General features: G+C 40.8%; 54 protein-coding genes (1 of these 54 running past the window's edge). 36 read left to right on the top strand and 18 right to left on the bottom strand.

What is annotated here, in order from left to right:
• From J4N24_RS18275 to J4N24_RS18240, 8 genes are all read left to right on the top strand, one after another.
• Positions 1 to 335 carry the 3' end of a TonB-dependent receptor gene (locus J4N24_RS18275; RefSeq protein ID WP_207535162.1) on the top strand. 2620 nt of this gene lie to the left of the window's left edge, so the window shows 335 of its 2955 coding nt (coding positions 2621-2955); the start codon falls outside the window, past its left edge; it ends in the stop codon at positions 333 to 335.
• 171 nt (positions 336 to 506) lie between these two features.
• A complete protein-coding gene (locus tag J4N24_RS18270; RefSeq protein ID WP_207535161.1) occupies positions 507 to 1097 on the top strand; it encodes an LOG family protein in 591 nt (196 codons plus the stop codon).
• A 337-nt stretch (positions 1098 to 1434) separates the two neighbouring features.
• Positions 1435 to 4269, top strand: coding sequence for a TIM-barrel domain-containing protein (locus tag J4N24_RS18265; RefSeq protein ID WP_207535160.1), 2835 nt, complete (start codon positions 1435 to 1437; stop codon positions 4267 to 4269).
• A 33-nt stretch (positions 4270 to 4302) separates the two neighbouring features.
• Complete coding sequence (locus J4N24_RS18260; protein ID WP_207535159.1) at positions 4303 to 7431, top strand: SusC/RagA family TonB-linked outer membrane protein; 3129 nt, start codon at positions 4303 to 4305, stop codon at positions 7429 to 7431.
• A gap of 17 nt (positions 7432 to 7448) precedes the next feature.
• Positions 7449 to 9047, top strand: coding sequence for a RagB/SusD family nutrient uptake outer membrane protein (locus J4N24_RS18255; RefSeq protein WP_207535158.1), 1599 nt, complete (start codon positions 7449 to 7451; stop codon positions 9045 to 9047).
• Between the two features lie 65 nt (positions 9048 to 9112).
• Positions 9113 to 10492 (top strand): hypothetical protein, encoded by a 1380-nt coding sequence (locus J4N24_RS18250; RefSeq protein ID WP_207535157.1) that lies wholly within the window; start codon positions 9113 to 9115, stop codon positions 10490 to 10492.
• A gap of 150 nt (positions 10493 to 10642) precedes the next feature.
• Positions 10643 to 13036, top strand: coding sequence for a beta-galactosidase GalB (gene galB / locus J4N24_RS18245; RefSeq protein ID WP_242691715.1), 2394 nt, complete (start codon positions 10643 to 10645; stop codon positions 13034 to 13036).
• A 263-nt stretch (positions 13037 to 13299) separates the two neighbouring features.
• On the top strand, positions 13300 to 15468 hold the full coding sequence (locus J4N24_RS18240; RefSeq protein ID WP_242691714.1) for a glycoside hydrolase family 3 C-terminal domain-containing protein: 2169 nt from the start codon (positions 13300 to 13302) through the stop codon (positions 15466 to 15468).
• Between the two features lie 469 nt (positions 15469 to 15937).
• Here the strand turns inward: J4N24_RS18240 and J4N24_RS18235 are convergent, their stop codons facing one another.
• Complete coding sequence (locus tag J4N24_RS18235; protein WP_207535155.1) at positions 15938 to 16231, bottom strand: YtxH domain-containing protein; 294 nt, start codon at positions 16229 to 16231, stop codon at positions 15938 to 15940.
• A 199-nt stretch (positions 16232 to 16430) separates the two neighbouring features.
• On the opposite strand from J4N24_RS18235, the gene J4N24_RS18230 reads away from it, so the two are divergent.
• The 5 genes from J4N24_RS18230 to J4N24_RS18210 all read left to right on the top strand — a co-directional run bounded on the left by J4N24_RS18230 (position 16431) and on the right by J4N24_RS18210 (position 23505).
• The gene (locus J4N24_RS18230) at positions 16431 to 17747 is read left to right on the top strand and encodes a nicotinamide mononucleotide adenylyltransferase (RefSeq protein ID WP_207535154.1); all 1317 of its coding nucleotides are present in this window, start codon (positions 16431 to 16433) and stop codon (positions 17745 to 17747) included.
• Between the two features lie 30 nt (positions 17748 to 17777).
• Positions 17778 to 18425, top strand: coding sequence for a DsbA family protein (locus tag J4N24_RS18225; RefSeq protein WP_207535153.1), 648 nt, complete (start codon positions 17778 to 17780; stop codon positions 18423 to 18425).
• A 123-nt stretch (positions 18426 to 18548) separates the two neighbouring features.
• Entirely contained in the window at positions 18549 to 20318 is a 1770-nt protein-coding gene (locus tag J4N24_RS18220) for an alpha-L-rhamnosidase-related protein (RefSeq protein ID WP_242691713.1), read from the top strand.
• A gap of 563 nt (positions 20319 to 20881) precedes the next feature.
• Positions 20882 to 21601, top strand: coding sequence for a 3'-5' exonuclease (locus J4N24_RS18215; RefSeq protein WP_242691712.1), 720 nt, complete (start codon positions 20882 to 20884; stop codon positions 21599 to 21601).
• The gene (locus tag J4N24_RS18210; protein ID WP_207535152.1) at positions 21598 to 23505 is read left to right on the top strand and encodes a DUF294 nucleotidyltransferase-like domain-containing protein; all 1908 of its coding nucleotides are present in this window, start codon (positions 21598 to 21600) and stop codon (positions 23503 to 23505) included. Before J4N24_RS18215 ends, J4N24_RS18210 begins: the two co-directional genes overlap by 4 nt.
• Before the next feature lie 98 nt (positions 23506 to 23603).
• Here the strand turns inward: J4N24_RS18210 and J4N24_RS18205 are convergent, their stop codons facing one another.
• The 8 genes from J4N24_RS18205 to J4N24_RS18175 all read right to left on the bottom strand — a co-directional run bounded on the left by J4N24_RS18205 (position 23604) and on the right by J4N24_RS18175 (position 27123).
• Complete coding sequence (locus J4N24_RS18205) at positions 23604 to 24374, bottom strand: oxygenase MpaB family protein (protein ID WP_207535151.1); 771 nt, start codon at positions 24372 to 24374, stop codon at positions 23604 to 23606.
• 15 nt (positions 24375 to 24389) lie between these two features.
• Positions 24390 to 24791, bottom strand: coding sequence for a ribosomal maturation YjgA family protein (locus J4N24_RS18200; RefSeq protein ID WP_207535150.1), 402 nt, complete (start codon positions 24789 to 24791; stop codon positions 24390 to 24392).
• A gap of 158 nt (positions 24792 to 24949) precedes the next feature.
• Positions 24950 to 25054, bottom strand: a complete 105-nt coding sequence (locus tag J4N24_RS25610) for a hypothetical protein (RefSeq protein WP_501981604.1) — start codon at positions 25052 to 25054, stop codon at positions 24950 to 24952.
• Complete coding sequence (locus J4N24_RS25605) at positions 25024 to 25164, bottom strand: hypothetical protein (protein WP_242691711.1); 141 nt, start codon at positions 25162 to 25164, stop codon at positions 25024 to 25026. Before J4N24_RS25605 ends, J4N24_RS25610 begins: the two co-directional genes overlap by 31 nt.
• Positions 25165 to 25217: 53 nt before the next feature.
• Positions 25218 to 25520 carry a winged helix-turn-helix domain-containing protein gene (locus J4N24_RS18190; protein ID WP_207535149.1) on the bottom strand — a complete coding sequence of 101 codons (303 nt, stop codon included), beginning with the start codon at positions 25518 to 25520 and terminating at the stop codon, positions 25218 to 25220.
• Positions 25517 to 26137 (bottom strand): hypothetical protein, encoded by a 621-nt coding sequence (locus J4N24_RS18185; protein WP_207535148.1) that lies wholly within the window; start codon positions 26135 to 26137, stop codon positions 25517 to 25519. Before J4N24_RS18185 ends, J4N24_RS18190 begins: the two co-directional genes overlap by 4 nt.
• An 81-nt stretch (positions 26138 to 26218) precedes the next feature.
• Positions 26219 to 26908, bottom strand: coding sequence for a DUF2243 domain-containing protein (locus tag J4N24_RS18180; protein ID WP_207535147.1), 690 nt, complete (start codon positions 26906 to 26908; stop codon positions 26219 to 26221).
• 8 nt (positions 26909 to 26916) lie between these two features.
• The gene (locus J4N24_RS18175) at positions 26917 to 27123 is read right to left on the bottom strand and encodes a hypothetical protein (protein ID WP_207535146.1); all 207 of its coding nucleotides are present in this window, start codon (positions 27121 to 27123) and stop codon (positions 26917 to 26919) included.
• 260 nt (positions 27124 to 27383) lie between these two features.
• Here J4N24_RS18175 and J4N24_RS18170 point away from each other — a divergent pair, with 260 nt between their 5' ends.
• The 6 genes from J4N24_RS18170 (at position 27384) to J4N24_RS18145 (ending at position 32246) form a co-directional block, all read left to right on the top strand.
• Positions 27384 to 27794, top strand: coding sequence for a cytochrome c maturation protein CcmE domain-containing protein (locus J4N24_RS18170; RefSeq protein ID WP_207535145.1), 411 nt, complete (start codon positions 27384 to 27386; stop codon positions 27792 to 27794).
• Positions 27795 to 27803: 9 nt separating this feature from the next.
• On the top strand, positions 27804 to 30254 hold the full coding sequence (locus J4N24_RS18165) for a heme lyase CcmF/NrfE family subunit (RefSeq protein WP_207535144.1): 2451 nt from the start codon (positions 27804 to 27806) through the stop codon (positions 30252 to 30254).
• 1 nt (position 30255) lies between these two features.
• Positions 30256 to 31026: a Rossmann-like and DUF2520 domain-containing protein gene (locus J4N24_RS18160; protein ID WP_207535143.1), complete on the top strand. Its 771-nt coding sequence runs from the start codon at positions 30256 to 30258 to the stop codon at positions 31024 to 31026.
• Between the two features lie 32 nt (positions 31027 to 31058).
• On the top strand, positions 31059 to 31391 hold the full coding sequence (locus J4N24_RS18155) for a 2Fe-2S iron-sulfur cluster-binding protein (protein WP_207535142.1): 333 nt from the start codon (positions 31059 to 31061) through the stop codon (positions 31389 to 31391).
• A 6-nt stretch (positions 31392 to 31397) separates the two neighbouring features.
• A complete protein-coding gene (gene iscX, locus J4N24_RS18150) occupies positions 31398 to 31640 on the top strand; it encodes a Fe-S cluster assembly protein IscX (RefSeq protein WP_207535141.1) in 243 nt (80 codons plus the stop codon).
• A 66-nt stretch (positions 31641 to 31706) separates the two neighbouring features.
• Positions 31707 to 32246, top strand: coding sequence for a KdsC family phosphatase (locus J4N24_RS18145; protein WP_207535140.1), 540 nt, complete (start codon positions 31707 to 31709; stop codon positions 32244 to 32246).
• A 49-nt stretch (positions 32247 to 32295) separates the two neighbouring features.
• Here the strand turns inward: J4N24_RS18145 and J4N24_RS18140 are convergent, their stop codons facing one another.
• Both J4N24_RS18140 and J4N24_RS18135 read right to left on the bottom strand, forming a co-directional pair.
• On the bottom strand, positions 32296 to 33378 hold the full coding sequence (locus J4N24_RS18140; RefSeq protein ID WP_207535139.1) for a mannose-1-phosphate guanylyltransferase: 1083 nt from the start codon (positions 33376 to 33378) through the stop codon (positions 32296 to 32298).
• A 9-nt stretch (positions 33379 to 33387) separates the two neighbouring features.
• Entirely contained in the window at positions 33388 to 34353 is a 966-nt protein-coding gene (locus J4N24_RS18135; protein WP_242691710.1) for a KpsF/GutQ family sugar-phosphate isomerase, read from the bottom strand.
• Between the two features lie 95 nt (positions 34354 to 34448).
• Between J4N24_RS18135 and recQ the strand changes: the two genes are divergently transcribed.
• Both recQ and kdsA read left to right on the top strand, forming a co-directional pair.
• Positions 34449 to 36638: a DNA helicase RecQ gene (gene recQ / locus J4N24_RS18130; protein ID WP_207535262.1), complete on the top strand. Its 2190-nt coding sequence runs from the start codon at positions 34449 to 34451 to the stop codon at positions 36636 to 36638.
• Positions 36639 to 36713: 75 nt separating this feature from the next.
• Complete coding sequence (gene kdsA, locus J4N24_RS18125) at positions 36714 to 37526, top strand: 3-deoxy-8-phosphooctulonate synthase (protein ID WP_207535138.1); 813 nt, start codon at positions 36714 to 36716, stop codon at positions 37524 to 37526.
• Positions 37527 to 37606: 80 nt separating this feature from the next.
• Here the strand turns inward: kdsA and J4N24_RS18120 are convergent, their stop codons facing one another.
• Complete coding sequence (locus tag J4N24_RS18120) at positions 37607 to 38068, bottom strand: hypothetical protein (RefSeq protein ID WP_207535137.1); 462 nt, start codon at positions 38066 to 38068, stop codon at positions 37607 to 37609.
• A gap of 93 nt (positions 38069 to 38161) precedes the next feature.
• Here J4N24_RS18120 and gatB point away from each other — a divergent pair, with 93 nt between their 5' ends.
• The 3 genes from gatB to J4N24_RS18105 all read left to right on the top strand — a co-directional run bounded on the left by gatB (position 38162) and on the right by J4N24_RS18105 (position 41533).
• Positions 38162 to 39646 (top strand): Asp-tRNA(Asn)/Glu-tRNA(Gln) amidotransferase subunit GatB, encoded by a 1485-nt coding sequence (gatB, locus tag J4N24_RS18115; RefSeq protein ID WP_207535136.1) that lies wholly within the window; start codon positions 38162 to 38164, stop codon positions 39644 to 39646.
• On the top strand, positions 39643 to 40743 hold the full coding sequence (locus tag J4N24_RS18110) for a redoxin domain-containing protein (protein ID WP_369806241.1): 1101 nt from the start codon (positions 39643 to 39645) through the stop codon (positions 40741 to 40743). The genes gatB and J4N24_RS18110 overlap by 4 nt, the downstream gene beginning before the upstream one ends.
• A 103-nt stretch (positions 40744 to 40846) precedes the next feature.
• Positions 40847 to 41533 carry a response regulator transcription factor gene (locus tag J4N24_RS18105; RefSeq protein ID WP_207535135.1) on the top strand — a complete coding sequence of 229 codons (687 nt, stop codon included), beginning with the start codon at positions 40847 to 40849 and terminating at the stop codon, positions 41531 to 41533.
• Between the two features lie 138 nt (positions 41534 to 41671).
• Here the strand turns inward: J4N24_RS18105 and J4N24_RS18100 are convergent, their stop codons facing one another.
• The gene (locus tag J4N24_RS18100; protein ID WP_207422605.1) at positions 41672 to 41863 is read right to left on the bottom strand and encodes a cold-shock protein; all 192 of its coding nucleotides are present in this window, start codon (positions 41861 to 41863) and stop codon (positions 41672 to 41674) included.
• 170 nt (positions 41864 to 42033) lie between these two features.
• On the opposite strand from J4N24_RS18100, the gene J4N24_RS18095 reads away from it, so the two are divergent.
• The 3 genes from J4N24_RS18095 (at position 42034) to J4N24_RS18085 (ending at position 44003) form a co-directional block, all read left to right on the top strand.
• Positions 42034 to 43107: a COX15/CtaA family protein gene (locus J4N24_RS18095; RefSeq protein WP_242691709.1), complete on the top strand. Its 1074-nt coding sequence runs from the start codon at positions 42034 to 42036 to the stop codon at positions 43105 to 43107.
• Positions 43108 to 43192: 85 nt separating this feature from the next.
• The gene (locus tag J4N24_RS18090; RefSeq protein ID WP_207535133.1) at positions 43193 to 43411 is read left to right on the top strand and encodes a hypothetical protein; all 219 of its coding nucleotides are present in this window, start codon (positions 43193 to 43195) and stop codon (positions 43409 to 43411) included.
• Between the two features lie 151 nt (positions 43412 to 43562).
• Positions 43563 to 44003, top strand: coding sequence for an Hsp20/alpha crystallin family protein (locus J4N24_RS18085; RefSeq protein ID WP_207535132.1), 441 nt, complete (start codon positions 43563 to 43565; stop codon positions 44001 to 44003).
• Between the two features lie 61 nt (positions 44004 to 44064).
• Here J4N24_RS18085 and kdsB read toward each other — a convergent pair whose 3' ends face one another.
• From kdsB to trpS, 3 genes are all read right to left on the bottom strand, one after another.
• Complete coding sequence (gene kdsB / locus J4N24_RS18080; protein WP_207535131.1) at positions 44065 to 44844, bottom strand: 3-deoxy-manno-octulosonate cytidylyltransferase; 780 nt, start codon at positions 44842 to 44844, stop codon at positions 44065 to 44067.
• Positions 44845 to 44859: 15 nt separating this feature from the next.
• Positions 44860 to 45474, bottom strand: a complete 615-nt coding sequence (locus tag J4N24_RS18075) for a deoxynucleoside kinase (RefSeq protein ID WP_207535130.1) — start codon at positions 45472 to 45474, stop codon at positions 44860 to 44862.
• Positions 45475 to 45584: 110 nt separating this feature from the next.
• Positions 45585 to 46580 (bottom strand): tryptophan--tRNA ligase, encoded by a 996-nt coding sequence (gene trpS / locus J4N24_RS18070; RefSeq protein ID WP_207535129.1) that lies wholly within the window; start codon positions 46578 to 46580, stop codon positions 45585 to 45587.
• A gap of 41 nt (positions 46581 to 46621) precedes the next feature.
• On the opposite strand from trpS, the gene J4N24_RS18065 reads away from it, so the two are divergent.
• The 4 genes from J4N24_RS18065 (at position 46622) to J4N24_RS18050 (ending at position 50806) form a co-directional block, all read left to right on the top strand.
• Positions 46622 to 47347 carry a lysophospholipid acyltransferase family protein gene (locus tag J4N24_RS18065; RefSeq protein WP_207535128.1) on the top strand — a complete coding sequence of 242 codons (726 nt, stop codon included), beginning with the start codon at positions 46622 to 46624 and terminating at the stop codon, positions 47345 to 47347.
• A gap of 1 nt (position 47348) precedes the next feature.
• Entirely contained in the window at positions 47349 to 47642 is a 294-nt protein-coding gene (gene gatC, locus J4N24_RS18060) for an Asp-tRNA(Asn)/Glu-tRNA(Gln) amidotransferase subunit GatC (RefSeq protein ID WP_207535127.1), read from the top strand.
• 76 nt (positions 47643 to 47718) lie between these two features.
• Entirely contained in the window at positions 47719 to 50196 is a 2478-nt protein-coding gene (gene hrpB, locus J4N24_RS18055) for an ATP-dependent helicase HrpB (protein WP_207535126.1), read from the top strand.
• 67 nt (positions 50197 to 50263) lie between these two features.
• The gene (locus J4N24_RS18050) at positions 50264 to 50806 is read left to right on the top strand and encodes an OmpA family protein (RefSeq protein ID WP_207535125.1); all 543 of its coding nucleotides are present in this window, start codon (positions 50264 to 50266) and stop codon (positions 50804 to 50806) included.
• A 51-nt stretch (positions 50807 to 50857) separates the two neighbouring features.
• Here J4N24_RS18050 and J4N24_RS18045 read toward each other — a convergent pair whose 3' ends face one another.
• Positions 50858 to 52381 carry a trypsin-like peptidase domain-containing protein gene (locus tag J4N24_RS18045; protein WP_242691708.1) on the bottom strand — a complete coding sequence of 508 codons (1524 nt, stop codon included), beginning with the start codon at positions 52379 to 52381 and terminating at the stop codon, positions 50858 to 50860.
• 201 nt (positions 52382 to 52582) lie between these two features.
• Here J4N24_RS18045 and J4N24_RS18040 point away from each other — a divergent pair, with 201 nt between their 5' ends.
• The 5 genes from J4N24_RS18040 (at position 52583) to J4N24_RS18020 (ending at position 57241) form a co-directional block, all read left to right on the top strand.
• Positions 52583 to 53728: a zinc-dependent alcohol dehydrogenase gene (locus J4N24_RS18040; RefSeq protein WP_242691707.1), complete on the top strand. Its 1146-nt coding sequence runs from the start codon at positions 52583 to 52585 to the stop codon at positions 53726 to 53728.
• A gap of 11 nt (positions 53729 to 53739) precedes the next feature.
• Entirely contained in the window at positions 53740 to 54222 is a 483-nt protein-coding gene (locus J4N24_RS18035; RefSeq protein ID WP_207535123.1) for a hypothetical protein, read from the top strand.
• 122 nt (positions 54223 to 54344) lie between these two features.
• The gene (locus J4N24_RS18030; RefSeq protein ID WP_207535122.1) at positions 54345 to 55493 is read left to right on the top strand and encodes a PQQ-dependent sugar dehydrogenase; all 1149 of its coding nucleotides are present in this window, start codon (positions 54345 to 54347) and stop codon (positions 55491 to 55493) included.
• 69 nt (positions 55494 to 55562) lie between these two features.
• Positions 55563 to 56753, top strand: coding sequence for a BaiN/RdsA family NAD(P)/FAD-dependent oxidoreductase (locus tag J4N24_RS18025; protein ID WP_207535121.1), 1191 nt, complete (start codon positions 55563 to 55565; stop codon positions 56751 to 56753).
• A gap of 80 nt (positions 56754 to 56833) precedes the next feature.
• Entirely contained in the window at positions 56834 to 57241 is a 408-nt protein-coding gene (locus J4N24_RS18020; protein WP_207535120.1) for an META domain-containing protein, read from the top strand.
• 136 nt (positions 57242 to 57377) lie between these two features.
• Here J4N24_RS18020 and J4N24_RS18015 read toward each other — a convergent pair whose 3' ends face one another.
• Positions 57378 to 57614 carry a hypothetical protein gene (locus J4N24_RS18015; RefSeq protein ID WP_207535119.1) on the bottom strand — a complete coding sequence of 79 codons (237 nt, stop codon included), beginning with the start codon at positions 57612 to 57614 and terminating at the stop codon, positions 57378 to 57380.
• Positions 57615 to 57671 lie beyond the last annotated feature (57 nt).

Here is a 57671-nt window from a genome sequence, read left to right as displayed (position 1 = left end):
ACAGCACGGCTGATATTTTTGTTACCGGATTCAATACACCTGAATGGTCAACCAACCTGTCTTTCGGCAACAGAGAGATCGTTAAGAATTTAGGCTTTAGCCTGGTGTACAAATGGCAAGATAAGTTCTTGTGGGAAAGTCCGCTTGTAACAGGAAAGGTTGATGAGATCAACACATTTGACGCTCAGGTAAACTACAGGATACCAAAACAAAAAGCCACAATTAAACTCGGTGGTACAAATATTTTTAACAAACGTTACATTCAATACGCTGGCGGACCAACCTTAGGTGGATTGTATTATGCCGCAATTACGATAGACGGATTACTACACTAGTTTTTTTAATAATTAAGCCGGGAAGGGAGGAGACCTAAGGTTTCCTCCCTTTTCTTATTTATAGATTATTTTCAAGGCTATTTTCGCTTCACCTGTAATGAAGGTCTTTATTTAAGTAAGTATTCTTCATGGCGCGGTTTTTTTTATTTCTTTGAGGAAAGTATAATAGTTATGGCAATAAAGAGCATTTGTGTGTACTGCGGAGCGAATTTTAATGGCGATCCAAAGCTTAAAGCAATAGTGGAGGAACTGGCTGCAGTACTTGTAGATCGGGGTATAGAGCTTATATACGGCGGTGGAAGTGTAGGTGTGATGGGGTTGATTGCTGATGCTGTACTTCTTAGAGGAGGTCGGGTAACAGGAGTGATCCCCAAATTTTTGCTGGATAAGGAAGTTGAACATAAAAGCGTGACTAATCTTTTTGTCACCGATAACATGCATCAGCGCAAGCAAAAGATGGCTGATCTTGCAGACGGCTTCATTATTCTTCCTGGTGGCTTTGGTACGCTCGAAGAATTCTTCGAAGTGCTAACCTGGCTTCAGTTGGGGCTGCACGGTAAATCAATAGGAGTATTGAATGTAGATGGCTTTTACGATCACCTCTTTGCTCAAATGGATGTGATGGTAGAAAGGCGATTTCTGAAGCAGTCCAATCGTGAAATGGTACTTAGTGATGATAAACCTGTAGCCTTGGTAGAAAAGATGCTTGCATTTAAGGCCGTGCCCGAAGAAGTATGGTTTAGAGATCGTGACCTTACATAAATTGTTTTTCCTGAACCTTATCTTTTCCGAACCTTTTTCCTCGCCTTTGCTTCTCTGCCATGGCTAGCTTCGAGCATTCCCTCCTGTTTAAGCCTTTATATATTCAACAGCATTTAATGAATAGGCCTTCATTCAAAAAAGGGGATAAAAAGATAAAAAAAGTCTTAAAAGTCCTCAAATAGCTAATAAAAGCCCTTTTAGTTAACATTTTGATACCTAATTGGAAACATTTTGATACCATCACCTTTCGATTTCAAACTTACTTTAGCGCTGTTCGAAGCTCAATAAATTAACCAATTATTATATCAGGTCTTCCGAACCTTCTAATTAACCGATTATGTTTAAACAACTCCTATATAGTTTTTCTGCATGCCTGGTGTTTCTTTCGGGCAACCTATACGCCCAGTCGAAAGGCTTTATTAATGCCAACGATGGGGTAACAATAAATCCTAAAAATTCTTCAGGAAATGTCCGGCTCCAGGTAATATCTGATAAAATTGTGAGGGTCTCTGTGACTCCTGAAAAGCAGTTCAAAAAGAAGCAGAGCCTTATAATTGTCGATACCTTAAAAAGGTCTGGTACCTGGACGGCAACTGAACAAAATGGTGAAGTAGTTTTGAGGACCACAGCTATCAATGCTCATGTAAACCTTCTAAATGGGAAAGTTCGATTTACTAATAAAGCTGGTAAGCTAATCTTATCAGAAAAAGAGGACGGCCGGAAGTTCGTACCTGATTCTTACGACGGTGATGCTTTCTATAAATTAAATCAGACTTTCATTTCTTCTGATAATGAAGCTTTCTATGGCTTAGGACAGCATCAGGAAGGAATAATGAACTATAAAGGACGTCAGGTTTTACTGGCGCAAAACAACACAGAGGTAGCCGTTCCCTTTTTGTTGAGTTCCAATAACTATGGCGTCCTTTGGGATAACTACTCCATTACTAAAGTTGGTGATACGAGAGAAATTCAACAGCTCTCCGGTTTAAGGTTGTATTCGAAAGATGGGGAAAGAGGATGGCTTACTGCTACTTATTATAACAAAAAAGACTCGTCTCAGATTTTTGTTCGGCGTGCTGAAAGTAAGATCGATTACCCTTACCTCAATGATCAGAATCGTTTTCCTGCCAATGTAAAATTAGATAATAGCCGGATCATTTGGGAAGGTTCTATGGAGCCAGCGGTTTCAGGTCTTCATCAGTTTGGTTTAAAATATGCAGGCTATATCAAGATCTGGATAGATGGGAAATTAATTGCGGACAGATGGCGCCAGGGCTGGAATCCAGGGACCGTAACGATTGATCAGAACTTAACAACTGGTAAAAGAACGAAGCTTAAGATCGAATGGATTCCTGATGGCGCAGAATGTTATATCGCCCTAAACTACCTTAGTCCGGCTCCCTCTGGTGTTAAGAATGATTTCTCTTTTCTTTCCGAGGCAGGAGATGAGATAGATTATTATTTCGTTTATGGAAACTCGGCAGACGAGGTTATCAGCGGTTACCGTTACCTTACAGGAAAGGCTAGCATGATGCCAAGCTGGGCGATGGGTTTTTGGCAAAGCCGTGAACGCTATAAGACTCAGGATGAGATCTTGGAAACAGTAAAGACTTTCCGCGAGAAAAAAATACCACTGGATAACATAGTGCTCGACTGGTCATATTGGAAGGAAGCAGAATGGGGAAGTCAGCAGTTTGATGAAACTCGTTTTCCTGATCCTCAGGAAATGCTAAAATCCCTTCACCAGCAATATAACACCCGTCTGATGATTTCCGTGTGGGCCAAGTTTTATGAAGGGATAGACAACTACAATTATCTGAATAAGAACGGTTGGTTGTATAAAAGGAATATTGCTAACCAGCAGCGCGACTGGATTGGTAAAGGATATGTCTCCACTTTTTATGATGCTTATAATCCTGGTGCCCGGACAGCCTTTTGGAGCTTGATCAATAAGAATCTCTACAGCAAAGGTATCGATGCATGGTGGATGGACGCCTCAGAGCCAGACATCCACTCTAATTTAGATATTGAATCAAGAAAAGAGTTAAGCACGCCTACGTTCTTGGGTTCCTCCACCCGCTATTTCAACGGCTTTGCACTTGCCAATGCGAAAGGAATTTATGAAGGGCAACGCTCTGTCAACCCAAATTCCCGTGTATTTATTTTAACTCGTTCCGCTTATGCTGGTCTTCAACGTTTCGGAGCCGCCACATGGAGCGGTGATATCTCTGCCCGTTGGCATGATATGAAAGATCAAATAGCTGCCGGTCTCAACTTTTCAATGTCTGGCTTACCATTCTGGACAATGGACATCGGTGGTTTCGCAGTCGAGAAACGTTATGAGAAGCCAAATGCCATGGATTTGGAGGAATGGCGCGAGCAAAATGCTCGCTGGTATCAATTCGGAGCATTTACTCCATTATTTCGTGTTCATGGGCAGTTCCCTTACCGCGAGATTTATAATATTGCACCTGAAGACCATCCGGCTTACAAGAGCATGCTTTATTATAACAAGCTGCGATACAAGCTTATGCCTTATATCTATTCCCTTAATGGCATGGCTTTCCATAAGGATTATACTCTTATGAGAGGCTTAGCTATGGATTTTCCAGGTGATGCTCAAGTCAGAAATATCAACGATCAATATATGTTCGGATCCTCTATCTTAGTTAACCCCATTACCGAGTATGGCACAACTAGCCGTCAGGTTTATCTTCCTCAGGGATCTTCCTGGTATAACTTCTATACCGGTGAATACCTGAAGGGGGGCCAAAGCATCAAGGCGGCTGCAGCTTATGAAGAAATACCACTGTTTGTAAAGGAAGGAGCCATTATTCCCACTGGTCCTGATATTCAATATACCAACGAAAAACCTGCCGACCCTATATCTATCTATGTCTATACCGGGAAAGACGGAACCTTTAACCTTTATGAAGATGAAGGCCTGAACTATAATTATGAAAAAGGAATATTTTCTGAAATCCCATTAATCTACAACGATACCAAAGGAACCCTTACAATAGGCGATCGCAAAGGGAGCTTCCCCGGAATGATTAAAGAAAGAACATTTAACATAGTGTGGATCACTCCCCAGAACGGAGGGTCATTAACTAAGAATACAATCAGTAAAACAGTAAAATATGACGGAAAAAAACTAATCGTGACTAAGTAAACCAATCCACTTAAAAAATTAACCAATTGAAAAATGAATATTTCTACAAATTATCGAAAGTTGAGCACTTTCTTTCTGGTGCTCTGCCTGATGCTCCTCTCAAGTCAGACGCTTTTTGCTCAGGAGACAAGGATTAGCGGTAAGATCACCTCTTCTGATGATAAGCTTCCACTACCGGGGGTGAGTATCAACGTGAAAGGAACCAACAAAGGCGTGTCTTCCGACGCTAATGGTCTTTATTCTATTTCAGCTAATCCCGGCGACATCCTTGTATTTAAATCAATAGGATTTCAAACCCTCGAAAGGAAGGTTGGGTCAGGTACAAGCATTAACGTTGTATTAAGCACCGAAACCAATACATTAAATGAAGTTGTAGTGGTGGGCTACGGTGTTCAAAAGAAAAAATTGACAACCGGGGCAAATCTTCAGGTTAAGGGAGACGACCTGCAAAAACAAAATACAACGAATGCATTACAGGCCTTACAGGGGCAAGCCCCAGGCGTACAGGTTACTTCCACTTCAGGCCAACCAGGCTCGGGAATGAATGTGGTAATAAGAGGTAAAGGCACAATCGGCAATAGTTCTCCGCTATATGTAGTCGACGGGGTCATCACAGGTGACATTTCCTATCTGAACCCGGCTGATATCGAATCCATGGATGTTCTGAAAGACGCTGCCTCTGCCGCAATTTACGGCTCTCAGGCTGCGAACGGCGTAGTCCTGGTTACTACCAGAACAGGTCGCCTCAATCAAAAGGCTGTAGTTACTTTTGATTCTTATGTTGGCACTCAGAATGTTGCCTCAAAAACCAGGATGCTCAATTCGAAAGAATTTGCAACGATTATGAACGAGGCGGCTATCAACTCAGGAAGCAATCCCTACTTCAATATCGCCTCCCTTGCAAACATGGCGGAGGGAACTGATTGGCTGGATCATATGCTGGTAAATAATGCAGGTACTCAAAATTATTCATTAGGTGTTCAGGGTGGCACAAAAGCGACTTCCTACTCCACCGCACTTTCTTACACCAGTCAAAATGGAGTAGTAGGAGGAGCTGACCTTTCCAGCTATTCCCGCGTTAGTTTCCGTGTTAATACTGAACATAATCTTTATAAAGATATCATTAAACTCGGGCAGCACGCTACCTATTCCTACACCGAAAACAGTGGTATTGGAGTCGGGGGTCTGTACAACAACAGTTTGCGTGGAGCTTTTAATACAAGTCCCTTACTGCCAATGTATGATGAAACAGGAAAATATTTTAACGCCAGGAATTCTACCTGGAACAACGGCGAGTCTAACCCCTATGCCGAACTAGTTTATAACAATCAAAATAAGAGTAATGGTCAACGGCTTTTAGGAGACGTATACCTTTCTGTTGAACCTATTAAAAATTTAAGGTTCAGGACTAGCTTAAGCGTTAACTTCAATGACCACGACAGACGCACTTATAGGCCGGTTTACGACCTCTCAATTTATTCCTTTAACAATGTAAACAGTGCAAGTGACAGTACAAGCCGCGGCAGGTCTGTAATGTTTGATAATCTCCTTAGTTATCGTTTTGCGGTAAAAAAGACCCATAGTGTTGAGGTAATGGCCGGAACTTCATCCTACTCTCAGAGGGGAACTAATTTCAGGGGAGGCAATACTGATTTAAGATTTGAAGGCTTCGATTATGCCTACCTGGGCAATGCAGAGGGACAAAGCATTGCCAATATGATCATCGCAAGTTCTCCATGGGATCAGGATAAGAGATTGTCCTACTTCGGAAGAGCCAATTATAATTACAAAGAAAAATATTTGTTAAATGCAACCTTGCGTGCGGATGGTTCTTCCCGGTTCGCTAAAGGGAACCGTTGGGGTTATTTTCCTTCAGTGGCAGCAGGTTGGGTAGTTACAGGAGAAAACTTCCTTAGTACTACAACCAATTGGCTGGATTATCTCAAGCTTCGTGCTAGTTGGGGACAAGTAGGTAATCAGAATATCGACTACTTCCAGTACCTCCAAACCGTACAGTTCAGTAATGCCAACTATACTTTTGGAAATACAGAGGGTGCTTTATCCAGGGGAGCATATCCGGATCGCTTGGGTAATCCTAATGTGAAATGGGAAACATCCGAGCAAACTAATGTTGGTTTAGATTCAAGATTTCTAAAGGGTAAAATAAGCCTCACTGCTGATTATTATGTGAAGGATACAAAAGATTGGCTCATAGCTGCTCCTATTTTAGCAACAGCCGGAGCTAATGCTCCCTTTATCAATGGAGGAGACGTACGTAATTCAGGTTTAGAACTTGGGTTTTCTTTCCGTAATACAATTAACAAGCTTAACTACTCCATCGGACTGAACGGTTCTTACAACAAAAATAAAGTGGGTAATATTCCTAATCTCGAAGGCATTATTCACGGGGCAACAAACACCCTTTACAATAACTCCCCTGAATTCTACCGGGCGCAGAACGGACTTCCTGTGGGTTATTTCTGGGGATATAAAACGGCCGGTATTTTCCAAACCGAAGAGGAAGTTAATACTTACCGCTCTACGACAGGTAAAGTTATTCAGCCTTCCGCGGCTCCCGGCGATTTGAGATATGTGGATATAAATGGAGATGGTTCAATTTCTGACTTGGATAAAACAATTATCGGCGATCCAAATCCTAATTACACTTTTGGTCTCAATCTCTCAGCAGATTATAAAGGGTTCGACTTCTTCCTGCAGGCAGGCGGTGTAGCGGGAAATCAAATAGTACAATCGCTTAGAAATCAAACGGATGGAAAAGCGAATTTTTCTGAAGAGATCCTTGGTCGCTGGCATGGTCCGGGTTCCTCCAATACTATCCCAAGGGTAACTGTTGATAACAGGAACTTTACTCAGTTTTCTGATCTGTACGTACAAAATGGTGATTATCTCAGGATAAATACCGTAACGGTAGGCTACGACTTCTCCAGGATCCTGAAAAGGAGCTATCTGAAAAATCTAAGAGTATATGCCTCTGCCTTAAACTTATACACTTTCACTAAGTATACTGGAATGGATCCCGAAATCGGCTATTCAGGAACAGACGATAATGTAAACTCAGGGAGAGCATTTTCTTCGGGAGTGGATGTAGGCTATTACCCACGTCCGCGCACTTTTATGCTGGGCACAAACTTCAAATTTTAATGGTTAAGCTACAGATTATGAAAACTACTAAATTCTATATACTCGCATTATCCTTTATAACCCTGGGTGGTTGCCAGAAAGACTTTCTGGATTCAGAACCTATAACGAAGGGTACTGAACAAAATTTTTACAGAACAAAGGCGGACGCTGCCAGGGCCATCGTTGGCTGTTATGATGGCCTTCAGACGGTGTGGGCAGCTGGAATTGCCCTTCCGGTAGCAGCAGAAATCATGTCTGACAATGCTTTCGGAGGCACTGGTAATTCTGATGGTTTCGGTTATCAGATGATAGATGAATTCGATAAACAGCGTTCTCCTGCAGATGTCACTGTTTTCGGCAGTAACTGGTCGGCCTACTACAAGGCTGTTTACAGGTGCAATGTGCTGTTGAGTAAAATAGACCAGATTAATTGGGAGGGGGATGAGTTGGCGCGAATGACTGCTGAATCTGAGGCCAGATTTTTAAGGGCTTACCTCTATTTCGACATGGTGCGCCTATGGGGAAATATTCCTTTACTCACTTCTCCTTCTGCTGAAAATGTCCCTCAGTCTGGTGCCGACGAGGTGTATAAACAAATTGCTGAAGATTTAAAGTACGCTGCCGACAACCTTCCCGAAACTGCTTATACTGCAGAATGGGCTAAAACGAACGGCGGCAGGATAACAAAATGGGCAGCTGAAGCCTTGATCGGAAGGGTCTTTTTGTACTACACAGGATATTACAACAAACCAGATCTTGCGGGGCTGATCTCCAAAGCTCAGGTTGTCGCTTACCTCGAGAATGCTATCAACAAAAGCGGCCACGGGCTATTAACAGATTTTACCACTCTTTGGCCTGCAGCCTCGGTGGAGAAGTATGCTGGTGAAGATAACAAGGAAACAGTCTTTGCAATAAAATACACCTATACCAGCAACTACAATGGTAATACAGATGGCAATCATTGGATGGTAATGACGGGCATGCGCGAGCAGTCAAGTTACCCCTATGGGAATGGCTGGGGCGGAGCTACTGTAAACCCTAAACTTTGGAATGCATTCAGTAATACGGATACGCGCCGAAATGCATCAATCATTTCTATTGGGGATGAGGGCATAGCCTTCGCAAATAAGCCGAAGCAACGAGAATATACAGGATACTATAACAAAAAGTATTCGCCAATGATCAATAAGAATGGAACCAGCATGGTTGAGCTTTACACTACCAGTGGAAACTTTATGATCAGCCAGTATCAGGATTTTGTTTCCATTCGCTACGCGGATGTTTTATTAATGGCCGCCGAACTTGGAAGTGCCAGTGCCCAGGAGTACTTCAACCAGGTACGTCAGAGGGCCTATGGCAATAATTATACTGAAATTGCTGCTACTAAAGAGAATATTCTTAAAGAGAGAAGGCTGGAGTTTGTGGGGGAGGGTTTAAGGTATTGGGACCTGCTTCGCCAGGGTGTGAACACTGCTGCAACTTCTATTGCAGAAACAGTAACTCTTGAGAACGGCGGTGTAGCTACACCTAAAACAATATCTGCTGCTAAAATAATCGAAACGAAGGGCTTGCAACAGATACCTACAGATCAGATCAATCTGTCAAACAATGTATTGAAGCAAAATCAGGGTTGGTAAAAAAAGAATAATCGAGCAGCCCCCTTTCTTTTATCAAACTAGAGGGGCTGCATAAACCTAAAGTAATGAAGACGTTCAAAAATATATATGTGATTTTCCTGGCAGCTGTTTGTTTTATAGCTTCCTGTTCCAAGAAAGAATATGAGTTGGGATCTTTGCCCGACAAATCCGATCTCAAGTTCGAAGTTAAGCAAGACTTACAGAAAGATCCCGGTGGGAACACAGTAATCCTGGTTAATAATACTCCTGAAACTACTCCTGTCTGGAATTATGGCACTGGCAAGTCTTACCGGCAAAGGGATACTATACGCTTTGCATTCAAAGGAAATTATACCGTTAAGTTTTCTGCTGTAACCGGAGCCGGCATTGTGGAAGGGGATTCTATTATAGTAAAGGTTACGCAAGACAATCTGCAATACGTTAACGATCCTCTTTGGACAGCACTATCAGGCGGGCCGGGAAATGAGAAAACCTGGATATTGGATATTAAAGCGCAATATTTTGATGGTCCATTATTTTTTTATGGAACTAACAACGGCTGGCTCCAGGGCGGGAATAGTGGGTGTTATGGTGCGGATTGCTGGAATTGGAGTCCAGACTATAAAGGTAATACCTGGCTGATGGAAAATGGAGATTATGGTACCATGACCTTCAGCTTGAAAGGGGGGCCCTTTGTTAAATCAACTCACTTAAAACTACCGTCAAGGGGAACAGAAAATGGAACCTACTATTTAGACAAAGATGCCAAAACCCTTACGCTCTCTGGCGCATCGCCTTTACATGATAAAGATCGTGATGCTTGTGTGGCCAACTGGGGAAGTATTAAGTTAATGTCTCTTACTGAAAATTCTATGCAACTTGCAGTTCTTCGTACTTCTTGTGAAGGACCTGCCTTGCTTGTTTACAATTACGTAACTAAAGAATACTCTGATAACTATGTGCCTCCTGCCGCTCCGCCGACTTCAACATTCGATGAAGGTTTTAATCCAAAGTTCGCTCCTGGTGAACTGCTGGATTACTTGACCGCTGCGTCGTCGAGACTTTGGACGCTTGACGCAACAGGTAATCCTATTGATTGGATAGGCAAGGGAAAGGGTTGGACCACTGGTCACGCCAGCTCAAGAGAGTGGGGCTGGAATAATGCCTGGGATCAGGCGGTAGTTGGCTCATACATCAAGTTTGAAAAAAATGGACTGAAATATACCCGCTTTCAGAACGGGTTGAAAACTACAGGAACTTTCGCCATAAATGAAAGTAAGAATGAAATTACCTTAAGCGGAGCTACTTTGCTACAGAATTCCGCCAGTTCCTTAAATCCTACTCAGACAACGTTCAAAGTGGTTAAAGCTTTTCCTGGTGATGTTGCAGGGAAGGGTATTTGGTTTGGCACTAGCTACGACACGGCAAAGGATGAATGGTTCGCATTTCATTACATATTGTTCTAAATTGGTTAGTATCTGAGGTGTTGGTACTTTTGCCAGCACCTCTTACTACAATGTCTAATAAACCTGCCTTCAAACTGATTCTCGTAGTACTTCCCGAGATAGTCTATACTAAAGATGCAAAAACTCATATTTAACATAATACTTCTACTGTTGATATATTTCCACCTGACTGGTGTAACAGAAGCTCAAACAAGGAATATTCAAAACTTTGATAAAGGCTGGAAGTTTTACCTGGGGGAGGTGTCAAAAGCCAGCACTGCTTCTTTTGACGACAGTAGATGGCGTTCTCTTAATCTTCCTCACGACTGGAGCATTGAGGGTAAGTTTGATGAAAAAAATCCTTCGGGGCAGGGTGGTGGTGCTTTACCTGGTGGCATTGGCTGGTACCGGAAAACATTTTCAGTTCCCCTTTCCTCAAAAAACAGATCGGTGTTCATAGATTTTGGAGGGATTTACCGCAACAGTGAGGTTTGGATTAATGGGCATTCCCTTGGTATCAGACCAAATGGATATATTTCTTTTCGTTATGATCTAAGCCCATACCTTAACTATGGTTCAACCAATACTATTGCAGTTCGGGTAGATAATGCCGAGCAGCCTAATTCAAGATGGTATTCAGGCTCGGGAATCTATCGGAGTGTATACCTGACAACTACTGGCAAAACCTTTGTTGACAATTGGGGCACATTTATTACTACTCCCCAAGTGAGTCACAAATCTTCACTTGTTAATTTACAGATCAGAGTTAGGAATACTTCCGGAAGAAAAGGAAAGGCACAATTACTAACAGCACTATATTCTCCTGAAGGAAAGATGGTTGCCAGTGCTTCTTCTCCTTTTACTTTAAATGATTCAAAAGATATTATACAAACATTCTCTATAAGTAATCCATCACTGTGGTCAGATGTTAACCCTCACCTTTATAAGGCGGTAACGAAAATACAGGTATCCGGAAAAGTAACAGATTCTTATGAAACCTCCTTCGGGATCCGTTCCTTCAGTTTTGATGCGGTTAGTGGCTTTTCACTTAATGGGAAGAAATTGAAAATACGTGGTGTTTGTAATCATCACGACCTTGGAGCTCTCGGTGCTGCGTTTAATATACGGGCAGCAGAACGCCAGTTAGAATTACTTAAAGAAATGGGCTGTAATGGGATTCGTACTTCTCATAATCCTCCGGCACCCGAGCTTCTTGATCTTTGCGACAGAATGGGCTTTATTGTAATGGATGAAGCATTTGATATGTGGAAGAAGGGGAAGAACCCATCCGATTATAGCCGAGACTGGGATAAATGGCATGTAAAAGACCTGGAAGACCAGGTGCTGCGCGATAGGAACCACCCAAGCGTTTTCATCTGGAGCGTAGGGAACGAAATCCAGGAGCAATGGGGAGACGAAGCCAAGGGAGATACCTCTGGTCGTAACATCACCCGTGAACTGGTGAGCATTGTTAAAAACCTTGATAAAACACGCCCCGTCACCACTGCAAATAACGAAGTGAATCCATGGAACAATTTAATTAAATCTGGAGCACTGGACCTGATAGGCTATAATTATAATCATAGTAAGTATAAAGACTTTCATAAAACATGGGGTAGCGAAAAGAAATTTATTGTTACCGAATCTGTTTCTGCTTTACAAACACGTGGACATTATGATATGCGTTCTGATAGCATACGTCTCTGGCCTCCAGCTTGGGACAAGCCTTTACTTACAGGAAATCCTGATCTTACTTGTTCAGCATACGATAACTGCCATGCGCCCTGGGGTTCCACTCACGAAGAGACTTTAAAAGAGTTTGAAAGGTTAGACCATGTTTCAGGTATGTACATTTGGACTGGCTTCGACTATCTTGGTGAGCCCACCCCATACCCATGGCCGGCACGCAGTTCCTATTTCGGCATTATCGACCTTGCTGGCTTTCCTAAAGATTCTTACTACATGTATCAAAGTGTATGGACTAAGAAGCCGGTCCTGCATATTTTACCGCATTGGAATTGGAAGCCGGGACAGGAGATTGACGTTTGGGCTTATTACAACAATGCCGATCAGGTGGAACTCTTCCTTAATGGAAGATCTCTTGGTATAAGATCAAAAAACGATGACTTCCACGTTATGTGGCGAGTGAAATATGAGCCTGGACTGTTAAAAGCGGTCTCCCGGAAGAACGGAAAAGTAGTACTTACTAAACAAGTAAGTACTGCAGGGAATCCGTTTAGAATTATTCTTTCTGCCGACCGGTCTAAAATCAAAGCTGATGGTAAAGATTTGTCTTTCATAACAGCCAAGGTAGTAGATGAAGATGGAAATTTAGTTCCCGATGCTGATCAGCTGATCACTTTCAAATTACAGGGTTATGCCGAAATTGAAGCAGTGGATAATGGCTCACCAACTAGTATGGAATCTTTTAAAACTAATTACAGAAAAGCATTTAACGGACTTGCCCTTGCCATAATAAGGTCGATGGAAAAGAAAGGGAGGGTGGTAGTTGAGGGCAGTTCCCCGGGCCTTCAAAGCGCCAAAGTTGAATTGCAGTTTCAATAATTGATCCTGATAGACCTATTCCGTGTTTCCAGGTTTTAAATTAAATACGCTATACTTTTATGGAATAAAAACATTAATCCAGGTGTTGGATCTATTGATGCCTGCTTGAAGCGGAAATTTAAATTGTCTAGGTTTTTGCCTGTATTGATTATTAAGGCAAAATGGCTCTGCATATTGAAATTAGTCTCGAACCTAAAGAAACTTGTGATGTTACTATTTCCTTAGGAGGTAAAATATTATAAACTTACACTACTACATAATCAATGATGAAAAAAGATCTTTTAGGTTGCTTGATTTTTAGCTTCTTTATTTTCTCTAAAAATCCAACAATTGCCCAACAGCAGAATGACCCGGCAATAGAGGCAAAAGTGGAGGCTCTGCTTAAACAGCTCAGTCTGGAAGAAAAAATAACCATGTTGCACGGTAATTCTTCTTTCACTTCCGGTGGCGTTCCTCGCTTAGGGATACCGGAACTTGTTACCTCTGATGGCCCACATGGCGTAAGACCAGAACATGGCCGCGATTGGGTGCTTGACAACAAGGGTAACGATTCATCAACTTACCTTCCTGTTGGCTTAACGCTGGCTTCAACCTGGAACCCTGAATTAGGATACAAGTTCGGCGCAGTACTCGGAAGCGAAGCTAAATGGCGTGGTAAAGATGTGATCCTGGGCCCTGGAATTAACATTTTGCGTACTCCTCTTAATGGTCGGAACTTCGAATACATGAGCGAAGATCCTTATCTGATATCCAGAATGGTTGTAGGATATATAAAAGGGGTGCAAGACCAGGGCGTCTCGGCTTGTGTTAAACACTATTTGGCCAATAACCAGGAAATTCGACGGGATGGCATCAATGTAGAGATGAGTGAGCGTGCATTAAGAGAAATTTATCTTCCAGGGTTTAAAGCTGCCGTTGTGGAAGGTGGAGTAAATACGTTAATGGGTGCTTACAACCGGTTCCGCGGAGAATTTTGTACTTACAATGATTACCTTATCAACAAAATATTAAAAGGAGAATGGGGATTTAAAGGTTTGGTAATGAGCGACTGGGGTGCTGTTCACTCAACCAAAGAGGCCCTCTTGGGAGGCGCAGACCTGGAAATGGGTACTGATATAGGAACCCCTGCCAAATCATTTGACCAATTCTACATGGCTGCACCTGCTTTACAGATGGTTAAATCAGGGCAGGTATCCGAATCAGTGATAGATGATAAAGTACGTAGGATCCTTCGTGTTATGTTCAAGACTAACATGATCAATGCTAAACGAACTCCAGGTGCTTATGCAACTTCAGACCATGCTGCGGTCGCAAAGAAAGTTGCAGAAGAAGGGATCATCTTATTAAGGAATAAAAATAATGTACTTCCTCTTTCAAAGACAGGCGTAAAAACTATAGCAGTTATTGGAGCAAACGCAAATCGAAAAAACTCTATGGGAGGCGGTAGTTCACAAGTGCGCCCGAAGTATGAGGTAACCCCTCTGGAAGGAATAAGAGCTTGTGTAGGGAATACAGCCGGGATAAAGTTTGCTCAGGGGTATACCATAACAAGAAAAGCAAAGGCAGATGAGAAACTTATTGCAGAGGCCGTTGAGGCAGCCCGAATTGCAGAGGTTGCTGTTGTTTTCGGAGGATGGACCCACGGTTATAATTATAGCATTTGGAACGATAATGCATTTGATGCGGAAGGAGTTGATAAAACAAACATGAATATGCCCTTTGGACAGGATGAGTTGATTTCTGCAGTTATTGTTGCTAATCCTAATACCATTGTTGTTTTGTTTGGCGGAGGCGCCTTAGACATAAGTAAATGGGAGGGAAAAGCTAAAGCAATTCTTCAGGTGGGCTATCCGGGACAAGAAGGAGGCAACGCTATTACAGAAGTTTTATTTGGAGATGTTAACCCCTCTGGTAAACTAACATTCAGCTGGCCAAAGAAACTGGAAGACTCTCCAGCTCATAAGTTAGGTGAATATCCTGGGGATAGTATTAATGTTCGTTATAAGGATGATATCTTTGTTGGCTATCGATACTTTGACACCTACAAAGTAAAACCGCAGTTCGCTTTCGGACATGGTTTGTCTTATAGCAAGTTCGATTACAAGGGCTTGAAATTGAGTAAGTCTGGTAGTACGGTTAGAGCAACTTTTACAATAACTAACACAGGCCTAAGACCTGGAGCTGAAGTCGTTGAGGCTTATATAAGAGACACGAAATCCTCAGTAAAAAGGCCGGAAAAGGAACTTAAAGGGTTCGAGAAAGTTTTTCTTAATGCAGGAGAATCTAGAGAGATAACGCTTTCTTTCGATGAGAATGCTTTTATGTTTTTTGACGAGAAAGCGGGTCAGTGGAAGATGGAGTTAGGCAAGTTTGAAATTCTTGTCGGTGCTTCGTCTGATGATATCCGGTTAAAAAAAAGTGTAAGATTATAATTTAAGACAATCTTTTTATCAGAGCCACCTATCAGCGTGGCTCTTTTGTTTCAACACGTTATTTCGCTTCTGTTCTGCGCGTTTTATTTCTTTTGTTAAGATGGTTTTTTTTAAATTTGATCCATTCCCCGGCATTCCGCCATCTAAAATCAAAATACTTATAGTGACCTTATAGCGACCTTACAGCGACTTTATAGCGACCTTATAGCGATCATTGCCCTGAGATTGTCTATACCAAAGCTGTACCTGCTTAGTGGATAGTCCCGGGATGGTTGCAGGTATGGCTTAAATTAATTGCAGGTGGCAGGCCAGATTTTCGAACATGTCTCAGATCATTCCCGGAAATGCCTCCTCGTATTATTGAGGAAGAGATGGGGAGCTAAGGATAGTGAGAGGAATTCCTTTGTGGAAATAGGAATAGAATTTTGAGTTTTGAAATAAGGCCGTCTTTTTTAACGGCCTTAAGTATCTATAGAGTTCCTATTCCTGATGCTGGGTCCGGATTCGAGGAAAAACCATTAGTTTTTGGTTTTTCAGGTTCAGTCATTTTCGTGATCTGATCTTTAACCTGGTTAATATACGGCTCAACTTTGTCCATATAAGGCTTTGCCTTGTCCATATAAGGCTTCGCCTTTTCCTTCCATTCCGGTGCTTTAGCTTTTAAATCATCCATAATAGAAGTTCCGTCAGGACGCTTCTTTGTAACATAATGTACCCCTGCTGCTACGGCAGCACCTGTAACTAGTAATCGAAATAAGCCCATCGTTTTTTTGAGTTTTTTTTAAAGTAAACAATACAGTTTTGTTTTTGTGTTAACCATCTAGCAATGAGTAGATATTCGGGTGTATCAATGGTATTCTATGGGTCTGGGGTAAGGATCAGGAGCGAAAAGTTTCTGAAATCTTAAACAAAAGCCCTTCAAAAACTGCTTCCTATCAGCGAAAAAATATATTTTTGAAAGCATGCAGAGAGAAATTCCCGAAACCAAAAGAAAAGCACTCAGAATAAATCTTGATCCAGCCATTTACGGAACCTTTGCAGAGATCGGAGCCGGACAGGAAGTAGCACGTAACTTCTTTACAGCTGGAGCAGCTTCAGGTACTATCGCTAAAACGATGTCGGCTTATGATATGGTTTTTAGTAACTCTATTTATGGAGCGGAAATATCTGGCCGGTATGTAAGTAAATCAAGACTCGAGAAGATGCTTGCACACGAATATGCTTTGCTATCTGAACGGTTGATCGGGGATAAATATGTTGGGCACAAATTTTTTGCATTTGCAGATACTGTTAGTACCCTTAATTTCAGTAAAACTAATGACCCTCATGGTTGGCTGGGAATGCGTTTTCAAAGTACACCTGGGGGAGAACACAACGATATTATTCTGCATGTCAGGTTGCTGGATACCGATACTATTCTTCAACAGAACGTTTTAGGCGTGATCGGAGTCAATTTAGTATATGCCGCTTATTATCATAGTCATGATATTCAATTAATGATTGAATCTCTGGTGGATAATCTATCAATCGGGTCCGTTGAAATTGACCTGATAAATCTTCGTGGTCCCGTATTTCAAAATGCTAATGATCGCCTGGTTAACCTATATTTAATAGCAAAAGGATTTTCAGGAGCTGCCATATTTGATGAGAAAGGTAATGCCTGTCAATCTAAAGATCTTTTGTACAAGAAAGATATTATGATCCTGCGTACAAAGTACAAGCAGAAATCTACTCCAAATTTTGACCTCTTTAATAGGGCGGTAGACCAGTTTAAAAAAACTCAGAACATTAAAGGTGAGAATCTTGAAGTTTTGATTGAGGTGCTAATGACGAGTGAGCTTAATCAGGACGAATCTGCCGAATTAACTACAGAAGAACTCGAAGAATTTGCTAAAAGGGCTGAAGAGCTTTGTGCTACAGGCAATAATGTAATAGTTTCTAACTTTACACGAAATCACAAAGTCGCCCAATACCTCTCACGTTGTCGTCCTAATAGTGTGGGTATTTCAACCAACATCGCGAACCTAAAACGGATCTTCGATGCTGCTAGTTTTGGTGAACACTATACAGATGAGCTTTTAGCTTATGTGAGTGATCTTTTTAGCAGAAATGTAAAATTATACGCCTACCCTTATTTGGATAGAAAGAATAATGAGATCATAACCACCAAAAATATGCCGGTTTCAAAAGAAGCGAAACCTCTTTTCGAGTTTCTCATCAGTAATAATTATATAACTGATATAGAAAGCTACGACGAAAAAGATGTTAAAACCGTCTAAACATTTCATTACATCCGGCATTATTATTTAATGCAATTGAAATTCATCTACATTTACGACGCCCTCTGTACTTGGTGCTATGGTTTTTCCCCAGTGATAAAAGCTGTGCGGGACAAATACAAGGACGTGTTCGAATTTGAAATTTTAAGTGGAGGGATGATTACTGGAACGCGCACGGGACCTGTATCAGTTGTTTATCCAACTTTCAAAGACGATTATAAGCAGGTTGAAGAGCTAACAGGAATTGATTTTGGAGAAGCTTTTCTCCACGAGTTGGATAAAGGGTCAATGATCTTCGATTCCGAACGACCCTCGATCGCCTTGAGTGTATTTAAATTGGCGATGCCTCAGCGGGTTTTCGATTTTATATACGATTTACAGCAATCAATATTCTACGAGGGTAAAGATCCCAACAGCGATGAGTTATATCGTTATCATGCTGTTAATTTCGGTATAGACCCTGACCAGTTTATTTACAACATGCACCTGGAGCAATTTAAGCAGGACGCGTATTACGAATTTGCGCTGGCAAGGCAGCTTCAGGTAAATAATTACCCTGCCGCTTTCATTCAATCATCCGACAATCATTTCTTTATGGTGGCAAGAGGTTTCGCAACACTCGAAACAATGGAACTGAGGATTGATAATGTTCTAAAAGAACTTGAAGCAAAACAGTAAGAGCACCTAACACCTGGATCTGTATCATAATTTTTACTGCTGGGAGCCTGGCCGTAGTAAACTTCTGCTGATCCTTATCTTAACTTAGTACGTTGTTAATTAGCCAATTTAACCCGTATCGTTTTGAAACTTCGTTTACTAGCAGCATTCCTTTTAAGTTCTTTAACTGCATTCGCTCAGTCGCCCATGATTTACCCTCAACTAGCTTTAGGTAAAACTGAAAGAGACCCATTGTCGCGAATTTATCTTACTCCCAAGCGAATAGTTTGGAAGTCCAACGACTCCTTAGTACTTAAACCCGAACTGCTGTTGGAGCAAGGGAATAGCCAGGCTTACTTTGAATTGAGGAATGTTTGTAAGATTATTAATAAAGGTAATAGTAGAACCGGCCTTGTGCTTGATTTTGGAAAGGAGTTTCATGGAGGCATTCAAATTACTACTTCTCAAAGTAACCGGGTAACCAGGAAAGTGCGTGTTCGATTTGGCGAATCGGTGAGTGAGACCATGAGTGATGTGATAGGTGATGGTACTACCGGTAAAGAAGGAGGGGCAACGAACCATCATGCGATGAGGGATTTTGAAGTAACTCTTCCTGGGTATGGCACGCTTCAGGTTGGTAATTCCGGTTTTCGTTTCGTTAGGATCGACCTGCTTGAACGCGATGCTTTTCTTGCTCTCAAAGAGATAAGGGGAGTAGCCACCCTTCGCGATATTCCTTATCTCGGCTCATTTAAATCGAATGATACGCTATTAAATAGGATATGGGAAACAGGAGCTTACACCGTGCATTTGAATATGCAGGACTATTTATGGGATGGTATTAAACGCGACCGGATGGTGTGGGCCGGAGACATGCATCCTGAAATTATGACTATCAGCAATGTTTTTGGCTATAATGAAGTTGTTCCCAAAAGCCTGGATTTTGTAAGAGATCATACACCTTTACCCAATTGGATGAACGGAATCTCAGCCTATTCCATGTGGTGGGTGATTATGCAGCATGATTGGTACCAGTACCATGGCAAACTTGATTACCTCAGGGAACAAAAGGCCTACCTTATACCCCTGCTGGATCTGTTTCTAACAAAGGTTGATCAACAAGGGCATGAGAAGTTAGATGGTCCCGGAATGAGATTTCTAGACTGGCCTTCAAGTGAAAACAAGCCGGGTGTACATGCCGGACTTCAAGCCTTGATGGTAATGACTTTCGAAAAAGGGGCCCGGCTTGCGGATATATTAGGAGAAAAAGAAAAGGCTGAAACCTATCGCACAATGTTAACTAAGATGAAAAGTTATCTTCCTGACCCTAATGGTTCCAAGCAGGCTGCTTCTTTATTGTCGCTAGCTAATGTAATGCCTGCAGTTAAAGCCAATCAGGATGTTATTGCTGTAGGTGGAGCTACGAACTTTTCTACCTTCTACGGATATTATATGTTAGAAGCTCAGGCTAAGGCGTCTGATTATCAAACTGCTATTAACAATATTCGTCAATATTGGGGAGGGATGCTAAAACTGGGAGCTACAACCTTTTGGGAGGATTTCGATATGAATGAAGCCAAAAATGCTGCCCCAATTGATAATATTGTCCCATCAGGAAAAACCGACTATCACCGGAATACGGGAGCTTATTGCTATATAGGTCTCCGGAGAAGCCTTTGCCATGGCTGGGCTTCGGGACCAACTCCATGGCTGACCAAATATGTATTAGGCATTGAGGTTCTGGAGCCAGGATGCAAAAAGATTAGAATTGAACCGCATTTAGGGGATCTGGAATGGGTAGAGGGTACTTTTCCTACTCCCGCTGGTGTGGTATACGTAAAGCATATTAAGACTGGTGCAAATAAAATTAGAACTACTATCAGGGCTCCAAAGGAAATAAAAATCATCAAATAGTAATTAAATAACAAAAAGAGGGCTGTGTATGGCCCTGTGAAGCACTTTGTGAAGGTTTGCAGGATTTTTACGTGTTTTTGTAACCTATTCATAATCAGTTTCCTTTTGTTTTTAAAAGTTTTCTTATTACCTTGTCGAAAGTTCGTTATTATTAATTTTCGACCTTAAAGCTTGGAAAAAAGCTAATTAGTTGGTTTGGTTTTTGAAGTTTTACTAAGGAAAAGGAGAATTTATTATGATTCGATTCGGAGATATAAATGAGAAAACTTGCTCTAGATGTAATTCAAAGGATTTTGAAAGAGTAAGGAAATCGGCATTGGTACGAATGATAACCTTTGGGACTCAATCACTGAAAAAGTACCACTGTGCGAAGTGCTGGAAGAGTTTCTACATTGTGACGAAAAAATCTTCAGAGACAGCACATTATCAATATCAATAAGTTTTATTAACGCAGAATCCCGGTCAGTGCCGGGATTTCTTTTAATTCCTTGTTTTTTATCTTTTCTTTTTCATAGTTTGAACACTATATTTGAGTACTAACCATTTCAGTCGGGCCGATTAAAATGGATATACTTAAAAATGTGAATCAATATCTTCTATTCATAGACACTGAAGCGTCCGGTCTGCCGAAGAAGTGGAACGAACCTTATTCGAAACCTAACAACTGGCCAAATTCGGTACAAACTTCCTGGGTTATTTTCGATAGAGAAGGGCAGGAGATTAAACGTGAGGATCACTATATCCGTGACCAGGATTTCAAGATTAGCTCTTCTTCTATAAAAATTCATGGTATAACTTCTGATTATCTTGCTACTCATGGAAAAGACAGGAGAGAAGTTATGCAAAAACTTTATAATGATCTAACAACCTACAAACCGCTAGTTGTTGGACATTTTATGGAGTTAGATTACCATGTTCTTGCTGCCGACTTTTTACGTTCTAACCTGGCAAATCCTATCGAAGATCTTAAACTTCCTGCTTTCTGCACCATGATGGCGACGACCAAATTCGTAAAAAATCCTCAAAGGAAATTCATGAAGTTGGGAGAATTGTACGACTATCTTTTCCATGCCAGTTTAATAAAACCTCATAATGCTATTTATGATGCTAAAGCGACAGCTGACTGTTTTTTTGAACTGTTGAAGCGAGGCGACCTATCAGAACAAGAGGTAACATCTAATCCTCTTGATTTAACTTTAAAACCGAAAAAAGAAACACGTAATAGTTGGGCCTTTTTTTCGATAGTCCTTCTTTTTATCTTATTGATTGCGCTTGCTATATGAACGAACGTTTTGAGATTATAAAAAAGGTTAAACCTTTTAATATTCTTCCAGATAAGGTGCTACGCACCGTAGCTGAACTCTTAACAGAGGTAAGTTATACGAAAGATCTTCTGATTTACCATCAAGAAGTGACAAAGATGAAGGGAGTTGATATCATTGTAGAAGGAGAATATGAGTCATTCTTCTACGATACAGCGCACAACAAGCGTTTGGTGGAACACCATGGCCCCGGATATTGTTATGGCGGCGTTTCTGTGCTTCTTAATAGAAAAAAATCCCTGAGGTCTGTGATCGCTAAAAAGGGTACTAAGGTTTTTACACTTCCCCGCAAAGACTTCAAAGCCTTATGTAAAGCTTCTGAGGAGTTTTTTCATTACTTCTCAAAAGAGTATGGACGGCGGATGTTGAATGATGATTTTGCTCATTTTGCAAAGGCTCCTGCCACCTTTGAGGAGAGCTATATTGCCTCAGAACAGCTTTACTCCCGGAGGGTGGAAAGCGTAGAGCCTCGTGAAATCATATCCTGCCTTCCTGATACTCCAGCTTACGAGGCTGCTGCATTAATGGCCGAAAATAGGTTGAGCTGTTTGTTTGTTAAAAATTACGAGGGTAAGATTATAGGGTATCTGACCGATATTACGCTAAGAGATAAGATTATAGCAAAAAGGGGAGATGTTTCTGAAGCCGTTGCCAACATCATGGATAATCCCATCGTTTCCATAAGTGCTCAGGCATATGTGTACGAGGCTATCCTTATGATGTTTAGGACCAAAACACGTTATCTCCTTATTGAGGAAGAAGGTAAGTTTAAAGGCTTCATCAGCAGAAATAAACTTTTGAGTGAACAAGCTCAGTCCCCTTTAGTATTCATACAATCTGTTAAGCTTGCCCTTTCTGTAGAGGAATTGAAAGCGAAATGGGACAAGGTTCCTCAGTTCGTTAACCAACTTCTTGGACGTGGAGTAAATTCCGAGATCGTAAATGATGTGATCACTACCGTTGCCGATACGATAGCTGTTAAAGTAATAGAAAGTGTGATTGAGGAAATAGGGCAACCTCCTGCTAAATTCGTTTTCATGGTGCTGGGGTCGGAGGGGCGTAAGGAACAAACTTTGAAGACTGATCAGGATAACGCGATCATATACGAAGACAAGGCGAATGAGCAAAGGGAATTGGTACGCGAGTATTTTCTGAAGTTTGCTTCTATGGTTTCAGACAAACTTAATTTCATTGGATTCAGTTACTGTACTGGTGGATTTATGGCCAGTAACCCTAACTGGACTCACTCCCTATCTCATTGGAAGAGGAATTATACCAGTTGGATGCAGGAATCTTTACCAGAAACAGTGATTAAGTTTTCGACCTTCTTCGATTGCCGTTTCATCTACGGTGAAGAATCAATAATGAGTGAGCTTTTCGAGTTTCTTGATGAAGAACTGCAGAAGCCCATGGAAAAGTTGTTTGCGAATATGGCGAAGAACTCCCTTCAGTATGAACCGCCACTTACATTTTTCAAGAACATAAAAACGATAACTATAGGCTCTCAGGAAGTTTTTGATATTAAAAAAACCATGACCCCTATAGTTGACCTGGTACGTGTTTATTCTTTGAAGAACAGGGTTTTTAAAGTAAATACCGGGGAACGTTTGAAAGCACTGAAAGAGCGGGGTATTTTCAGTGACGTAGAATACAACGAGCTTATGCAGTCGTACTATTATCTGATGGGCTTGCGTTTAAAGAAACAGGCTAGTCAGATCATCTATGACAATACACCTCCTGACAATTACATTGACCCTAACCGGTTAACTAAAATTGAACGCGTTACGCTGAAGGAGATCTTTAGAACCATTGAAAATTTCCAGTCAAAGATTAGAATGGAATTCACTAATAACCTATTCGGTTAAGGTTGGAAAATAAATAAACAATCCGCAAAGGGTGCTTGTATTCTAGCTCGCCTTGCGGATTGTTTAAATTCTATAGCAATTGTTTATTTCGATTTACTTTAATGCTGGGCCAGGGGAATATCAAGATTTGCCACTTGCATCTTATACTCCTCAGGAAGGATGGCATTCTTCAAAAGTTGCTCTAAGCGGATTATCCTTGTCAGCTTGTAAACATACAACACAGGCAGTAATAATGGTAACTGTCCAAGATCGAGTAATTCACTAACTCTTTCCGGCACCACGAGCTTTTGTGCTTGTTTCAATAGTTGAAAGCGCGCAGCTCCCAAATGTTTGCGGTATTGTTGATAAAGATGGCCGGTAAAGGAACTGAATTCGAGATTATCTTTCAGATCGGCCTTTCGCATTTTTTGCCAGTCGGTATAAGTCAAAGGCAGTGAGGCTATCCCCATGTGCTCCCCAACCCGGTAAAATACATCAAATACCTCTTCTTTTTCTGCCATGGATAGTTCCCGTTCCAAAACTTCATATGACCGGATACTGTAATCAATTAGCATAAACAGCACGTCCCTGTAAGCCCATTCTGGTATTTTTGCCCCTCTGTTCTTTTCTACCGTAGCGTGTATCTGGGTTATTTTTTCTATTGCTTCAATTGCTTCTCCATAGTTTGAGAAAACTATTCTACGGGCGTAGGCTACAGTAGAAAATAACCTTCCCAGGGGATCTGCCGGGAGTTTTCCAGTAAAGTAAAGCCAATCTACCGCTTTGTTTAAAGCAAATTCTGCAGAAGCTCCCGCAAAAATAAACAGAATGGTATCGCTTTTTCCCCAAATCTTCCTCACGATGGAATCCGTCTTAACAAAATATCTCATGCTTCTGGTCTGCTGTTAAATGAAGAGCTGTTTTTCAAGGGTAGTACTTCTTGTGTTCGGCTCTATTGCTATTATGAACATGGCACCCAAAGAATAAGCCAAAATATCCCACCAGGAAAAGTAGTTACCCAGTAGGATATTCGCCGCAGTAGAATTACGAAGCCCAATAAGGTCGAGTACGTTAATATACTGCAGGGCCTCCACAACATAGGATATTAATAAAACCGCAATTACAGAGGGTTTTACAGGAATTTTTACAAAGGATTTTAATAAACAGTAGAGAAGAATTACAATTAAAAAATCACCCACATAAGGCCTTACAAAATCGTCGTGTAAATACTTTCCAATTAAAAATTCTACAATAAAAAGAGAAATAAAGAATCCGAAGTATCGGTTATTGAATGCAAGTTGTAGCATGTTGTGTAATTTAATTAGGTTTTATGTTGAACTTTTCCACAGGTATCTCAAGTCTCCCTTTTGGGGCAAAGAACAGATCGAATTATGGAGTATTGATTTTGTGGTTTAAGGTTGCCCATTTTAATTCAAACTGTTCCTGCCCATTAGGTGGGTTTAAGTTAGCCCTGGATCTCTGGGTTTAAGTTTTCTAGTGTTAACGGTTTGTTCCATTCAATTTTTGACGATAGATACATCAGTGTTGAGATAATGATAAATAGTCCGATACTTCCAAAGAGAAGCGCGAGATCTTGAAGTTTCCGATAAGCAATATTTTCATTAGGATTGATTCACCAAACCAGTTCCTTCCGCCTTGATTTTCCAGTGTTATTTTCATTGTTATGGGTATTTAAAGTACTTTGAATTTCAAAGTTTGCAGAAAAAAAAATATTACTTCTTTTGTTGTTTGATTAAATTTTCCAGCGCTTCGAGGTGCTTCTTAAAGGCTTCTCTACCCGCCGGTGAGGCCGCATATTGCGTGTTCGGCTTTCTTCCTATAAACGATTTAGTGACAGTTATATATTCCTCTTTTTCTAAAGCTTTAAGATGAGATGCCAGATTACCATCAGTAACGTTCAATAGCTCTTTGAGAGAGTTGAAATCGTAACTCTCATTTGCCACTAATACGCTCATTACTTGCAAACGTATCCTGTTTTCAAAAGCTTTATCGAATTGTTCTAATGATATCTTCACTTGTCGTATTTAAAATGCATAATAGCTCCATACAGTATATGCAGGAACCCGAACCCTATCACCCAAAAGACTAATCCAAAACCAGGCATCAATGCAGCCAACAAACCTAAGGCTATTTCGAGAAATCCGAGAAATTTTACATCAGAATAAGTATAATGACTTCCAGAGACAAGTGCGAGTCCATAAAATATCAGCGACACCGGCGCGATAATATCATATTCTCCTCTGGCAATAAGCGCCAGTATAAGAAATCCACCGGTAAAGAGAGGTATACAAAGGCTGGATAAAAGACGCTTACTTACAGGGTTCCAAAAATTTTCTCCTTTTCTTTTTGCCTGTCTGATAGTTAGCCATACTCCGGTACAGATAGAAAGGATTAGGACTGCCAGTGCAATCGCAAAAAGGGGCCAAAGGATCAAGGGCTCATTTACATAGAAATCTCTTAACCTTAAACCACTTCCTTCCCGGTAAACCAAGCGGTAAGCTATAAAGGCTCCTGTTAAAGCATAGACTCCTGCTAACACACCTGAAAGTCCGCTTAAGGAAATAAAGCGACTGGAGCGCTCCATCAGATTCCTAATAGAACTTAACTCTGAGTAAATATCTTCTTCTTTCATCTAAAAGAACTTTGTGGTTCAAAGTAAAGGTAAAAATATTACTTGTGCAAGTTTGATTGAAATTTTTTGACATAATCTGTACTATAAAGTATGGCTTGATCTTCTGATTAAAAAGATACCAATTAGCAGCATAACAATGAAAGCCACTAGAAAACTAATATTCCAGAGCTCAGGGTTAGGACTTATCTCTCTTACATTATGCAGTTTAAGTAGTTGATGGTCTATAATTCCTTCTACCAGATTAAAGAGGGCCCATCCGGATAGAATCCCTCCAATAAGTAGTTTTCCTGACTTATTTATATGGTTACGGAATTGGAGCTTCCAGAGTAGGATGATGCCAATTAATACAACAATAAAGCAGAAAAGATGGAATATGCCATCCCAGAACATGTTTACACTTTTATTAAGTAGCGTTGCAGGAGGTAAGCGATAGGAGATCATTTCGTGCCACTGCAGCATCTGATGAAGGACAATGCCATCTACGAAACCACCAAGTCCTATACCTGTTACTATAGATGCGGTTGACAAGGGGACAGGATCCGGAACTAGTACTCCATTTTTCTTGGTTAATAGTTTATACGATTTTGTTGATAGATAAGAAAATACGAATACGATAACTCCCAGAACAATGAATGCAGAAAGCATTGTGACAAGGTTCGGTAAAAAACTATCATCGTAAATGGCTTCCTGTAATTTTGTGTTGCAGCTAACACAAGCCCAGGTGTTCTGCACCAGCATCATGGCTGCGAAGCTCAAAGACGATTTCTTCATATTGCTTTCTAATTTCTTTCTTTGCTTTCCGATGATATGGAGTTAATTCTCCAGGTCATTCCTGTAAGACCTTTTGATTTTTGTGCTGTGAATTTAACTTTTCTTCCCCGAACATTGATTTCCCTTACGATAGTAGGATCTCTCGTTAAATTTGGGTCTGGTAGCTGTTTTAGGAAAACTTCCATTGCTTCAGACAAATTATCCTGATGCCTCATAATCTTATGTATTAGGTTTACGCTTAAGAATTACAACACTCATACCAGAACAACCATTGAGGACAGTAAAAAGGCTCTTTATTGCAACTATCCGTAGAAATACTGAGTTAAAGAAGCAAGCCCTGCAACTTTAATCAAATGCTCAGAACTTCTTGACGCTGCTCTGATTAATCTCCCAACCTTTCATTCTGTAAATCGTAATGTATTTGTAATTTTGCGGCACCGTAGTCGTTTGTCTGTAGTAAACACGCACAGTATTCATGAAGAAGAGTTCAATAATTGGGATTATAATCATTGCTATTGCTATAGGAGTAATCATCAGCACATATGCTGATTCTAGTACTTATGGCACCTTTGCCGATGCGCAAAAAACAGAGGATGAGTTGCATGTGGTGGGTAAATTGGATAAAGGGAAAGAGTTGATCTATAATCCGAAGCACGATGCTAACTATTTCGCTTTTTATATGCATGATAATAAAGGCAAGGAGTGTAAAGTGGTTTTCAATGGAACAAAACCTCAGGATTTTGAACGTTCTGAGCAGATTGTTTTAACCGGTAAGATGGTAGGCGAGGAGTTTCATGCTTCAAAGATATTAATGAAGTGTCCATCGAAATACAATAAGAATGAAGTTGAAGTTCAGGGAGCTGGTGCGTCTGAGGTAAAAATATAATTGGTTTTAATGGATATAAAATTTGAAGGTGAACACCTTCTGCCTGGTAGTTTAGGCCAGTTCTTTATCATATTGTCTTTTGGTTCAGCCCTTTTGGCTGCTATTTCTTATTATTTTGCATCGGTTAAAGACCTTCCTGATAACTCCTGGCGGAACCTGGGGCGTATTGCCACCTGGGTTAATGCTCTCGCTGTTATCGGAATTGGTTCCTGCCTGTTTTACATCATCTACAATCACCTTTTTGAATATCATTATGCTTGGGCGCATTCTTCAAAATCTCTTCCTACCCATTATATAATTTCAAGTTTCTGGGAAGGTCAGGAGGGAAGCTTTTGGCTTTGGATGTTCTGGCAGTCTCTTCTGGCCAATATTCTTGTCTGGAAGGCTAAGAGCTGGGAGAATTCTGTGTTAGCTATTGTAATGCTATCCCAAGTATTCCTTGCTTCCATGTTATTAGGGGTAGAGATCGTAGGCACTCGTATTGGTAGTTCTCCATTCATCCTATTACGTGATGCTATTCAGGCTCCGATTTTTTCCAGACCTGATTATCTTTCTTTGGTAGCTGATGGAAATGGATTAAATCCCTTGCTTCAGAATTACTGGATGGTAATTCACCCTCCAACTTTATTCCTGGGATTTGCTTCCATGATTGTTCCTTTCGCCTATGCCATTGCTGGATTATGGGAAAAGAGATTTAAGGATTGGACGGCTGTTGCCTTACCCTGGGCTTTATTTGCGGTGATGATCCTCGGTGCTGGTATTATAATGGGTTCTTTCTGGGCCTACGAGGCTTTAAACTTCGGGGGCTTTTGGGCATGGGATCCGGTAGAAAATGCTTCTATCATTCCATGGCTAACTTTAATTGCCGCGGTGCACGTGATCTTAGCCTACCGTCACTCCGGCCATTCCTATTTTACTGCAACTTTCCTTACCTTAATAAGCTTTGTACTTGTTCTATATGCTTCATTTCTAACCCGGAGTGGTATTCTTGGTGAAACTTCGGTTCACTCTTTTACCGATCTCGGTATGTTTGGACATTTGATCGCGTATATTGGTGTATTTGTGGTGCTTACTGTAGGTTTTCTTGTTGCAAGATGGAAGGAAATGCCGATAACGAAAAAAGATGAGGAGACTTATTCCCGCGAATTCTGGTTATTTGTTGGAGCGATAGTGCTTGCACTTTCTTGTGGGCAGATTATGTATACCACTTCCGGACCGGTAATTAATGCTATCCTTGGTACTAAAATAGCTCCTCCAATCGATGTTATTGCACATTACAATAAATGGCAGGTTCCGTTTGCTGTAGTTATTGCACTTATCTCTGGGTTTACCCAGTTTCTGAAGTATAAGAATACGGATCCGAAGAAGTTCTTTTCATCCATTATAATAACACTGATCATTTCAATTCTTCTTACTGCAGCTTTCGTATTTATAGCTAAGGTATACAGTAACTTAATGTATATTGTGCTTACTTTCGCCGGATTTTTCTCCCTGGTGTGTAATGGAAAAATTTTAATAGAAGCATTTAAAGGTAAGTGGAAACTGGCTGGTTCATCCGTAGCGCACATGGGATTTGCTTTGTTAGTGGTGGGTGCATTAGTAGCAGCTGCAACTAACAACGTTATTTCTTTAAATAGAACTGGTGTTGGATATGGCGAAGAGTTTGCTAAAGAAAATAATCCTAAAGAGAATATTATGCTCTACGAGAATGAGCCGGTGAGCATGGACAAGTATACTGTTACTTATCTCGGCGATTCTATCGTAGGCCCCAATACTTTTTATCTGGTTAATTATAAAGTTATTGATAACGGTAAAGTAAAGGAGAATTTCACTCTTTATCCAAATGCACAGCAGAATGCAAAGATGCGTTCTATTGTAGCTTCTCCGGATACCAGACATTATTTACTAAATGATATTTACACCCATGTAAGCAGTGTACCCTTGCAGCAAAAATCAAATGGGCACCAGCAGGAGATTGACGAACAGCAAAATTCCGATGATGCTTATGACACCCCTTCTGCTTCGATGGTTTCTCCGGGAGATACTGTAAAATATCGAAATGGATATATCCTTGTAAAAGGAGTAAATAGGAATGCAAAGATCGAAAAGATTGAATTGGCACCCGGCGATTTAGCAATCGGTTTGGACCTTGAAGTTCACAACAATAGTGGAAAGGTATATAGTGCACAACCGTTATATTTAATCAAAGGAGGGAATGTTTTTGACTTTGGGAAAGCTATTGATGAAGAAGGTTTGAAACTACGTTTTTCTAAGATAGACCCTCAGCAGGGTAAACTTGAATTAACGGTACTTCAGAAGAAGCCAGCAGAAAAGAAATGGATTGTGATGAAAGCGATCAAGTTCCCTTATATTAACCTTTATTGGGGTGGAAGTATCATCATGGTAATTGGTTTCCTTCTTTCTATATTCAGAAGAAACAAGGAAGTTAAGACGGCTTAATATGAAGATCACCCTTTTAGGAAGCGGCAATGTTGCTACCCATTTGGGTAAGGCCTTACAGGAAAAGGGGCATACTATCGTACAAGTTTGGAGCAGGTCAATTGAGAATGCAATAGAACTGGCTACTCAGCTTTTGGCAGAAGGAGTAAATACTTTCGAGGCCATTCTTCCTGATGCAGATGTCTACATTATAGCAGTATCTGATACTGCTATTGGGGATATAGCGAAAGCTTTTCCTTTCAGGGACAAGCTGCTTGTTCATACATCCGGAACAACAGGACTTGAAGTGCTGGAAAGCGCGTCTGAAAGAATAGGTGTCTTTTACCCCCTGCAAACATTTTCTAAACAGCGGCCCCTGAATTTTAAAATAATACCAATAGCTATAGAGGCGAGGGACATTCAGATAGAAAACGTACTAAGGGACCTTGCCAGCTCTATTTCTGAAACTACGGTTGTTTTCGATTCACAAAAAAGAAAGGCTCTTCACGTAGCTGCCGTCTTTGCCTGTAACTTCAGCAATCACCTTTATTCTATAGCGGATGGAATCTTAAAGGATAGTGGGTTAGACTTTTCTCTTCTTCGTCCCCTGATAGAGGAAACTGCGTCAAAAGTGCAAAGTTTTTTTCCCCATGAAGTTCAGACTGGTCCTGCTGTAAGAAATGATCAAATGACTATTAATAAGCATGTTGAGTTTTTTAAAGAAAGACCTGAACTGGAGGAAATATATAGATTGATCAGTCAAAACATTATCAATTTCTATCAAAAGGCTTAATGAGGAGACAATTTTTATAATTTTGCGCAGCAATGAAGATTTTTAATATAAAAATAAATTTTGAAGAGGCTGACCATGAAAGCGTAGTACTTCCTATTGCAGAGGGCGAATCTGTTTTGGACGTTTGTATGGATCACGGTATAGAACTGCAACACAACTGTGGAGGAGTTTGTGGATGTAGTACTTGCCATATTTACGTCAATAAAGGAATGGACAATCTTCAGGAGATCTCTGATAAGGAGGAAGATTTCATCGATAGGGCAGTAGATCCCCGTATCAATTCAAGGTTAGGCTGTCAATGTGTAGTAATTGACGGTGATATTGAAGTAACTCTACCGGATCAAACTCAATTTTTAGGACATTAATATTTTATGAGTCAGGATAAATTTGCATTACCTTTTACCTGGAGCGATTATGAAGATATCGCGATGGGCTTATATGAGAAATTTGGAGACGACTTTGATGAGTCGAAGATATACCGAATTCGTTTTACTGAATTGATGGATTGGGTACTTTCTCTCCCAAACTTTGTCGGTAAACGCGAAGAATGTAATGAAGGCCACCTTGAGCAGATCCAGTCAACCTGGGTATACGAGTGGCGCGATAATCAATAATAAGAACTTTAATCCCGGTTAAGACAAATTTCCGGGATTAATTTTAACTCCTTCCGTTTTTACCCTATGTCTTTCCTTTCTAAACTTAAAGATATTAAAGCCTTTGTTCTTGACATTGATGGCGTCCTTACTGATTCAACCATTCTGATTACAGAAACAGGCGAGCAGTTGCGAAGATTTAATGTAAAAGATGGGTACGCTCTGCAGTTGGCGGTAAAGAAAGGGTATTTCTTCTGCGTAATATCAGGGGGAAAATCTCACACGGTTGTATCGCGTCTTAATGGTTTAGGAATTACCGATGTTTATCTGAAAGTAGATAAGAAGTTGGACGTATTTCATGATTTTTTAAACAAGCACCAGTTGAGCGCAGATCAAGCTGTTTATATGGGGGACGATATTCCTGATTTACCTGTAATGAAGGTGGTTGGGATTGCTGCATGTCCGGCAGACGCAGTTGAAGAAGTTAAAGCGGCAAGTTCTTATATCTCTTCTAAAGGAGGCGGTGAAGGCTGCGTTCGGGACGTAATTGAAAAAGTTTTAAAGGTGCAGGGAAAATGGTATGACTCGAATCCCTCGGGGCAGGAAGAGTTGATCCCGTCTTTATAGAAGAAATCTGAGAATGCTTAGATTCTCAGATTTCTGTATCTAATTTAACTTAGATGTATTCTGTTCCAAATCTTCCCTTCACATCAGCAACGATTTGTTTAACCGCTTGTTCCTGTGACTTAGGGCAGATCATCAACGTATTATTCGCTTCCACTACAATGTAATCATGTAGTCCTTGTAGGATTACCAGTTTCTCTCCAGGTACATTCACCATACAGTTAGAGGAATCATACATGATAACCTTATCTGACGGTATAACCGCATTCCCCACATAGTCTTTTTCTGCTAGCTCGTATACAGAAGCCCAGGTACCAAGATCTGACCATCCGAAATCAGTTGGTAATACATACACATTGTCAGCTTTCTCCATAATACCATAATCAATGGAAATATTAGTACACTGATAGTAGGCATTTTGAATGAATGCTTGCTCTGCTTCTGTATTGAAAACGCTTTCTCCTTCTACAAAGATATCATTCATCTCTGGAAGGTAGCTCGCAAAAGCTTTTAAGATAGCTGTCGCCGACCATACGAATATCCCTGCATTCCACAAGAAATCTCCACTTTGAACAAAGGTCTTAGCCAGTTCAAGATTTGGTTTTTCTGTGAAGGTTTTAACCTTATGAAAGTTCTCACCTATGGTATGTGAGTTATATTGAATATATCCGTATCCTGTATCAGGACGAGATGGTTTGATACCTAGAGTAACCAGGCACTGATGTTCAACAGCTGTTTTCAATGAATCGTTAATGTTCCTTACAAATTCATCTGTATCAGTGATCAGGTGATCTGAAGGCGCGACAACGATAGAAGCATTTGGGTTTAAGAGACTTATTTTATGACAAGCGTAAGCAATACATGGTGCTGTATTTCTCATTACAGGTTCACCTAATACTTGCGAATCAGAGATGTCTGGTAATTGTTCTTTAACCAGATCTCTGTAAATGTCGTTGGTTACAATATAAATATTCTCTTTGGGAACAATTTTAAGAAAGCGATCATAGGTATGTTGAATAAGGGTTTTCCCTGTACCCAAAATGTCGATAAATTGTTTTGGATGTGCGGTTCGGCTAATCGGCCAAAAGCGGCTCCCAATGCCACCGGCCATAATTACGGCATAAAAGTCCTTCATTTGTATATATTATAAAAATCCTTCTTTTAGTAAATCGTGTAAATGTATGATTCCTTTGTAAATATTTCCTTCAGTAACTATTAATTGAGTGATATTATTTGCACGCATTACATCGAAAGCAGTTGCAGCAAGCTCTTCACTTGCAATTTGTTTCGGACTTGTACCCATAATGTCCTTTGCCGTTAATCCATCATACAAATCGAACTTCTCCATCATTCGCCTGATATCCCCATCAGTAATAATACCCGCTATCCGGCCCTGGTCTACTACTGCAACAGCTCCAAGCCTGTTTTTGGTGATCTCCAGAATTACCTTTTTAATCGATGCATCCGGATCTACCTCTGGCTTCTCGTTATGAATGTAAATATCAGCTACTTTAAGGTATAGCCTTTTTCCTAGAGAACCACCCGGATGATATTTGGCAAAGTCGGCAGTGGTAAATTCTCTGCATTCCAGCAGACATACCGCAAGGATATCACCCATCACTAGTTGTGCCGTAGTGCTGGTGGTTGGAGCAAGGTTGTGCGGACAAGCTTCTTTTTCGACAGTTGTATCGATGATGTAATTAGCTTGTTTCGCCAGGTAAGATGAACGATCGCCCACCATCGCTACCAAAGGGTTTCCGGCAAGTTTAAGAAGGGGAACAAGGACCTTGATTTCAGGAGTATTCCCACTTTTTGAAATACATATAACCAGATCATCATCCTGAATAATGCCCAAATCTCCATGGATAGCATCAGCGGCATGCATAAAGATAGCAGGAGTACCCGTTGAGTTAAATGTGGCTACGATCTTCTGAGCAATGATTCCGCTCTTCCCAACCCCTGTAATAATTACCCTGCCTTTTAATCCAAGTATCTTTTCTACTATCAGGGCAAAGTCATTATTTAGTTTAGACATTAACCCGGAAATGCCTTCCGATTCAATTTGCAATGTCCTTTGGGCAATTTGTATGATATCAGTAATTGTTTTCAAATAATCTTTTTTTAAATAATCATACGATTTTCCGGCAAAAATATGTTATTTTGACGTTAAATTTAGCCTTTCTAAATAATTTCCCGGTGAGGACGATGGAGATAAAGAAATCATTATTCGATAATTTACAGAACTTTTTTGGCTTCGATAATTTCAAAGGTGAGCAAGAAGCTATCATAACTAATATACTACAGAAAAAAGACACATTCGTAATAATGCCGACAGGCGGGGGCAAATCTATTTGCTACCAATTGCCTGCTTTAATGAGCGAGGGGACTGCCGTGGTAATTTCACCTCTGATTGCCTTGATGAAGAATCAGGTTGATCAGTTACGTGCTTTTGGAGGAACAGATAGTATTGCACACTTTCTGAATTCGTCATTAAATAAGTCTGAGATAACAAAAGTTAAACAAGACGTTCTTAGTGGAGAAACAAAATTGCTTTACGTTGCGCCAGAGTCTTTAGCGAAAGCAGAGAATGTTGATTTTTTACGTTTGATCACAGTTTCTTTCGTCGCTGTAGACGAGGCTCACTGTATTTCAGAATGGGGGCATGATTTCAGGCCAGAGTATAGAAAGATCCGTCAGGTGATCAGCAATCTGGGCGAGAATATTCCGATTATAGCTTTAACAGCGACCGCTACCCCTAAAGTACAGCAGGATATTATTAAGAACCTGCAGATGAACGACGCTACTTTATTCAAATCTTCTTTTAATAGATCTAACCTCTTTTACGAAGTAAGACCTAAAAAGAACATCATGAAGGAGATCATTCGCTTCATTAAAGGACATAGTGGTAAAACAGGCATTGTTTATTGCTTAAGCAGGAAAAAGGTAGAGGAGGTTGCAGAAGCTTTAAATTTAAATGGGATTAAGGCTCTTCCTTACCACGCTGGTTTAGATGCCAAGGTGCGCGCCGATACACAGGATAAGTTCCTTATGGAAGAGGTTGAGGTAATTGTTGCCACAATTGCTTTCGGTATGGGCATCGATAAACCAGATGTTCGTTTTGTCATCCACCATGATATTCCAAAGAGTATGGAGGGGTACTATCAGGAAACTGGTCGTGCTGGTCGTGATGGTGGAGAAGGGGTATGTGTTGCTTTCTATTCTGAGAAAGATATAGATAAGCTGGCTAAGTTTATGAAAGACAAGCCAGTTTCAGAACGTGAAATTGGAACCCAGATATTAAAAGAGGTAATTGATTACGCAGAATCATCTGTTTGTAGAAGAAAGCAAATACTTCATTATTTCGGTGAGAATTTTAATGAAGCAGGATGTGGCGAAATGTGTGATAATTGCCGGGCTACCAAAACTTATTTTGATGGATCAGAAAAGCTTCAGCAAGTTCTGAAGCTGATAGAAGAGTTTGGTGAAAAGTTCGACGACCATCACATTATTAATTTCATGATAGGAGAGGAGACCTCTCAGATTTCAGCCTACGATCAAAACAAACATGAGTTATTTGGTAGTGGCAAGGAAGATGGAATAATTCTTTGGAAGTCCCTTCTTAGACAGGCATTACTGAACAACTATATCTCTAAGGATATAGATAATTATGGCCTGCTCCATTTGACCAAGTCTGGAAAAGCATTCATAGAATCCCCTCATTCCATCCGTTTTATATTGAACAGGCAGATGGAAACTGGAGAAGACGAGCAGGAAGACGGTGCTCAGCAAGGAACAGGTGCATTGGATACGGAGCTGCTTCAGATGTTGAAGGATTTACGTAAGAAGATCGCAAAGCAGAAAAACTTGCCTCCTTTTGTAGTCTTTCAGGATCCTTCTCTTGAGGAAATGTGTACTCACTATCCTGTTTCAGTCGACGAGTTGAAACAAATCCAGGGGGTGGGAGCTGGTAAGGCAATGAAATTTGGTGCTCCTTTCATTGAACTTATTAAGAAATACGTAGAAGAGAATGATATCGACCGTCCGGTTGATCTTGTTATAAAAAGCACTGCCAATAAATCCGCCTTAAAGGTTTCCATCATTCAAAATATAGATCGTAAAATATCACTGGAAGACATTGCCTCTTCTAAGGGTATTAGTTATGAAGATATTATTCGTGAGGTTGAATCTATTGTAAATTCAGGGACTAAATTAAATTTGGATTATTATATAGATGAGCTGATTGATGAAGATCGCCAGGATGAAGTATTCGATTATTTCCGTTCGGCCGAGGCAGATTCAGTCGAAGATGCTTTAAAAGAATTAGGCAGCGACGATTATACTTTAGAAGAGCTTCAGTTAATGAGGATAAAATTCCTTTCTGAATTAGGAAACTAATTAAAAAATTATAAAAACTTGAAGTCGGAACGCTAACCCACTGGTTATGTCTTCCGACTTTTTTATTTTCGTACTATGATCCTTAACGTCCCAAACATCAAACATGCCGACAGTAAGAACTTTTTCTTAATGGCTGGCCCATGTGCTATTGAAGGAGAAGATATCGCACTTCGTATAGCAGAGAAGATCGTAACTATCACAGATCGGCTGAATATCCCTTATATATTCAAGGGATCTTATAAAAAGGCAAACCGGTCTCGGATAGATTCTTTCACAGGTATCGGGGATGAAAAGGCTCTGAAAATACTAGCAAAGATTAGTAAGGAGTTCGGAGTGCCAACGGTAACCGACATTCACGAAAGTAGTGAGGCAGTGATGGCGGCAGAATACGTAGACGTATTGCAGATCCCAGCTTTCCTGTGTCGACAAACTGACCTCCTTATTGCAGCAGCAAAGACAGGTAAGACGGTAAATATTAAAAAGGGCCAGTTTCTTTCTGCTTCTTCTATGCAATTTGCAGTTGATAAGGTTAAAGACTCCGGAAATAACAATGTAATATTAACCGACAGGGGAAATACCTTTGGTTATCAGGATCTTATTGTTGATTATCGGAATATTCCGGAGATGCGCTCATTTGGCGTGCCAGTTGTGATGGATTGTACACATTCTTTACAACAGCCTAACCAATCTTCAGGAGTAACTGGTGGAAAACCGGCCTTAATTGAGACAATTTCAAAGGCTGCGATTGCAGTCGGTGCAGATGGGTTGTTTATTGAAACACATCCTGAGCCAGAGAACGCGAAGTCTGATGGGGCTAATATGTTGCACCTTACTTTATTAGAGCAACTGCTTGAAAAGCTTATTAAAGTTAGACAGGCGGTACTTTAGGGCCAAAATAAAAGCGGCTTCTATCTAAGAAGCCGCTCAAGTTCGTTGAAGTTTTTTACAGTTATTCCTAATACATCTACCTAATTATCCTTATTTACAGAGGCCTGTTCTTCTGATGCTTTTGGATGACCATTAATAACAAAATATTTTGAGTTAGTACTATTGGCAATAGCTACCTGTTTGTTTTTCTGGTCACTATAGTGTCCGTATCTCAGGACATGTGCCTTGTAATTAAGATAGGGTTCGGGGCGGTTGATCACCACTTTATACGCTGAATACAGATCCACGTTTTTATAAACTTCAGGAAGCGCTTCAGCTTGCATCCATTTGCCTTGGTCTAAATAAATGAATTTCTTTTCAGCCACACTATAATAGGATTTAACTTCAGGGATAAAATAGTAAGCCACAGTGTTATAGCCAACTGGTCCCCATAATGGTTGTTCTGAAATATTACCGGAAGAACGTTTTTGTTCCTGTGCATTAACGGTACCTACGGCCAATACCATGCACAGCATTACTGCAGTGTAAATTATTTTTTTCATAAGATAGATTTTGATGTATTACCAAAATTTCAAAGTTCATGCCATCAATTATAAATTTTGATCAGAAGTAGTATATTTGGCCTAATGACTTTAATGGCTGCAGAACCAAAAAAACTTAATGACGAAGTTCTTGATAAGTATGAACTTGTGATAGGATTAGAGATCCATGCTCAATTATCTACCAAAACAAAGATCTTCTCTTCAGATCCTGCTTTCTTTGGCGCTGAGCCAAATAAACATACCACTCCAATTTCACTGGGTTTGCCTGGAACTTTACCTAAAGTGAACCGGGAAGTTGTTACCTATGCAGTAAAATTAGGCCTCGCTACTCATTGCCGTATTAACTTGGTTAATCGCTTTGACAGGAAAAACTATTTCTACGCTGACCTCCCTAAAGGTTATCAGATCACCCAGGATGAGTTGCCTATTTGTAAAGATGGTTATGTAACTATTTCTTCAAAGGATAAACCGTCGAAGCAGATCAGGTTAAACCGTATCCATATGGAGGAAGACGCCGGAAAAAGCATGCACGACAGAGACGATAAGTATTCACTTATTGACCTGAACCGTGCTGGTGTTCCCTTGTTGGAGATAGTGTCCGAACCGGATATTCGTTCTGCAGAAGAAGCAGCCGCTTATCTTTCAGAGGTTCGGAAAATTGTTCGCTACCTTGGCGTGTGTGATGGAAATATGGAAGAGGGTAGCCTACGTTGCGACGCTAATATTTCTGTAAGGTTAAAAGGAGAAACCGAGTACGGTTGCCGTTGTGAGGTAAAGAACCTGAACTCTATAAGAAATCTGCAAAGAGCGATAACTTACGAATTTAAACGGCAGGTTAGCGTTATTGAAGAAGGCGGTAAGATAGATCAAAATACGTTGAATTTTGACGCAGCTACAGGAGTTACTTCCGTACTTCGTTCTAAAGAAATGGCTCTGGATTACCGGTATTTCCCCGAGCCAGACATGCCTCCGCTTCATTTAACGGAAGAATGGGTGGAAAGCCTTCGTAATACTCTACCTGAGCTTCCTGAACAAAGGATCAAGAAATATATGACACAATTCGGCTTGTCAGAAAGTGACGCTGTTCAGTTAACTAATGATAAGGCCGTAGCAGATTTCTATGAAGAGATCGCTACTTACACTAAAAATTATAAGTCTGCTTCAAACTGGGTAAATGGGCCTTTGCAATCGCTTATAAACGAGAAAGGGAAGGATGCTTCAGAACTGGGTATTTCTGCTAAATCAATCTCAGAGATCATCTCCCTGGTAGATTCAGGCAAGATAAACAATTCAGCAGCAACACAACAGGTGTTTCCTGCATTGGTTAATTCTCCGGACAAAACAGTGGATACGATCGTACATGAATTGAACCTGGTTATTGACACAGATGAAGACCAGCTGTCTCAGCTGATTGATCAGGCCGTAAATAAATTCCCGGATAAAGTAGCTGAATACAATAAAGGGAAAAAAGGCGTTTTAGGTTTGTTTATGGGAGAGTTGATGAAACTTTCCGGAGGAAAGATAGATCCTAAAACAGCGAATAAACTACTTATACAGAAAATAGAATCATTAAAGTGAGAAGGATTTCAGGAGCAGCCTTAGTGCTGGTGGCGTTACTTGCGGCTTGTAAAAATAAAGATCAGTTTACCTTGAACGGGAAACTCGAAAATGCAGACACTATTAAGCAGGTTTATTTATATAAGCAGGGTATGGTGGTTGACTCTGCTTTATTAAATGAAGACAAGGAGTTTAAATTCAATGTAGCTTCACCTGATCCTGATTTCTATTTTATTGTTACCCCTGGTGAAAAGAACTATTTATTACTGGCGCAGAATGGTGATGACCTTGAATTTAGGGCAGATTATAAAAATCCTTCTGGCGAGTATACTATTGATGGTTCAGAACTGGCTGATAAGTTAGAGGACTTTAATAAAATAAGCGCTTCCCACCAAAAGAAATTTGCCGAGTTACAGCGTAGATACGAAGAGACGGTTTCGAAGAACCCTGCTTTAAGAGATTCCATAGTAGCAGTAATGACGCCTGTTTTTCAAGAAAACATGGATGAGTTTGCGCAGGCCTCTATTAAGTTTGGTAACGAGAATAAGGATAACCTCGCGGGATTTTATGCTATGAGCTCTCTTGATCGCACGCAATACGAGCAACCAGTAGTTGCATATGCAGAACAGATCAAGGGTAAGTTCGCTAACAATAAAGCAGTGCAGGAGTTCCTTGCTTACACAGACAAAATAAAGAGTCTTGCTATAGGACAGACAGCTCCTGAGTTCGAAGCCCCATCTCTTGAAGGATCTAATATTAAGCTATCCAGTTTAAGAGGAAAGTATGTTCTTATAGACTTTTGGGCTTCCTGGTGTCCTCCTTGCCGCGAGGAAAATCCAAATCTTGTTAAGCAGTACAAGGCCTACAGTGGTAAAAACTTTACTATTCTCGGTGTTTCTCTTGATAATTCAAAGGATGCATGGAAGAAAGCTATCAATGACGATCATCTTAGTTGGAATCATGTTTCGGAGCTTAATCAGTGGGAAAGCAACATCGCTAAGAAATACCAGGTAGAGGCATTACCTTCTTCATTTCTTATAGATCCGCAAGGGAAGATCGTAGCAAAAAACCTTCGGGGCAATCAGCTTGAAGAATTCTTAAAGAAAACATTGAGATAAACTCATCGTTGTGTTAAGGATTTGTAATTCTTAACAATTATTTAATATTGCCTTAACTGTTTCCTGCAGTTCTCGTTATACTTTAGTGGCATAAAATAAAGTCATGAGTTCAACAAAGCAAAAAATTCTCATTGTAGATGACGAACCGGATATCCGTGAGCTTATAGAATATAATCTTAAAAAAGAAGGTTATCAGGTTTATACTGCCTCTAATGGACAAGAAGGTGTTTCTGAAGCAAAGAAAGTTCATCCAGATCTTATCATTCTTGATATAATGATGCCTAAGATGGATGGTATCGAGGCATGCAGACTACTACGCACAATGAATGAATTTAAAAACACGTTCATGGTGTTTTTAACTGCCCGCAGTGAAGAATATTCAGAGATTGCGGGATTCAACGTTGGCGCTGATGATTACATCGCCAAGCCAATAAAACCAAGAGCCCTTGTTAGCCGGATAAATGCTATCTTAAGGAGAAATAGCCAGACAGAAGACGTTGCAGAAAATAAATTGGAGATCTCTGATTTAGTCATAGACCGCGAAACTTACCTCGTTTACAGACACGGTGAAAAAACAGTGCTCGCAAAAAAGGAATTTGAGTTATTGTATTTGCTTGCTTCCAAGCCAGGAAAGGTTTATACCAGAGAGGTGATATTGAAAAGTATTTGGGAAGACTCTGTAGTGGTAACCAATCGTACAATAGATGTACACATCAGAAAGCTGCGCGAAAAGCTTGGCGAAAACTACGTAAGCACCGTGAAGGGAGTAGGATACAAGTTTGAAGCCTAGGTGAAAAATCCAGGGCTTCCATCTTAATTAAGATAATTACTTCCACACTTAGCAAGATAATTTTCTAAACCTGATCACAAAAAAAAAGCATTTCCCTTTTTAAGAGAAATGCTTTTCCGATTAATATTTCTATAGTAATTAAACTACCTTCACATTTACCGCATTAGGTCCTTTACGACCTTGTTCTACTTCGAACTCAACATTGTCATTCTCGCGAATGTTGTCAACAAGTCCTGTAGAATGAACAAAGATTTCGCCTCCGCCATTTGACGGGATGATAAAACCGAAACCTTTAGTTTCATTGAAAAATTTTACTGTTCCTTTTTGCATTATATTATTTATTAAAAACATAAAGGTAGACTAAATAATTCGTAAAGATGCAAGGTTTGAAAAATAAAGTTCACCCTTCAAATTACTGTTAAAGCTAGTTCCCCATAACTAGGTATTAAAAAATGACACCCGTCATTGAACGATTAAGGTTTTTAATTCAAATTGCATCCATGTCTGTAATATCCTCAACAAGTATTCTGAAGAAAGAGAGACTTATCATTGTTTGGCTTCTGATAGGAGTGGTCATGTTAATTTTTCAAATCCTGCTTGGCGCCATTACCCGGCTAACCGGTTCTGGCCTTTCCATTACAGAATGGAAACCCCTTTTAGGAGCAATCCCACCGTTAACCGAAAAAGCCTGGCAAGAAAGCTTTGAAAAATATCAACAGATAGCGCAATTTAAAAAGCTTAACAGCCATTTCGTTTTGTCTGATTATAAATCAATATTCTTCTGGGAGTGGTTCCACAGAGAGTGGGCAAGGCTTATTGGTCTTGTATTTATTATTCCCTTCATTGTTTTCATTATAAAAAAGAGGATAAGCCGGAGAATGATCGTACCCCTGATTATTTTATTTGTCTTGGGTGGTCTTCAGGGTTTGATTGGCTGGATTATGGTAAAAAGCGGTTTGAACGACACCGACGTTGTTGTTAATCACGTAAAACTAGCAATACACTTTATCAGTGCCCTGGTATTGCTGGTTTATTTGCAATGGTTTACCATGAAGTTGGCTGTTCCAGTAAATCAAATCCGCTATGGAAGAGGGCTTAGAATAACAACCTCTATTCTACTGATGCTATTATTTCTTCAAATGATCTACGGTGCTTTCATGGCCGGATCCCATGCTGCTTTGTATGGTGCAACCTGGCCTGATATCAATGGACAAATCGTCCCAGCTTCCATGTTTAGTTCTACTGCAACCACCTGGGTTTTAATAAATGATCCTATAGTCATTCAATTTATCCATAGGGGATTAGCGTATCTGATTGCTTTGTTAATTATAGTATGGTTCTACCAGGCTGGAAAGATAGAGCAGAAATGCTGGGTTCGAAAGTATCGTGGCCTTGTATTATTATTGGTAACTGTGCAAGTTGTCCTGGGAATACTGGCGCTTTTGAATAGTATGTATAGTCATGCTATCTACTATGCAGTTCTCCATCAATTTGTAGGAATTCTTCTTTTGTTGGCTGTTGTCGCTGGGGCTTTCCTGATTAGAAGAAATCCCTCCTATTATAATCACCCTTAATGTTACTCAGAATTATGACTATGGTCATTTTAATGAAACAAAAAAAAGCGAACTTACTTTCCATATATAAACTAATATAAAACCAATGGAACAAATTGAATTTACAATTGATGGTCAGTTATATGAAGTAGAAGAAAGCGAAGGAACTTTCTCCGTGGTTCAGGACTCTGTTTTTATAGGACAGCTCTATAGGGAAAAAGACCAATCCTGGTCGTGGGAGTCAGCTGAAGGTGGCTTTTCAGATAATTTCCCTTGGGGAGAGATAGGGAAGAAGATCGATAAACACATTGCAAATCTAGCATGATAATTAAAATAAGGAAGACAAAATGGCTGGTGTAATTTTTATTACCGGCCATTTTGGCTTCTTGTAGCTAAATTTTCTCCTAAAAGCCGAATGGTACAAAACTTGAAATAAGTCTGGTAAATCATTAAAAAAATAATAGGAGGAAATAAAAATGGCACTAGTAAAATTTTCAAACGGTAACAACAACAATGCTTTAAGTCCTTGGTTCTCTGATGTGTTTGAGAATTTCTTTAATGACTCTTATGTATCAGACCGGTTAACCACACGTGTTCCTGCAGTAAATATTGCAGAGACTGAAAATGGATTTCATATAGAGCTAGCAGCTCCTGGATTAAAGAAAGAAGATTTCAAGATCAATCTCGAAAAGAATGTATTAAGCATTGCTGTTGAGAAAAGAGCAGAAAGTACTGAAGAAAATAAAAGGTTCAGTAGAAAAGAGTATAACTATAGCTCATTTGTAAGGTCATTTACTCTTCCTGAGACAGCTGACCAAACTAATATCGATGCCGAATATACTGACGGTATCCTTAAAATTAGTGTAGCTAAAAAAGAAGAAGCGAAGCTTCTGACAAGAGAAATTTCAATTAAATAAGGTATTTTGTAGGTTAGGTTGATTGAGGCGCTGCTTTTGGAAACAAAGGCAGCGCTTTTATTTATTGAATTTGATTGAGCACCTTTTTTAAATCGTCGGGCGTGTCTATAGCTGTAGTTTCAATATCTGTTACCGCTACTTTTATCCGGTAGCCGTTTTCTATCCAACGTAATTGCTCAAGTGCTTCTGTTTTCTCAAGAATAGAAACAGGTAACCTGGTAATGCTTTGTAAAGTATCGATACGGTACCCGTAAATTCCAATATGTTTGTAAAATTGGTGCATTTTTAGCCATTCGTTCTGCTCTGTTCCTCTTACATGAGGAATAGTAGCCCTACTGAAATAAATAGCTTCAGAAAGCTTGTTCAGCACAACTTTAGGAGAGTTTACATTAAACAACTCTTCTTCTGTTGTAATTGGTTTTACCAGGGTTGCTAATACTGTATCGGAAGGGGCAAAGCAACTGCACACCATGTCAATTTGCTTCGGATCTATAAAAGGTTCGTCTCCTTGTATATTAATGATAATATCAAAGCCCGGAAGTTTTTGAGCAACCTCTGCACATCTGTCGGTGCCGCTTTGGTGAGTGTCAGCCGTCAGGATGGCACGACCACCAAATGCTCTAACATGCATTAAAATACGCTCATCATCCGTTGCAACAACTACCTCATCGAGCTTCTGTGTCTTCAATGCCTGCTCGTAAACCCGTTGTATCATACTTTTTCCTTCAATGTCAATCAAAGGTTTCCCAGGAAAGCGAGTTGAAGCGTATCTGGCCGGAATTACTCCAAGAATTTTAGTTATTGTGGTTGCAGGCGTCTCTGCTGTCGAGCTTTGTTGCATGTTAAGCTATGGTTCTTAAAATAATCCGTGTATTTCTCGTTCGATGCTTTGAATAATAAAGCCAAGATCTTCGGGGTTGTTTGCGAAATCCAACTTGTCCTTATCCAATACGAGTAATTTTCCTTCCTTGTATCCGCCAATCCATTTCTGGTATTTCTCATTCAACTTAGAAAGATAATCTAAACGGATTCCGGCTTCGTATTCACGACCTCTTCTTTGAATATTGTTAACCAAAGTAGGTACAGACGCTTTCAGGTAGATCAAAAGATCCGGAGGCTTAATGAAGGAAGTCATATTGTCGAAAATTGCCCGATAATTATCATAATCGCGACTAGTCATCAAGCCCATCTCGTGGAGGTTTTCAGCAAAGATGTAAGCATCCTCATAGATCGTGCGGTCTTGAACAATATTCCTGTCGCCGCTGGTTATTTCCCTGATCTGATTAAACCTGCTGTTCAGGAAATATATCTGAAGATTAAAACTCCAACGCTTCATGTCGCTGTAGAAATCCTCCAGGTAAGGATTGTTGTCTACTGCCTCAAAATGAGCTTCAAATCCAAGGTGTTTTGATAATAATTCAGTAAGCGTTGTTTTACCTGCTCCAATATTTCCTACTATGGCAATATGCATACTGTAAAAGTATAATTTTAATTTACGATTTATGAGTGCGCACTACGATTTTCTTGACGGCACCAGGTCTCTGCTTCTTTACGCTCTAAATGCGCCGAATCAGATTTTTATTAAAAGGAGCGAAAGCCTATAATCTCCCTTACTTCGCGAATTGTTTTGGAAGCACTTTCTCTTGCTTTTTCTGCGCCTATTTTTGCCACTTTACTCAAGTACTCCGTATCTGCAGCTATTGCATTGATCTTTTCGCGTACGGGTTCGGTAGCAATGATCATGTCTTCAGCTAATTGCTTTTTAAAGTCGCCATAACGAATCTGACATTTATTATAGAGCTCATCAAAATGCGTATACGTATCTGTAGAAGAAACAATCTTCATCAAATCAAAAAGATTTTGGATCGGCTCAGGCTTCGGCTGATTTTCTTCAGTAGGACCACTGTCACTCACCGCGCGCATTACTTTCTTCCTTATTACTTCTACACTATCTGAAAGATAGACCGCATTTGCTTCGCCTTCTGATTTACCCATTTTACCTTTACCATCAAGGCCAGGAACTTTAACCAGTTTGTCACTAAAACTAAAAGCGAAGGATTCCGGGAAGTATTCCGTATTGTATAAGCGATTAAAGCGATTACCGAAAGTGCGGGCCATTTCAAGATGTTGCTCCTGGTCTTTACCAACGGGCACCTTAGTGGCCTTATGAATTAAAATATCTGCAGCCATCAAAACCGGATAAGTAAGTAATCCGGCGTTAACATTATCAGGTTGCGACCTTACCTTATCTTTAAAGGAGGTGCTTCTCTCTAACTCGCCCATATAAGCGTTCATATTCAGGAACAGATATAACTCAGCAATTTGAGGAACATCAGATTGAACATATATAGTAGCCTTTTCAGGATCAATTCCCGCTGCAAGGTACTCTATCAGAACCTGCTTTACATTTCCGTGAAGATCGTCAGGAGTAGGGTGGGTAGTTAAAGAATGATAGTCTGCAATAAAGAAGTAGCAGTTATACTCGTGCTGCATCTTAACAAAATTCTGCACTGCTCCGTAGTAATTACCTAAATGAAGTTTGCCGGTACTGCGTATACCGCTTACAACTGTTTCCATACGGGTGACGAAAGTAAGGAATTTTTATATTTTTGGACTGAATGAAACAATTTTTAAAGAAGGTACATAAAGGCGTCTATATTGCTGTAATAGTCTTTTTCTTCGCCCTATTCTTTCCCTTTTTGTATTTTTTTTCCCGTAAGAAGGAACGGTATCCAATCCTTAATCATTTTAGAAGAGCATTTGCACTTTTAAGTTCGGCCTTTGCTGGTTTCGCCTATCGCTACAACGTAGAAAAAAAGATTGATTGGTCCCGTACCTATATCTTCTGCGCAAACCATACTTCTAACCTCGATATCACTGCTATGACTTTGATGGCCAGGAATAACTTTGCTTTCCTTGGTAAAGATGAGTTATTGGATAATCCCGTTTTAGGGATGTTCTTCAAAACGATAGATATCCCGGTAGACCGCAGTAGCCGCATTTCTTCATTTAAAGCTTTTAAACGAACTGCTGAGTATTTAAAAGAAGGAATCAGCGTAATAATTTTTCCGGAGGGAGGGATAGGAGACGAATTCCCACCAGTTCTTTTACCCTTTAAGAATGGGCCTTTTCGTTTGGCTATCGAGAATAAGGTTCCTATCATTCCCATTTCTATAACAGATGCATGGCAGTTGATGTGGGATGATGGAAGTAAATATGGAAGTCGTCCGGGAATTTGCCATATTTGCATTCATGCTCCAATTGAAACCGCCGATCTTAATACCGAAGACGCGGATGATCTTAGAGATAAAGTTTACGATATAATAAAAAGTGGTTTAGCCTGAAATGAATATAGATAACGAAACAATCACAAAAATAGCAAACCTGGCAAGACTTGAAGTTGCTGATGGTGAAAGGGAATCTTTATTAAAAGACATGAATAATATCCTTCATTTTATGGAGAAATTGAATGAAGTGGACACCAGCAACGTACAGCCTCTGATCTATCTCACTGATGAGATCAATGTTTTACGGGAGGATGAAGTAAAGAAAGAGAGTTCGGTAAGCGAAGCTCTGCAGAATGCGCCTCTACACGATGGCACTTATTTCAAGGTTGCGAAGGTGATAGATAAAGGATAAGGTTTTATTTAAAAATATTTTTGTTTAAGAGCAATGGCGAGGAATATTCCGAGCTTATTGCTCTTTTTTGATTCCAGTGTTTAATTTTGATCAATATAAACTCCCGGTAACAGATATCATTCCTGCTGTTAAACAGGAATTAGCTTCTGGCAATACGTTGATAGTAGCAGCGCCTCCAGGAGCGGGTAAAAGTACACTTCTTCCTTTAGCAATCCTCGATGAGCCTTGGTTGGCAGGAAAAAAGATCATCATTCTCGAACCTCGTCGCCTCGCGGCCAGTTCAGTTGCAAGCAGAATGGCTTCTATGCTGAATGAAAAGGTAGGTCAGACGGTTGGCTATCGTATCCGGTTTGAAAACAAGGTTTCCTCCCAAACCCGTATAGAGGTGGTAACAGAAGGTATTTTAACCCGGATGCTGCAGTCGGACAATGCTCTTGAAGAAGTCTCGCTGGTGATCTTTGATGAATTTCATGAAAGGAGCATACATGCTGATCTGGCTTTGGCTCTCTGCAGAGAAACACAGCAGATCCTGCGGCCCGATCTGCGTATTCTGGTAATGTCTGCGACGCTTGACCTGGCCAATTTACCACAGATGCTGGGAAGCAAGGTAGTAGAAAGTAAGGGGCGAAGCTTTGCTGTGGAAATCCTCTATACAGGAGAGCAGGATATTCAGTCGATACCAGAATTGTGTGCGCAGACCATTGCTAAAGCGCTGAAAGAAAGGGAAGGAGATATTTTGGCTTTTTTGCCGGGCCAGGCAGAAATACGAAAGTGTGAAGACATTTTAAAGCGTAGCGGTAGGCTGGAAGATGTTTATCCCTTGTACGGCCAATTATCCTTTGCAGAACAGCAGGAAGCTATTCAACCTCATCCAACAGGAGGACGTAAGATCGTGTTAGCAACCTCTATTGCCGAGACAAGTATAACGATTGAAGGCATTCGAATAGTAGTAGACAGTGGTTTTACCAGGAAATCCCAATTTGATTTCAAATCGGGCTTGTCAGGGTTAAAGACCATCCCTATATCGCTTGACTCTGCGGATCAGCGAGCGGGCAGGGCCGGGCGGTTGAGCGAGGGGTGTTGCTACCGGATGTGGTCAAAAGCAACAGAGACCAGGATGGCAGAATTCCGTACACCTGAAATTCTCGATGCTGATCTAAGTCCCTTAATCCTTAACTTACATCAGTGGGGAATAACAAATTTCTCTGACCTTACCTGGTTAAACACTCCTCCAGTTTCTAATATTGCAGGAGCAAAAGAGCTACTGGTGTCTCTCGGCGCTATTGATAATAATCAGATCACCAATTTAGGGAAACGTATCAACCATCTGCCTTGTCACCCTCGGATCGCCAATATGCTCTTAATGGCAGAAGATACTGCCGAATTGCCTCTGGCAACAGACATAGCAGCCCTATTGGAAGAGCGTGACCCTCTGTCTATTGTTGGTTCAGATCTTAACTTACGGATTGAAGCACTTCGTAGATACCGCCGGGAGGGCCGGAAGGAGCGTCGCTGGGAGAATATAGAAAAGGTAGCATTGGCTTATAGAAAGCTATTCAAGGTTGATGCCAGTAATGGTATAGTTAAGAATTATGAAACAGGGAGGTTGCTAGCCTATGCTTATCCCGAACGCATAGCATCGCTTAAAAACGGCACGGAGGGACAGTACCAGTTAGCTAATGGACGCACAGCGCTGATGGATAAAGAAGATGAACTTTCAAGAGAACCCTGGATCGCTATTGCACATTTAGATGCCAGAAAAGGGGCCGGAAAGATCTTTATTGCTGCACCCCTGCAGACAAGCGACGTTATCCATCTCTCGAAGGAGAAAGAAAATATCTCCTGGGATACTCGTAAAGGAGGATTGATTGCCCTAAAAGAGCAAAAAATAGGAGTATTGGTATTGAAATCTTCTGCACTTGCTGAAGTAAACGAGGAAATGATTGGAGAAGTAGTTGCTGAAGCAATACGACAAGAAGGAGAGGCCTTATTGAATTTCGATGAAGACCTTGAAGCATGGCAAAACCGAATTTTGAGTTTGAAGAAATGGAATGGTGATGAGCACTGGCCAGACGTAAGCACTGCCTCACTTTTACAGAACAATAAGGATTGGTTGTGGTCCTATCTCTCCAAGATACGGAAACCAGATGATCTAAGGCGGTTGAATCTCGCTCAGATCTTACAAGATAACCTTGACTACAATCTTAGGCTCGAATTGGATAAATTAGCCCCAGCAGCTTTAAGGGTTCCTAGTGGTTCAGAGATTAAACTCCAATACTTTCCCCATGGAGAAACCCCGGTACTTGCAGTTCGCCTTCAGGAAGTTTTCGGCCTGATGGATACCCCAAGCATTAACAATGGAAAGCAAGGCGTGGTGCTGCATCTTTTATCACCAGGATTTAAGCCAGTACAGGTAACATCAGATCTAAGAAGCTTCTGGGCTAATGCTTATTTTGAGGTACGTAAAGAACTTAAAAGGAGATATCCCAAGCACTCCTGGCCAGAGAATCCACTGGAAGCAGAAGCGGTTAGAGGCGTGCGCCGAAAAGCCTGATCTGTAGGCAACAACAGGAAAGTATTTGATTTTTTTATAGATTAGCACCTTAATCACACAAAGAGATATGAAATTATTAAGAACTTTACTTACACCAATGCTTGTTGCCGGCTTGGTAGTTTCTTTCAGCTCGTGCAAATCGAAGAAGAAATTGACAAAAGATGTTCCTCCTCCAGCGGTTGAAAAGGAAAAGCCTGTAGTTGAAGAAAAGAAACCAAGTGCAGCGCCTACTCCACAGCCTTCAACCAATCAAACATCTGCCTCTGAAAGTATGAATTTCAACTTTAAGAACATTCAATTCGAATTTAATTCGGCAGTATTGAAAACTTTCTCTTACGAAGTTTTAGATAAAATAGCTGCAGAGATGAGAAAGAGTCCGACAACAACATTCGAAATCAGCGGACATTCTTCTGCCGAGGGGACAGAGCAGCATAATAAGTCGCTATCAGAAGACAGGGCAACTGCTGTTAAAACTTATTTGGTTAATGCCGGAATCAGTGCTGGTAATTTAAGCACGGTTGGCTATGGTGAAAGCAAGCCAATAACTAAAAATACAACGGAGGCCGACAGAGCCAGAAACAGACGTGTTGAAATAAAAAAAATGAACTAAATGAAAAAGCGGCGATCTTAATCAGGACCGCCGCTTTTTGTTGTAGCTCTTTTAAGCTCCAGTTGGGAAATTAACTACAAATCGCATTCCATCTGGTGTAATACCTTCTATCCGTACCATCCCATTACGCGATGCTGCTAAAGCTGCGTTAATATCAGCATCACTAGTTACAGATTGACCGTTAACTCTGAAAATTACTGTATTTTTTGGAATTCCTGCTCTTTCAAAATAGCCACCTCGTTCTATTCCGGTAACAAGTACCCCGCGGCTCAAACCGTAATACTGTTTAACATTAGAAGGTAAAGCCCCAAAGGTAGCCCCTAATTTACCCTGCAGCACCGAAGAACTGCTTTGAGGTGCTGAAGCTGTTTGCTCTCCTTTAAGCGTAACACTAGTATTTGCTGTCCGCCCATTCCTTAAATAGGATAACTGAACCTTATCACCTGGCCTGTGTCGTGCAATTCTTTCAGAAAACTCAGCAGAAGAGGCAACCCTTGTTCCATCAATGCTTTGGATCACATCGCCTTCTCTTAGTCCGGCACTTGCTGCGGCACTTCCTTGCTGCACACCCGTAATATATACTCCTTGCACAGAACCTGGATTGATCCCTTGTTGCTTTAACAATTGCTCTTCAGCAGAAGGGGCAGGGAAACTAACACCAAGATAACCACGTCTTACCTCACCATAACTTCTCAGGTCGCTAATGATCTTTTTAGCAAGATTGATTGGAATAGCAAAACCATAACCCGCATAACTACCTGTTTGAGAAGCTATAGCGGCGTTAATACCTATGAGCTGGCCAGAGGAATTAACCAGGGCACCGCCACTATTTCCTGGATTTATAGCTGCGTCTGTTTGCAGGAAAGATTCCACTGCTGTACTGCCAGCTTGTTCACCTTGCCTTTGTCCTTGCCCAGGCTCAGCCTGATCTAAAATTCCTATACTTCTTCCTTTTGCACTGATAATGCCGGCAGTGACGGTCGAGTTTAGGGAAAGAGGATATCCTACAGCCAGTACCCATTCGCCCACTTGTACCTGGTCTGAATTACCAAGTTCAACAATAGGAAGGTTGGAACCATTAACTTTTAATAAAGCCAGATCTGTGTTCGGATCACGGCCGATCAATTTTGCTGTAAAAGACCGTCTGTCTGGTAGTGATACTTCTATCTGACTGGCATTTTCAACTACGTGATTATTCGTTACAATATATCCATCAGCAGAAATAAGCACACCCGAGCCGGATGCCCTTGCAGGGGAATTCGATTGTCCGCCACCGCCAAATAATTCATCGTAGAAGCTTCTTGAGGATTGATTCGATGTGTACGTGGTTTTTATGTGAACAACCGCCGGACTAGCTGCTGCAGCTGCCTGCACAAAATCAGGTGCTGCCGGAATCTGCGCGTTTTCAGGAAAATTAGCATAGCTGATCTTATAATTGGATGCTGGAGCTATTGAGGTTAACTGCTGGTTATCGAAGTATCGGTAACCGCTGATAGCCATAATAGCCGAAACTAAGCCTGTAGCAAGCATTAAGCCTGCATATTTTACTAATGTTTGTCTGTTATTGCTTGCCATATTAAAATAAACATTAACTATACAACTTGTTTTAGAAAGTATAATGGAAAATAATCCCAAAGTATTTATTTGACCATTGAAAATCAATTTCGTTTAAGCAGTATATTTTTCTTTCACGTTCTTTCATTTTTTAAATTTTTACAAACATTCATTGATTATCATACGTGGTATTAAAAACAGAAAGGAAACACTATGCTAGCTATGAATTATAGAGGACCCTTTAGGGTTCGTGTTGACCAAAAGCCTTATCCTGAGATACTTCATCCTAATGACGCGATTGTTCGTGTAACCAGGTCCTGCATTTGTGGTTCCGATTTACACTTGTATCATGGCCTGGTTCCAGATACTCGAGTAGGCATGACGTTCGGGCACGAATTTATAGGTGTGGTGGAAGAAGTGGGACCATCTGTCCAAAAATTGAAGGTTGGAGACAATGTAATGGTACCCTTCAATATCGCTTGTGGCCAATGTGCATTTTGTAAACAAGAACTATACGGGAATTGTCACGAATCAAACTCACAGGCTACAGCCGTCGGTGGCATATTTGGCTATTCGCACACCGCAGGAGGTTACGACGGCGGGCAGGCAGAATATGTAAGGGTTCCTTATGCTGATGTTGGTCCCACAGTTATTCCCGCTGACATGGATCCGGACGACGCCGTTTTATTGACAGATGTAGTTCCAACAGGGTATCAGGCTGCTGAAATGGGAGGGATACAGCCGGGAGATACAGTGGTTATTTTTGGAGCAGGCCCTATTGGTATTATGGCTGCCAAATGTTCGTGGTTATTTGGGGCTAAACGGGTTATTGTGATAGATCATATTGATTATCGTCTTGAGTTCGTGAAAAACTACGCAAACGCTGAAGTATATAACTTTAAGTCGTTGGAAGACCCTGTTTTATTCCTTAAGAAAGCAACTGATTGGTTAGGTGCCGATGTCTGTATCGATGCAGTTGGATGTGAGGCCGCCGGAAGCGCCATGCAAACCATTACCGGAAGGAAAACATTGATGCAGGCAGGTTCTGCAACAGCCTTGCACTGGGCTATTAATTCGGTTAAAAAAGGAGGAATTGTATCTATTGTAGGGGTTTACGGACCAACAGGAAACTTAATTCCAATTGGTAACGTGGTAAACAAAGGTATCACTATACGGGCTAATCAGGCATCTGTGAAACGCCTTCTGCCGAGACTTATTGAACATGTTCAGCAAGGCCGTCTAAGTCCGAAAGATATCATTACCCACCGCGTACCATTAGAAGAGATCTCTGATGCTTATCATATCTTCTCGCGTAAATTAGATAATTGTATTAAGCCAGTCCTAATACCGCCATCAGCGAGAGTTTAAACTAATCTACTATGGAAAACACAACAGAATTTAAAAACATAAAAGGTTGGGCCCAGGATGCTGATCCTATTAATGACCCAACCTATCCGATGAAACATAAGACGGATGAAGAACACAAGGGTTATACCTGGGAGAGACCTCCTCAACAGCAACCTACGGTTGAAATCCTTCAGTCCAATGAACGGCCAAATCTTACCGCTGTGTTTGGAACCTCTACACCTCCATCTGGTCTAAGTGGTCGCATCCGGAGGTACGCCTTCCAATACAGCGAAGGTAGTTATGGTCATTGGTTGCCTTTAATCCTTGCAGACCGTGTTAATATGGTTGAAGGAATTATTGACGATCTCAAACGTGGTCACATTCCGAATATATTTGCCGAAAGGGGATGGAATGCCGAATGGAAATATAATCGTCAGGGACTTATTAAGAAAGTGGTTATTACCACTGTGGCCACTGCCGCTATTTTCGCATTGCTTAAAGCGCGCAAAAAGTAGACCCTCCTCACACTATTTTTCCAGGCGATAAGGTGTAAATGCTTATCGCCTTTTCTTTTATAAACCCTCTTTAGCACAAATAGCTTATCTGTTTGTTATTCAAAATACTAAAGCAATATCCCATGAAATATCAGTTGGTACTTTTACTTGTGTCTTCATTTATTTTGGCTTGTAAGCAAGGTAGTTCAAGCTCCGAGGCGCCAAAAGAAATCGTGGTAGAAGGTGATAGTACACAAACTTCCCCTTTAAAAGTTAAACCCGTTACTCTTTATGAGAACTTTTCTAATCCCTGGGGGATGGCTTGGCTGCCAGACGGACGGCTACTGGTAACAGAGCGTTCCGGGGAAATCTTGGTTTTTAAGGACGATAAATATACAGGTCAGAAACTCACTGGTGTTCCTAATGTGTACACCAATGGGCAAGGTGGCTTACTGGATATACAAACCCATCCCAAATACGATGAAAACGGCTGGATCTATTTCGCTTTTGCAAAGCCAGTAAGTGGGGGCGGAGCTACTGCAGTGATGCGTGCTAAGTTAAGAGGAAACGAGCTGGTTGAAAAGCAAGAAATATTTCAGGCTAGTCCGGTTAATTCTGCAGGCATCCACTTTGGTAGCAGGATAGCTTTTGACAATGAGGGATACCTTTATATTGTAGCTGGCGAGAGGGGCACGAATGAGAAAGTTCAAGAATTATCCAATGATCTTGGTAAGATACACCGAGTTTTCGATGATGGAAGAGTGCCTCAGGATAACCCCTTTGTAAATACCTCCAATGCACGTCCTTCCATTTGGAGTTACGGGCATAGAAATCCTCAGGGAATGGTATACGATAAGGAAAACAACCGTCTGTGGGCAGTAGAACATGGCCCTAAGGGAGGTGATGAGTTAAACCTCGTAGAGAAAGGTAAGAATTACGGTTGGCCGGTTGTTACTTACGGCATAGGATACGACGGTACTCCCATCTCAGATAAAACCGAAATGGAAGGGATACAAAAACCAGTAAAGTACTGGGTTCCTTCGCCAGCTCCATGTGGGATGGCATTAGTAAGCAGCGATAAATACCCCGGCTGGAAAGGTAACCTGTTGATCGCAAACCTTTCTTTTAAATATGTAGGAAGGATAAAATTAAATGGGACGAGCTTTGTTAGTGAAGAAAAACTTTTAGAGAATGTAGCCAGAGTTAGGCACGTAGCTCAAAGTCCGGATGGATTTATTTACGTGATTACAGAGGGGCCAGGGAAACTAATTAAGCTGGTTCCGGGCAGTTAATTCCCATCCACGTGTAAACTAACAGATATCTGCATTTGGCACCTCGTGCTTATTGCTACCTTTGCTGCAATGTATCATGCTGTTATCATTGGGGGAGGTGCCTGTGGATTGATGTGTGCTGTTCAAGCAGGCTATCTTGGTAAAAAGGTACTGGTTTTGGAAAAGGCAGACAAACCCGGTGCAAAAATCCTTATTTCTGGAGGGGGGCGATGTAATTACACCAATCTTTATGCTTCGGCCACCAACTTTATTTCCGAGAACGAACACTTCTGTAAATCGGCCTTTTCACAATTTACAGTAGAAGATACCATCAGTTTTTTTGAAACCTATGGGATCGTTGGCACTGAAAAAACATTGGGCCAATTATTTCCTGAAAGCAATAAAGCAAAGGATATCGTCGACGTTTTTGTAAATCTCTGTCATGATTTCGATCAGACTATTCTTTGTAATGCAGAAGTTAAATCAGTTGAACAAACGGTTAAAGGCGGTTTTAAGGTGATTTATACTCTTGGGACTAAAACGAAAGAGGTTGAAGTTCCTGCTGTGGTAGTAGCTTCAGGCGGTCTACCAGTACAGAAAATGGGGGCTTCTGACTTCGGCCTTAAGGTTGCCCGTAACTTTGGTCTGCGCGTAACTAAAACTGCCCCAGCCCTCGTGCCTCTAACAGTTACCGGTAAAGATGCAGACTGGTTTGCCGCGTTATCCGGAAACAGCATCTTTTGCAGGGTAAGTAATAGTAAGATAAGTTTTGAAGAGAATATACTCTTTACGCATTGGGGCTTAAGCGGTCCTTCCATTCTACAGATCTCCTCCTATTGGCGGCCTGGTGAAACGATTGAAATTGATATGCTCCCTCAGCAATCCATTCTAGATCTCATTGATTCAGAAAGATTGACTAATGGTAAAAAACTTTTGTTATCGCTTTTGGCCCATCTTTATTCGAAGAAGTTTGCAGAAGCACTTCGCAAGTATCTTCCTGTTGATAAAAACCTTGCCTCCTTAAGTAAGGACGACCTTTATCAGATAGAACATTTCATTCATCATTTCGAGGTTAAACCAGCAGGTGATAAAGGCTACGATCGCGCAGAAGTAATGCGTGGAGGAGTAGCTACCGACGAACTTTCATCTAAAACGCTGGAAGCTAAAAAGGTACCTGGATTGTTTTTCGGAGGAGAATGTGTGGATGTAACCGGATGGCTCGGTGGTTACAATTTTCAGTGGGCCTGGGCCAGTGGCTTTGTAATTGCACAAAATATTTAGGTAACGTTGAGCGGGTGCATCACTGGGGAGATAAAAACATCCGTCGTTTTGCTCTGTTATTATTTTATAAACTTACTATTATGAAACTATATTTACCCCTCTTTTTTATACTAATCCTCTTCTCCTGCAATGCCCTAAAACCCGAAAACGAGGTGATCGGTTTGGATGGACATCGGTGGGTGCTAACAGCTATTAAGCATAAACCTGTTGTTACTAATAAGAATGCCTTTCTGGAGTTTAGCAAGAAACAGGAGGTTAGTGGCAAGGCATTTTGCAATTCCATCAAAGGGGATTTTACTCTTATGGGAAAAGATCAGCTGACCTTCGAAGGTTTGATATCTACAAAAATGTATTGCGACGGTGTGATGGACCTGGAGAATGAGATGGTATCCAGCCTGGAGAATGTGAAGCGTTATGAAATTAAGAACAGAATGCTTTACCTCTATAATTCTGATAATGTGCTGCTCACCTTTAAAAAAGGAGATTAATGATTCCTGAATTGTACTGTTTAATTTCCGTAAGCTTTTCATAATCATTATCATAAGCCTCTGTTCAAGTGTTTTCATCCTTGTTTCTTTATTGTCTGATGCAAAGTTAGGAAGCTAATGTTGCTTATTTGTAGGCTTAGAAGGCAACGCGGCATTTTACGGGGATTTGCGGACTTTTGCGGAGAATTGCGGAAGGAACAATACTTTCTTCGAGGATTGTTCGAGAAAAGGGGGTACCTTCTTCGAAAATCCTCGAAGCCTTTCCGAACTTGCCTCGAACCTGTCCCGAAGGTGGCCCCTTAGTGTCTAGTCCTAGTATAGCTTTACACTCGTCCTGGATTAATTTGACATCGTCCTGAATAGGACTTAACATATCCTGATTAAGGATTACATTTTATTTAGCTCGAATATAGCAATTGTTCTTGCTGAA

The sequence above is a fragment of the Desertivirga arenae genome (assembly GCF_017355785.1).
GTDB classification, from domain to species: domain Bacteria; phylum Bacteroidota; class Bacteroidia; order Sphingobacteriales; family Sphingobacteriaceae; genus Desertivirga; species Desertivirga arenae.
The sequence above is the reverse complement of the archived record's forward strand: the minus strand, read 5'-3'. Positions and strand labels throughout refer to the sequence as shown.

Bases quoted from the DNA above. Each gene is read 5' to 3' on its own strand.
- J4N24_RS18270 (WP_207535161.1), top strand. From the start codon at position 507: ATGGCAATAAAGAGCATTTGTGTGTACTGCGGAGCGAATTTTAATGGC.
- J4N24_RS18265 (WP_207535160.1), top strand. From the start codon at position 1,435: ATGTTTAAACAACTCCTATATAGTTTTTCTGCATGCCTGGTGTTTCTT.
- J4N24_RS18260 (WP_207535159.1), top strand. From the start codon at position 4,303: ATGAATATTTCTACAAATTATCGAAAGTTGAGCACTTTCTTTCTGGTG.
- J4N24_RS18255 (WP_207535158.1), top strand. From the start codon at position 7,449: ATGAAAACTACTAAATTCTATATACTCGCATTATCCTTTATAACCCTG.
- J4N24_RS18250 (WP_207535157.1), top strand. From the start codon at position 9,113: ATGAAGACGTTCAAAAATATATATGTGATTTTCCTGGCAGCTGTTTGT.
- J4N24_RS18240 (WP_242691714.1), top strand. From the start codon at position 13,300: ATGATGAAAAAAGATCTTTTAGGTTGCTTGATTTTTAGCTTCTTTATT.
- J4N24_RS18235 (WP_207535155.1), bottom strand. From the start codon at position 16,231: ATGGGCTTATTTCGATTACTAGTTACAGGTGCTGCCGTAGCAGCAGGG.
- J4N24_RS18230 (WP_207535154.1), top strand. From the start codon at position 16,431: ATGCAGAGAGAAATTCCCGAAACCAAAAGAAAAGCACTCAGAATAAAT.
- J4N24_RS18225 (WP_207535153.1), top strand. From the start codon at position 17,778: ATGCAATTGAAATTCATCTACATTTACGACGCCCTCTGTACTTGGTGC.
- J4N24_RS18215 (WP_242691712.1), top strand. From the start codon at position 20,882: ATGGATATACTTAAAAATGTGAATCAATATCTTCTATTCATAGACACT.
- J4N24_RS18210 (WP_207535152.1), top strand. From the start codon at position 21,598: ATGAACGAACGTTTTGAGATTATAAAAAAGGTTAAACCTTTTAATATT.
- J4N24_RS18205 (WP_207535151.1), bottom strand. From the start codon at position 24,374: ATGAGATATTTTGTTAAGACGGATTCCATCGTGAGGAAGATTTGGGGA.
- J4N24_RS18200 (WP_207535150.1), bottom strand. From the start codon at position 24,791: ATGCTACAACTTGCATTCAATAACCGATACTTCGGATTCTTTATTTCT.
- J4N24_RS25605 (WP_242691711.1), bottom strand. From the start codon at position 25,164: ATGAAAATAACACTGGAAAATCAAGGCGGAAGGAACTGGTTTGGTGAA.
- J4N24_RS18185 (WP_207535148.1), bottom strand. From the start codon at position 26,137: ATGAAAGAAGAAGATATTTACTCAGAGTTAAGTTCTATTAGGAATCTG.
- J4N24_RS18180 (WP_207535147.1), bottom strand. From the start codon at position 26,908: ATGAAGAAATCGTCTTTGAGCTTCGCAGCCATGATGCTGGTGCAGAAC.
- J4N24_RS18175 (WP_207535146.1), bottom strand. From the start codon at position 27,123: ATGAGGCATCAGGATAATTTGTCTGAAGCAATGGAAGTTTTCCTAAAA.
- J4N24_RS18170 (WP_207535145.1), top strand. From the start codon at position 27,384: ATGAAGAAGAGTTCAATAATTGGGATTATAATCATTGCTATTGCTATA.
- J4N24_RS18165 (WP_207535144.1), top strand. From the start codon at position 27,804: ATGGATATAAAATTTGAAGGTGAACACCTTCTGCCTGGTAGTTTAGGC.
- J4N24_RS18160 (WP_207535143.1), top strand. From the start codon at position 30,256: ATGAAGATCACCCTTTTAGGAAGCGGCAATGTTGCTACCCATTTGGGT.
- J4N24_RS18155 (WP_207535142.1), top strand. From the start codon at position 31,059: ATGAAGATTTTTAATATAAAAATAAATTTTGAAGAGGCTGACCATGAA.
- iscX (WP_207535141.1), top strand. From the start codon at position 31,398: ATGAGTCAGGATAAATTTGCATTACCTTTTACCTGGAGCGATTATGAA.
- J4N24_RS18145 (WP_207535140.1), top strand. From the start codon at position 31,707: ATGTCTTTCCTTTCTAAACTTAAAGATATTAAAGCCTTTGTTCTTGAC.
- J4N24_RS18140 (WP_207535139.1), bottom strand. From the start codon at position 33,378: ATGAAGGACTTTTATGCCGTAATTATGGCCGGTGGCATTGGGAGCCGC.
- recQ (WP_207535262.1), top strand. From the start codon at position 34,449: ATGGAGATAAAGAAATCATTATTCGATAATTTACAGAACTTTTTTGGC.
- kdsA (WP_207535138.1), top strand. From the start codon at position 36,714: ATGATCCTTAACGTCCCAAACATCAAACATGCCGACAGTAAGAACTTT.
- J4N24_RS18120 (WP_207535137.1), bottom strand. From the start codon at position 38,068: ATGAAAAAAATAATTTACACTGCAGTAATGCTGTGCATGGTATTGGCC.
- gatB (WP_207535136.1), top strand. From the start codon at position 38,162: ATGGCTGCAGAACCAAAAAAACTTAATGACGAAGTTCTTGATAAGTAT.
- J4N24_RS18105 (WP_207535135.1), top strand. From the start codon at position 40,847: ATGAGTTCAACAAAGCAAAAAATTCTCATTGTAGATGACGAACCGGAT.
- J4N24_RS18100 (WP_207422605.1), bottom strand. From the start codon at position 41,863: ATGCAAAAAGGAACAGTAAAATTTTTCAATGAAACTAAAGGTTTCGGT.
- J4N24_RS18095 (WP_242691709.1), top strand. From the start codon at position 42,034: ATGTCTGTAATATCCTCAACAAGTATTCTGAAGAAAGAGAGACTTATC.
- J4N24_RS18090 (WP_207535133.1), top strand. From the start codon at position 43,193: ATGGAACAAATTGAATTTACAATTGATGGTCAGTTATATGAAGTAGAA.
- J4N24_RS18085 (WP_207535132.1), top strand. From the start codon at position 43,563: ATGGCACTAGTAAAATTTTCAAACGGTAACAACAACAATGCTTTAAGT.
- kdsB (WP_207535131.1), bottom strand. From the start codon at position 44,844: ATGCAACAAAGCTCGACAGCAGAGACGCCTGCAACCACAATAACTAAA.
- J4N24_RS18075 (WP_207535130.1), bottom strand. From the start codon at position 45,474: ATGCATATTGCCATAGTAGGAAATATTGGAGCAGGTAAAACAACGCTT.
- trpS (WP_207535129.1), bottom strand. From the start codon at position 46,580: ATGGAAACAGTTGTAAGCGGTATACGCAGTACCGGCAAACTTCATTTA.
- J4N24_RS18065 (WP_207535128.1), top strand. From the start codon at position 46,622: ATGAAACAATTTTTAAAGAAGGTACATAAAGGCGTCTATATTGCTGTA.
- gatC (WP_207535127.1), top strand. From the start codon at position 47,349: ATGAATATAGATAACGAAACAATCACAAAAATAGCAAACCTGGCAAGA.
- J4N24_RS18050 (WP_207535125.1), top strand. From the start codon at position 50,264: ATGAAATTATTAAGAACTTTACTTACACCAATGCTTGTTGCCGGCTTG.
- J4N24_RS18045 (WP_242691708.1), bottom strand. From the start codon at position 52,381: ATGGCAAGCAATAACAGACAAACATTAGTAAAATATGCAGGCTTAATG.
- J4N24_RS18040 (WP_242691707.1), top strand. From the start codon at position 52,583: ATGAATTATAGAGGACCCTTTAGGGTTCGTGTTGACCAAAAGCCTTAT.
- J4N24_RS18035 (WP_207535123.1), top strand. From the start codon at position 53,740: ATGGAAAACACAACAGAATTTAAAAACATAAAAGGTTGGGCCCAGGAT.
- J4N24_RS18030 (WP_207535122.1), top strand. From the start codon at position 54,345: ATGAAATATCAGTTGGTACTTTTACTTGTGTCTTCATTTATTTTGGCT.
- J4N24_RS18025 (WP_207535121.1), top strand. From the start codon at position 55,563: ATGTATCATGCTGTTATCATTGGGGGAGGTGCCTGTGGATTGATGTGT.
- J4N24_RS18020 (WP_207535120.1), top strand. From the start codon at position 56,834: ATGAAACTATATTTACCCCTCTTTTTTATACTAATCCTCTTCTCCTGC.
- J4N24_RS18015 (WP_207535119.1), bottom strand. From the start codon at position 57,614: ATGTTAAGTCCTATTCAGGACGATGTCAAATTAATCCAGGACGAGTGT.